The following is a 43,612-nucleotide window of genomic DNA, read 5'->3' as shown; positions in this document are numbered from 1 at the left end:
AAAATATGGGCGCAATTTTAGATGATACACAAGATGAGTTTGCAAATTTAAATGAAAATGATATTATGTTAGCTTTAGGTGAAGAGCTTGCTCCAGTTATTGTAGAAAAGAAAGAAGAGAGCAAGGTAAATACTGAAGAAAAAGTAGAAAATTTACAAGAAGATGAAATGGTAAATGAACTTAGTAAAAGCATAGCTCAAACTATTACTTCAAGTATTACTGATGATACTTTAAAAGCAACCTTAAAAGGCATGAAAATGAATATAAACATTAATATAAGCTTTGATGAGGATAAACATTGAGTGGTCAAATTTTAATCATCTCAGGGCCAAGTGGAGCAGGTAAGAGCACCTTGCTTCAAAGGCTTTTTAAAGAAAAAGATAATATTTATTTTTCTATTTCAAGCACAACAAGAGCTCCTAGGGAAAATGAAAAAAATGGAGTAGATTATTTTTTTATCAGTGAAGAAGAATTTAAACAAGGTATAGAAAAAGGCAATTTTTTAGAGTGGGCTTTGGTGCATAAAAATTATTATGGCACCTCATTAATCCCTGTAAAAAAAGCATTGCAAGAGGGTAAAAGTGTTGTTTTTGATATCGATGTGCAAGGTTTTTGTATAGCTAAAGAAAAAATGCCTGAATATATTACTTCTGTTTTTATTACAACCAAAAATAAAAAAGAACTTGAAAAAAGATTGCTTAAGCGAAATACTGATAAAATAGAAGATATTAGCAAAAGATTAGAAAATGCTAGTGATGAAATGGCTTATTTGGATCGGTATGATTTTTTAATCATAAATGATGATCTTGAAAAAAGCTATAGAGAGTTAGAAGCGGTTTTTGAAGCTTCAAAATTAAAAAGTACAAAACATGATTTAAAACAAATTCAAATTCAATGGAATAAAGGAGAATAAAATGCATATGCCAAGTGGAACCCAATGGTTGATTATATTACTTATAGTAGTGTTGCTTTTTGGTGCAAAAAAAATTCCAGAGCTTGCCAAAGGTCTAGGAAAAGGTATTAAAACTTTTAAAGATGAAATGAACACAGAAGATGATAAAAAAATCGTTCAAGAAGATGCACAAAAAATTGAAAAAATTAATGAAAAAGATGTGCTTGTAAAAGAAAACAATGAAGAAGTAAAAAAAGCTTAAGGTAAAACATTGAAAACTTTAGTTTATAAAAAAATTAAAGAAAAATTAGGAAGAGATTTTATCTTAGAAAATCCTAAGAATAAAAATCTAGCTCATTTTGCTACACCTTTAGCTTTTTCTTTGGCTAAAGAATTAAAGCAAAATCCCATGATAATTGCTAATGATATTGTTGCTAAGTTAAAAGATTGTGAATGTTTTGAAAGTGTAGAAGCTTTAAATGGTTATGTAAATTTTAAGCTTTCAAGAGCTTTTTTAAATTCTTTAGCTACACAAGCTTTAAGCGATAGTGAAAATTTTGCAAAAGATGAGAAAAAAGAGCAGAGTTTTTTACTTGAATATGTGAGTGCAAATCCAACAGGACCTTTACACATAGGGCATGCTAGAGGGGCTATTTTTGGTGATACTTTAACTAGGGTTGCTAGACATTTAGGATATAAATTTGATACAGAATATTATGTTAACGATGCGGGTAATCAAATTTATCTTTTAGGTCTTTCTATATTGCTTGCAGTAAAAGAACATTGCTTAAAAGAGCAAGTTCAATATCCTGATGAGTATTATAAAGGTGAATATATCATAGATGTAGCAAAAGAGGCTTTTGCTGAATTTGAAAAAGATTTTTTTATAGAAGGAAATATTCCGCAATTAGCACTTTGGGCTAAGGATAAAATGCTAAAAATTATTAAGCAAAATTTAGCCGATGCTAAGATATTTATTGATACTTATGTGAGTGAAACAAGCTATTATAGTGAATTAGAAAATACTTTAAAAGCCTTAAAAGAACATGGTGGTACTTATGAGCAAGATGGTAAAATATGGCTTGCATCAAGTGCTAAAGGTGATGAAAAAGATCGTGTGATTATTAAAGATGATGGAAAAGGAACCTATCTAGCTGCTGATATAGTTTATCATAAAGATAAAATGAGCCGCGGTTATGATAAGTGTATTAATATATGGGGGGCTGATCATCACGGCTATATTGCTAGAATGAAAGCTGCTATGGAATTTTTAGGTCATGATAGTCAAAATCTTGAAATTATCTTAGCACAAATGGTTTCATTGTTAAAAAATGGCGAGCCTTATAAAATGAGTAAAAGAGCAGGAAATTTCATTTTAATGGGTGATGTTTTAGAAGAACTTGGTAGTGATGTGCTAAGATATATTTTTATTAGTAAAAAATGCGATACACATTTGGAGTTTGATGTAGATGAGTTTAAAAAAGAAGATAGCTCTAATCCTGTGTATTATATTAATTATGCTCATGCGAGAATTCATCAAGTATTTGCCAAGGCAGGTAAGAGTGTAAATGATGTTATATATGCTAAATTTGAGAGTTTAAATGAAGATGGTATGAATCTTTTATTTGAAAGTTTAAATTTAAAAGCAGTACTTAATGATGCATTTGAGTCAAGAGCCTTGCAAAAAATTCCTGATTATTTAAAAAATTTAGCTTCTTTGTTTCATAAATTTTATAATGAAAATAAAGTTGTTGGCTCAAGCAATGAAGATGAGCTTTTAAAACTTTTTGCTATATGTGCTTTGAGCATTAAAACAGCTTTTGCACTTATGGGAATAGAAGCAAAAAATAAAATGAATCACGATTAATTTTGATCGTGATTTTTGCTTTTTTTGATACTTCTTGTCATCATAAAGCTTTGTTCAAAAAACAAAAGCAAGGTTACGCTTACTCCTACTGCTAAGGCTAGTGTTACTGAAAGTGTTGTGAAAAAATGATCAAAAAATTGAATTAAGAAATTAGTTTTTTCGTTGATATCTTCTGAGCGTATAAATGAAATAAGATATAAAATTGCTTTATAGGCATAAATTCCAGGTATCATAGGAATGAGAGCAGGAAAAACTATGATTTCAGCAGGCGTTTTAAAAATTTTGGCCAAAAATAATCCAAGACAACCTATGCTAAAAGAAGCTATAAAGGTTGCAATAGCTAAGGTTTGAAAACCAAAATATCCCATTAAAGTAAAGCGCATGCCATGAGCTATAGCGGCTAGTATGGCTGAGAGTATGAGTGTTTTAAAGGGTGGATTACACACATAAGCAAAGCCAAATCCTGTTAAAGCCGCAAAAAACATATCCCAAAGTATAGAAGAATAATCAATCATCTTAAAATCCCAAAATCATTAATACCAAGAGTAGTATAAATTCCAATGGCAATACAACACACTAATATCACTACGCTTATAATACGACTAAGCCCCATAAGTATATGATCTTTTAAAATGTCTATAACGGAGTTTATAAAATAAACCCCAGGAATTAAATACAATATACTAGAACCCAAAGCAACATTGGCTTCTTGCACGAGTTTTAAATCCACTCCAAAAAACACAATAAGTGAGGATAAAAAAGAACAAATAATGTATTGAATTCTTAAATCGATTTTTATTCTAGTGAGTAAAACTCTTAAGCTAAAACCTACTAAAGTAGCTAAAAATACAAATAAACAGCCGTAAAAATCTCCTCCAAATAGCTTGCAAAAGGCTGAATTTGCTACTGAAACTAAAAATAAATTAGCTAAAAAAGGATTTCTTTTGCTTTGTTTGAGTTTTAAAAGAGAAAATTCAGCTTCTTCTAGGTTGTATTTATGATCATGAATTTGCCAGCTTAATGCACTGAGTTCTAAAATAAGTTTAAAATTAATATGATTGTGCTTATTAGGTATGATATAGGTTCTTTGTATGGAATTATCATTTTTATCAAAAATATTTAGTGTGGTATGGTGAAAGAAAAAATTCATATTAATCTCATAACCATATGCATTAGCTATTCTTCCAACACACTTTGCCACTCTTGCTGTGTAAGTTCCAGCACTTAAAAAAACACTAATATATTCGATTAAAAAATCCGTTAAATTTTGAATTGATGGTTTTTCCATAGTATTTTCTTTGAAATAGTTTATAGGATTTTATCAAATTTTAAATATAAAATATTATAAAATTAATGATAATCTAAAAAAAACTGCGGAAAATCATTTTCGTTTTTCGAAAAAGTATAAAGTAAATTTTCACTTGGGTAGGTAATTTTTTTAACTATTGTTTTTTTCTTTTGCTTTGAGATTTTTTCTAATACTATTGGCAGTTCTTTATTGATTAGCATTTTTAAGGACATACCCATACCATGTTCAAGATTTTTTATAAATTTTCCATCAACTTGACTTTCTTTTTCAATTATTGTTAAGTCAGCGTCAAAACCAAGTTTTTTTAGTGTTTTGTAAAGTTGAATTTTATCTTCAGGTGGAGCAAATCTCAAATCTTGCATACTATGATAAGATCTATAAATGGTTTTTGGAAATTGTGCTTGAATTTGTAAATGCTCTTCGTCTAAAATGTTACGTATTCTTCTAAAGGCTTTTGAAAAATAATAGGGTGAGCTAGGATTACTTGTAAAATGCGTTTTTGTAAAAGCATTAAATTTTAAATTTTTATATTTGGGGTCAATAAAAGAAGCTTCAAAATATTTTATAAAGTCTATTTCTTTTGTAAAACCAACTAAGGGCAGAAAAACTTTAGCATAAGATGAATTATCTATAACCCCATCAATTTCCCATGGCATTAATTTTGCCATTAGATGTGAGACATATCCGCCGTGAGAGCTTCCAATAAGAACAATTGGAAGTGTTGAGATATCCCCCCCCCTCATATAATTAAAGAGATTGTGATTTGTTTTGATATAAGATAATACTTGTAGACAATCTAGTGCTTGCATAATACCAAAATTTTGATATTCTCCATTTGGTGGTTCACAAGTTACAGAAATATCAACAAGATTGTCTTTTGATAGTTTGTTATTTGTTTTTAATTTTTCAATTTCTAAATCTAAAAAGCTAAAAACATCTTTGTATGTTTGAAAATATTTATTAGTAATATTTATATTGTAAGTATTACAAATAGTAGTGATAATGTTTTGATCAAAGCTATCTAGTATTAATTTAGCACCATTTTGTGGCCTACATTGTATACAAAAATAATTTACACTTACGCATATTACATTATGATTTTCTAAAACTCTATAAATAAGCTTATTTTGGTATGTATCATTGATATCACTACCTAGACCAGGTAAAAGAAATACAATAGCTTCGATTTCTTTTTCATCATCATAATCAATTCTAAAATCTAATAAAGATTGTCTTTGTATGTTAAGCTCTATATCATCAAAAGATGGAATTTGAAAAAATTTAGTTTGAAGCATGGTTTTTCCTTTTTTGGATATAGATATAAATAGCTACAATCATAGCAGCAAAAACAATACAAGCTATAATAACAAAATGTAAATATTCTTTGATTAAATCTTCATTTTTGCCTAAAATATAACCTAATACAAGTAAGATTAAACACCAAATTCCTGCTCCTAAGCTGGTATAAAACATAAATTTTTTCAAATTCATTCTTGCGAGTCCAGCAGGTAAAGAAATGTATTGACGTAAACCAGGGATTAATCTACCACTAAAGGTGGATATTTCGCCATGTTTATTAAAAAAGGCTTCAAATTGAGCAAATTTTGTTTCATTAACTCCAAAATATTTGCATATTTTTAAAAGAACTTCCCGTCCTAAAAAATAACATAAATAATAATTTAATAAAGCTCCTAAAAGAGCTCCAAAAGTCCCACAAAGTAAACATAACCAAAAGTTAAGCTCGTTTTGATGAGCTAAATATCCAGCAGGTATCATCACTACTTCGCTAGGAAAAGGAAAAAAGGAACTCTCTATAAACATAAGAAAGATAATCCCCCAATAACCCCAATCTTTTGCAAGAGTGAGTAAAAAATCTACAATATCACCAAGCATAAATAACCTTTATTTTTTAAGCTAATGATATAAGTTTAGTTTTAATGTTTTAAAAATATAACATCGCTTTTGCGCAAATGACTATTAAAATACATAAAATCAATGCAATCAAGTGAGATTTTAAAGGGTCTTTTCTTTTTAAAACTTTTATAAAAAATAAAGAGTAAAAAGTCAAAACTAGCATTGTTATTAATAATAAAAGTTTGATAAATAAAAATCTGCCAAAATTACTTGCAAAAAAATCCCAAAAAGAGTTAATTTCATAAAAACTCAAAAGATAAAATCCACTCAGCAAAAGTAAGATAAAAATACTAGCAAAAATAAAAATACTTGATTTGGTATAGGCTTTTTTAATTTTATCACAATCTTCTTTACTTTCGTGTTTATAAGCAAAGTGATAAACACATACATCAAAAAATACATAAGCTATAAAAAATACAGCACAAATAAGATGAATACAAATAAAAATAAAATGCATAGTTAATCTCCTTAAAAAATCATAGCACAATTTTAAGGAGATGTAAAATTAAAGTTTTTCTAAAATTTGGATAGTTTTGATTTTATCTCCTGCTCTAATACTATCTAATACTTCTAAACTTTCTTTATCTTCAGGATTGATTTGTCCAAAGATAGTATGTACTCCATCTAAATGAGGCTGTGGGCTATGACAGATAAAAAATTGCGATCCACCTGTATCTCTACCAGCATGAGCCATAGATAAGCTACCTCTTAAGTGCTTGTGTTTTTGATCGTCACATTCACACTCTATCTCATAACCAGGACCACCTGAACCTATACCATAAGGACAACCACCTTGTATTACAAAATTTGGAATCACACGGTGAAAAACAAGCTCATCATAAAAACCATCATTAGCTAAGTTAGCAAAATTACATACAGTTTGCGGTGTTTCATCGGGAAATAATTCTAATTTCATATCACCTTTTTCGGTGCTAATGATAGCAAAATTGTATTTTTTTGCATCTTTTGTGTCGATTTTTTTAAGCATTTTTTTTGCTCCTATTCTATATTAGTATAAACTGCTTGCACATCATCATCATCTTCTAATTTATCAAGTAATTTTTCAATATCAAGAAGTTGTTCTTCATTAAAGCTTACAGGATTGTTAGCAAGATATTCAAGTCCTGCTTTTTTAAGCACTAAGCCTTTTTTTTCTATAGCATTACTAAGTTCACCAAAGGCAGTATAATCACCTATAATTAGTAATTCTTCTTCATTTTGCTCAAGTTCTTCAAGTCCTGCATCAATGAGTTCAAGTTCAAGTTCTTCTAAATCTCCATCATATTTTTCAAGATGAAAGACAGCTTTGTGTGAAAACATAAAAGTTAAAGAGCCATTTTGTAAAATTTCACCGCCATTTTTGCTAAAAATCGCTTTTACATTAGCCACCGTGCGTGTAGGATTATCACTCATGCACTCAACGATGATTAAAGCTCCATGTGCTGCTTTTCCTTCATAGTGGATATTTTTAATATCAGCACTATCTTTTCCGCTTGCTCTTTTAATGGCTGCATCGATATTGTCTTTTGGCATATTATTAGCTTTTGCAGTAGCTATGGCGCTACGAAGCTTTGGATTCATATCAGGATCAGCTCCGCCTTCTTTTGCTGCTACTTGTATAGCCTTTGCAAGTTTTGGAAAAAGTTTGCTCATTTTATCCCATCTTGCTTCTTTAGAGGCTCTGCGATATTCAAACGCTCTTCCCATAAATTCTCTCTTTCTTATATTGTTTTAAAGTTAAAAGTATAAACTAAGAAGTCTAAATTTGATTTTAAAGGAGTAAAAGAGTGATCAGAAAATCTAGAAAAGATGATGTTAGAAAATGTATACAATTACTTGCTTTAGCAATGGATCATTTTATTTATAAACTTAGTGGTTATAATGATCATCAAAAAGCTATAGAGGTTTTAGAAAATTTCTTCACTCAAGAAAATAATCGTTTAAGCTATGAAAATATATATGTTTATGAAGAAGATGATGAAATTTTAGGTGCGATTTGTTTTTATGATGGGGCTTTGGCAGATGAGTTAGATAAGCCTTTAAATGAGCATTTAGAGTTTTTGGGGATTAATGAAAAAGTTTTAAAAGAATGTGAAAATGAGTTTTACTTAGATAGTATTTGCGTGGATGAAAAAGCAAGAGGGAAAGGTATTGCTAAGAAATTGATTGAATATGCCTTCAACGAAGCTTTGAAAAATGATAAAAAGCTTTCATTGATCGTAGAGGATGAAAATATAAACGCGAAAATACTTTATGAAAAAATGGGTTTTAAATTTATAAAAAATAAAATTTTTCATTCTCATAAATATGAATACAGAGAAAAAGGAGAATAAATGATTATAAAAACTAAAAATATCAATTGCCAAAGTTGTGTAAATTTAATCAAGGCTTCATTAGAAGATGAATTTGGTACCATGCAAATAAATGTTGAAACAAAAAGCATAGAGATTGATTTAAAAACAGAGCAAGTTGAAGAGTTCAAAAAACAATTACAAGAATTAGGTTTTGAGATAGATGAAGTATGAGTTAAAATTAAAAATAGGCAATATGACTTGTGTTAATTGCTCTAATGCTATAGAAAAAGTTTGTGCAAAAATTGATGGGGTAGAAGATGTGAGTGTTTCTTATGTCAATTCTAGCGGGGCGTTTTTGCTTAAAGATTTATCTTTGGAAACAAAAATCAAAGAAAAAATCAAAGCTTTGGGTTTTGAGATATTGCAAGAAGAGCAAAATTTATATGAGTTTAAACTCCAAGAGCTTAAAAATATGAAAACAAAGCTTATTATGAGTATAATCTTAAGCTCTATTGTGATGTATTTTGAAATGTTTGTTCAAGGAAATGTTTCTGCTTTAATTCAAATGTTTTTATCTATGATAGTAATTTTTTATTGTGGAAAAGGTTTTTTCATCCACGCTCTTAAGGGATTAAAGTATAAAAATTTAGATATGAATACCTTGATATCCTTAGGTGCTTTTACTTCTTTTGTATATTCTTTTTTTGTATATTTTGAAGTGTTTAACAAAGATGGTTATTTGTATTTTAGTGGTGGAGCGATGATTATAAGCTTTGTTTTATTAGGTAAATACTTAGAAGAAAAGGCTAAATTTAAATCCTTAGAATACCAAAACAAATTAAAAAATATAGATATTAAAAAAGCCAATATAATTTTAGAAGATGGAAGTATAAAAAGCATACCTAGTGCTTTTGTAAAAGAAAATGATGTGATTTTAGTAAAAGAGGGTGAAAGCGTTGTTGCTGATGGGGTGATTATAGCAGGTGAAGCTGAGGTTGATGTGAGTTTTTTAACAGGAGAGTTTTTACCACTTTTGAAAAAGCAAGATGATGAGATTTTAGCAGGAACTGTGTTGATTAATGGAAGTTTAAAGATTAAAGCTAATAAAAAGGCGATTGAAAGCTCATTAGAGCAAATCAAAGATCTTGTTTTTAAAGCAGGTAATGTCAAAACACCTTTAGCAAATTTAGCGAATAAAATTTCAGCTTATTTTGTAGCTTGTATTATAATTTTATCGCTTTTTGTGTTTGCTTTTTGGTATGTTAAAGAAGGAATTAACGCAGCATTTTTGCATGCTTGTGCCACGCTTTTAATCTCTTGTCCTTGTGCTTTGGGCTTAGCAACTCCTATAGCCATAGTGAGTGCTTTAGCAAATGGTGCAAGAAATTTTATCTTAGTAAAAAATCCAGCGGTATTAGAGAATTTAGCTAGTATAAAACTTGCTATTTTTGATAAAACAGGCACTTTAAGCCAAGATGACTTAAGTGTTTATAAGCATAATCTTACTCAAGAAGATTTTCAAAAACTCACCCAAATTGAAAATTTAAGCTCACACCCAATCGCAAAGGCATTTACTAAAGAATTAAATGTAAATTTAAATTTGCAGGGAAAATTAAGTGTTTTGGTGGGGAGTGGTTTACTTTATGAGGAAAATGAAGATAAATATTTAATAGGCAATGAGAAATTAATGTTTGAAAATGGTGTTGATATGCAAAAAAGTAAGCAATTTTTGCAAGAATTTGAAGATCAAGCACCTATATGTTTATATTTTGCAAAAAATAAAATTTGTCTTGGCGGGGTTTGCTTGAAAAATGAACTTAAAAACGAAGCTAAAGACTTGATAGCAAATTTAAAACAAAAAGGTGTAAAAAGTATTATTTTAAGTGGTGATAATAAAAAAAGTGTTGCTAAAATAGCAAATGAGCTCAATATTGATGAATATTATTTTGACTTAAAACCTGAGCAAAAACTTGATTTCATAAAAGAAAAAATCAAAAAAGAAAAAGTGCTTTTTATAGGAGATGGTATTAACGACGCTCCTGCTTTAAATTTAGCTAGCGCAAGCATTAGTTTTTCTAAAGCAAGTGAGCTTGCTAAAAAAAACGGAGATTTGATTTTAATAAAAGATGATTTATCTTTAATAGCTTATTGTTTTGAGCTTTCTCAAAGAACTAAAAATATCATCAAACTTAATCTATTTTGGGCTTTTATTTACAATGCTTTATGTATTCCTATTGCAGCAGGTCTTGTGCCATTTATAAGTCTTAGTCCACATTTGGCAGCTTTGGCAATGTGTTTTAGTTCGGTAACAGTTGTATTAAATTCTTTAAGATTGCGTTAGATATTTCAGTTTTATTTAATATTTGTTGTATTATATTAATATAAATTTAACAAAAAAGGAGTATCATAATGAATTGCAATTGCGGTTTTTCTATGATGAATGTAATAAGATATTCTAAAATGATTATCTTGCTTACAGTTGCCTCTTTAGCAGCTATTGTTGTTTTTGGTAATATAACTGATTATAATTCAAATTTTCAGTTTGTAAAACATGTTATGAGTATGGACACCAAACCTGATTATTTAGGTAATGCTATTGTTTATAGGGCTATTACAAATTCTACTATTCATCATATTGCTTATATTTTTATTATCTGTTTTGAAGCTTTTATTATGTTAACTGCTTTAAAAGGTGCTTTAGATATGTTTAAAGCAAGAAATTTAGATGCAAAAACTTTTCATGAAGCTAAAAAATTTGGAATTATTGCTCTAACTTGTTGTTGTTTACTTTGGTTTTTTGGTTTTCAAGTGGTAGCTGCAGAGTGGTTTGGTATGTGGATGAGTAAAACATGGAATGGTTTGCCTGATGCTACTAGATTAGTAACTTATATGCTTTTAGCTTTAATTTATATTAGTATCAAAAACGATGATTAATTTTATCAAACTCCTTTTTTGTAGGAGTTTGGTATTATAATTCATTAACAGCACGGTAAGCTTGATCGATTGCTGAATGCATGTAAGCTGACCAATCAGAATCTGAATTTGCTATAACAATATTACCAAAAGGTTTTCTTGCAAGTTCTATAGTTTTTTGTGCTTCTTCACTATCATCAAAAAGACTGTTTTCTGTATATGAATAACAATGCCCCCAACGATTTACAACTATAGCCTTAATGTCTCTTTCATGGTCAAATCCAGCCGAGCCTAACATGCCTTGAAGTTGATCGCGAATAATTTTCTCATGCTCTTCAAAACTCATAGTAAATAATAAATTTCTGCCTACTCTAGCTCTATCCCTTGCATCCATTCCATCAAGATCAATCCCTTGGATGTTTGCAAAAGCCAAAGGAGAGCAAACCATGTGAACACAAATAGGCTTTTTAGGATCTCTTGGGTGGTGATATCCTCCCATATCCACAGGATAATCAAGTTTAGTTCTAGCATAAGGCATTTTTGGTGAATAAATTTCATGAACTCCAAGTTTTATAAATGGTTCCCAGTTGCTTATGATAACTTTAGTATGCAAAAGAGAGGTTTTTACATTTTTACTTAAAGCATCTTTTTGATCTTGTGGCATGCTTGGTATTATATATGGAATCATGCTGTTATAATTTGCCATTACAACTTTTTTAGCTTTTACTCTATAATTTTTGCCTTTATTAACATAAGTTACTAAAGCTCCATCTTTTGTATTTTCTACATTTATAACAGTGCTGTTTAATCTTAAACGTACTTTATTTTTAGCAAGATCAAGTTTAGAATAATCAAAATGAGCTAAGGTAATTTCATCCATATCTTTACCTTTTTTAGACACATCAGGAATTAATCTTCTAACCATTAATCTAGCAACAGTGGCGTTGCCATCAGCACAGTGGTGGATATATGGTTCTTCCATTTCAGCTAGTGCTTCCCCTTCAATTGGATCAAGTCCAAGTTTATCAAAACCAGGTAGGAAAGAAATTCTAGCGTCTTCGCAAGAAACAGCATCAATACCTAAAGCCAAAAAGTCATCTGTCATACCTTCAAAAAATTTTATAGCTTGTGGTGAAAGTTTAACCTTTTCCTCTAAGAATTTTTTATAGCTTGTTTTTGCTACATACTTATCCCTTTGCTCTTTTGTTAAACCTTTTAAATAGTCTTTTTCGCTTTTAAATAAAGCAATTAAATCTTTTTTATCTTTTTCATTAAGAGGAAAATCACCTATAAAAGCCTCAATGCTTCTTCCATTGCTTTTTTCTTCAGGAATATCATCACAAATTACTTTTCTAGGATTACCATTTACAACTTTGTCTACTCCAAATTCAGCCTTAGAAAAATACACACCTCTACTAAGTTTTAAATCAGGATAAAAATTTACATCAAAACGTTTAGCAAGCTCATCAATATCCACACCCAAAGATGATAGTAAATCTACTACTTCTTTAGAATATAATGCCTTTGGCGATTGAAATGTTTCACTACCACCATAACTTAAAATAGTGCCATCTTCTAGTTCTATTTCATTTCTTCTAGCATGTCCACCAAAGTCATCGTGATTATCAAGAATAAGAATTTTTTTATCTTTTCCAAATTTGTTTTGATAAAAACAAGCTGCGGCTAAACCACTAATACCTGCTCCAACAACAACTAAGTCGTATTCTTGTTTAGGTTTAATAACACTAAAATTAAATTTTTCACCATCTCTTAACATATGTGCAAATTCATAACTTGCATTATTACTACCCCTTAATCCAAGCCACTTTGGCGGGTAGTATTCTTTAGTGAAATCTTCGATTTTGGCTTCTTTACCGTATAATACCTGCAAAGGAGTCATTCCTGCAAGTATAGTTAAAGCCATTCCATTTAAAAAGTCTCTTCTTTGCATGATTGTCCTTAAAATAAGATATATTAGCTCTTATTTTAAGAGTATATTTATATTTTTATTCTTAAAGTATTTTATAAATACAAAAATTTTTATAAAAAAGTTACTCTTTTTCTCTTTTTATAATTTTTATATAGTTTAGAAAGCAAAAAGGTCGCTGCAAGACTTAAAACTAAAAAATGTGGAAATTGTGGTACTTTTGCAGATAAAAAATAATGCCAAGCTACTAGCAAAAAACAAAAATATCCAAGTTTTCTTATTTTGCTTAATTTTTTAAAAAGTTTAAAAGAGCTTATAAACATAAGCGAGAGTATGAAAAAGCTTATAAAACCACTAAGTTCTAAATTTTTACTAAAAGTATCTTTGAAAAAAAGTATTAGATCTAAATTTTTTCCAAAAGCAAAATAATTAAAAAAGTGAATCAAAGTCCAAAAAAATGCATAAAAACCTAAAAATTTAGGGTAATCTTTTGTGTGTTTATACTTTAAAAGTGAAAAAAATAGGCTTAATCCAAAAAAGATTAAGCCAAATATACCACTATAAAAATACACAGATTTTACAATATCAAATTCTTGCAAGATTTGATAAATACTAAAAATAATACTTAAAGCAAAGGCTAAAAATCCACTGATATTATAAACTTTTTTGCTCATTAAAAATTAACCTTTAAATCCATATCTTTATACAAATGCGCTACTTCTTTTTCATAACCATTGAACATTTGCGTAGGTTTAGTGAAAAAATCTCCCAAAGGACGCTCATTTGCTTGAGACCATCTTGGATGAGAAACATTTGGATTAACATTAGCATAAAAACCATATTCTCTAGGGTTTGCTAGCTCCCATGTGGTTTTAGGTTGTTCTTTAGTAAATTCTATTTTTACAATAGATTTGATACTTTTAAAACCATATTTCCATGGAACTACAAGGCGAATCGGCGCTCCATTTTGTCCTAATAAAGGCTTTTTATACATTCCTACAGCCATAAGCGTTAATGGGTGCATAGCCTCATCTAATCTTAAACCCTCTATATAAGGATAATCAAGAGTTGGGAAAAATGAAGCTTGATCAGCAAATTGATTTTTATCAAAAAGAGTGGTAAATTTTATAAATTTAGCCTCGCTTTTGACTTTGCATTTTTCTATTAAAGCACGCAATTCAAAACCAACCCAAGGCACCACCATAGACCAAGTTTCAACACAACGAAATCTATAAATTCTCTCTTCTAAAGGAAAGGCTAATAAATCTTGCATAGTTAAAGTCAAAGGCTCTTCAACTTCCCCACTAACTTCTATTTTCCAACCATTTGTGTTGAAATTTTTTGCAAGCTCAACAGCTCTTTTTTTGTCAGTAGAAAATTCATAAAAATTAACATAATTAGTTGCAATTTTTTCATCGCTAAGTTTTAATTTTTCATTGTTAGGATCAGGAAAGAAATTTAATGCCATTAATTCAGATTGGACTAAGGCTGAACTAACCAAAGCTCCAGCACCTAGTTTTAAAAAATGGCGTCTTTTATTATATAATTGTTCGTTTGTGATATTCATGAAAAGTCCTTTATATATTTTGTGATATTAAAACATATAAAGGAAAATAAAAGGATAATTTTTATTATTTTATAAAAAATATTTTTAAAAAATTACCTCATTATTTTCAGATAGAGCAGGGTTGTTTTTTGGAAATGGAGAGGCATTGGTGTAATACTCTCTTTGTTTTTCATAAATTCCTTGATAAACTCCTTTTGGAATGGTAAATTTTCTAGCACTATCAGGATAAAGTTCTAAGTATTTTGTTAAAAATTCTTTAAAAACTGGAGCAGCAGTTCTTGCACCACCTTCTACTTGTTTCATAGGTTTATTATCATCATTACCATACCAAATGATAGCTTCTATCTCAGGAGTTAATCCGCAAAACCATGCATCAACGCTTTTATTTGAAGTGCCAGTTTTTCCAGCTATTTCAATCCCTTCCACTCTAGCATTGCGCCCAGTTCCTTTTTTAACAACATTTTGCATCATATCATTAACTAAAAAGGCTTGTTCAGGTTCGCTGATTTTTCTTTCTCCAGAGTTAAATTCTACCACTATTTTGTCATTTTTATCGATTACTCTTTTAATGAGTATCAAATCTTTTTGCACCCCATAATTTCCAAATACTGTATAAAGTTTAGCATAATCATAAATAGAAATCCCAAAGCTACCTAAGACTATAGATAAATCAACTGGTATATTTTTAAAGCCCATAAATTGAAGTTTATCATGGATCACATCAAGCCCCAAAGCAAGAGCTAAATTTATAGTAGCTAGGTTTCTTGAGCCAGTTAGTGCTTCTTTTAAGCTTATAAGCCCTAAAAATTTTCCACCATAATTTTTAGGTTTCCAGTCTTGTTCATCTTTTTTGGTGCTTTCAAAGATTCTTGAAATATCAGCAACCTTGCTCATAGGAGAATAGCCCATATCAATGGCAATTTGGTATAAAAAAGGCTTAAAAGAACTTCCAGGCTGTCTTAAGCTTTGAGTAGCACGGTTAAAATTACTTTTTGCGTAATTTACTCCGCCAACTAAGGCTAAAATGTCTCCATTTTGATGATTTGCTACTATCATAGCTCCATTAAGTGTGCTTAAATTTGCATCTTTATCTCTTTTAACTATTTCATCATAGCCAAATTTTAAAGCCTCTCTTGCAATATTTTGCACATCAAGATCAATGGCAAGTTCTATTTTATAGCCACCACTTTTTAAGTCTTTAATTCCGCTTAGTTGTTTTAAAACTTCTTGAGTAACATAAGGAGCTGCATTTTGTGTTAAAGTATCATCATATACTTTTGGAATTTCTTTTAAAGCATTTTCATACTCTTCTTTAGAAATCCAACCAAGATTATACATTCTTTGCACTACGCTATTTGCTCTAGCTAAAGAAAGATCTAAATGTCTAGTAGGATCATAAGTACTTGGAGCCTTTGGCATACCTACTAAAATAGCAATTTCTTTTAAGCTAAGCTCGTCTAAATTTTTTCTAAAATATCCAAGTGCAGCAGTTTTTACTCCATAATATCCATGTCCAAAGAAGATGAAATTTAAATATCTTTCTAAAATTTGCTCTTTAGTTAAAGTACTTTCTATCTTATATGCAAGCAAAGCTTCTTTTAGCTTTCTGCTTAAAGTACGCTCCGGGGTTAATTCTGTGTTTTTTATAAATTGTTGTGTAAGGGTGGAAGCTCCTTCCATAGTTTTTCCACCACTTCTTATGATTTTAATAGCTGCTCTAAAAATCGCATCTATATTAACCCCACCATGTTCAAAAAAGCTAGTATCTTCAATGGCTACTAAAGCTTCTATAAGTCTTGGTGGAAGTTCTTCATAAGGAGCATAAAAGCGGTGTTGCTCAAAAACATTTGCAACTAATTTTCCATTTTTATCAAAAATTTGTGTTGTAAGAGGTGGTTTATAATCTTTAAAGGTATATTGATTTAAATCAGAATCAGAAAACAAATATGCAATAAATATAAAAACTCCAACCGCACACACTATACAAAAAGAAAGAAATATTTTTAAAATTTTTATCATAAAAATGCTTTCAAAAGTTCTATATTAAGCCCTAGTGCTGTACTTTGATGGCCTATGATTTTTTTAATGTATTTTTTATGAAAGCCCTCACACATCACAGCTCCGGCTTTACCTTGATAAAGTTTTGACTCAATGTATTCTTGCATATCTTTTAAATCAAATTTATCTAAGATCAAATCACACTTACTAAGATTAAAAATCTTTTTATCTTCTAAAACTAAAATCATTGCACTTAAAACGCTAATATTTTTACCACTTTGCAAATTGAGCATATTAAAAGCTTCATTATCGCTTTTAGCTTTAGTAAGAATGATATTTTGAGCACAAACTATACTATCAGCAAATAAAACATTTTTAAAATCAGGATATTTTGCAAAAAACTGCCTTTCTTTTTCTAAAACAATTTTTTGCACATAAGAGCTTGGATTGTCTTTTTTTACCAAGCTCTCATCATAATCCATAATAATTTGCTCAAAAGCAATATTTGCTTCTTTTAGTAAAGCAACGCGTGAAGGCGAACTTGAAGCTAAATAAAGCATTAAGCAAGACTTTCTTCTATGATTTTTCTAGCATGATCAAGTGCTTGTTCTATTTTGCTTGTATCTTTACCACCGGCTGTTGCAAAATCATCCCTACCGCCACCGTTTCCACCAAGCATTTGTGCAATTTCTTTTACCAAAACACCAGCTTTTAATGAGGTGTCTTTAACGCCTGCTGCGATGATGATTTTGCCTTCTTTTTCTTGTAAAAGTAAAATTACAGCTTTATTAAATTTGTTTTTAAACTCATCTATCATAGTTTTTATATCGCCACTATCTATTTTTTGCACACAATATTGAATGCCTTTTAGTTCTTTAGAGTTTAATTCTGCTTTGTTTGAATTTTTTAATTCATTTTTTAAACTAGCTATTTCATTTTTTAATTTTGCCACATAGCTTAAAATATCATGAGTCTTTAACTCTTCTTTGGCTTGGTTTAGCTCTTTTAAATGTTCACTAACATAATCAAGCGCAGCTTTGCTTACCACTGCTTCTATCCTTCTAACTCCAGCACTAACACCACTTTCTTTGATGATGTAAAAACTTCCTATTTCAGAGCTATTTTTCACATGGGTACCACCACAAAGCTCCTTACTAGCACCTAGGGTTAAAACTCTTACTTTTTCTTGATATTTTTCACTAAATAAAGCTATAGCACCACTTTTTTTAGCTTCATCTAAAGCTAAAATTTCAATTTTAGCTTCATTTGCTTGCATGATGTAGGTATTTACCAAAGCTTCTATTTGCTTTAGTTCTTCTTTATTTAGAGCTTTTGGATGAGTAAAATCAAATCTTAATTTATTATGTTCTACCAAAGAGCCTGCTTGGCTAATGTGTGAGCCAAGAATTTCTCTTAAAGCATGATGTAATAAATGTGTCGCACTATGATGTCTTGCGATTTGCTCTCTTTTTTTAGTATCTATGCAAGCTAATACTTCATCGTTTGTTTTAAGATCTTGTTTTAACTTCACTTGACTAAGATTAATATCAAAGAATTTTTGCGTATCTAAAACCTCATTTTCATTAATAAAACCTAAATCAGCGCTTTGCCCTCCGCTTGTTGCGTAAAATGGAGTTTTTTCAAGCATTAACCACGCTATATCTCCTGCCTTAGCTTCGGTTGTGATTTTAAAATTTTCATCTAAAATAGCTATGATTTTAGTTTTTTCTTCATAATTTTTATAACCACTAAAAGTATTTTTACCAAATTTTTCTAATAAAACCTTAAAATCCCCACTAATTGCTTTATCCCCGCTTCCTTTCCAAGAGGCTTTGGCTCTATCTTTTTGTTCTTGCATAAGCTCATTAAATTTAGCTTCATCTACGCTAAGATTTTTTTCTCTTAGCATATCTTGGGTTAAATCAAGCGGAAAACCATAAGTATCATAAAGTTTAAAAGCTACTTCACCACTAAAAATATCTTTAGTTTTTTTAAGTTCTTCATTAAAAATTTCTATACCATTTTCAATGGTACTTAAAAATCTTTCTTCTTCTAGTTTGATTTGTTCTTTGATAAATTCTTTTTTTTCATTTAAGTAAGTATAATGCCCACCCATTAACTCACACACTACATCTACAAGCTCATACATAAAAGCTCTTTTAAGACCTAGTAAGTATCCATGTCTTAAGGCACGGCGCATAATTCTTCTTAAAACATAACCCCTACCTTCTTTATCAAAGCCAACTCCTTGAGCAAGTAAAAATACACTTGATCTTATATGATCAGCAATTACTCTATAACTAGCCCCGCTTTCATAGGTATAAGTTTTACCGCAAAGTTTTGCAATACTCTCAATAATAGGCATAAACAAAGAGCTATCAAAATTACTAAATTTTCCTTCTTTTATAGCGCTAACTCTTTCAAGTCCCATACCTGTATCAATACTTGGTTTTGGCAATGGAGTAAGCGTGCCATCAGCACTTCTTTCATACTGCATGAAAACTAGATTCCAAATTTCTAAGAACCTATCTCCATCACCACCCATATAATCTTCACTAGAATTAAAATGCTCAGCACCTTGATCATAAAAAATTTCACTACAAGGCCCACATGGTCCAGTATCGCCCATTTGCCAGAAATTATCTTTATCGCCAAATTTATAAATTCTCTCTTTTTCTATATGTTTTTGCCAAAGCCCATATGCTTCATCATCACTTTCATGAACGGTTACATATAATCTTTCTTTAGGTAATTTTAAAACTTCAGTTACAAATTCCCAAGCATAAGCAATAGCTTGTTCTTTAAAATAATCTCCAAAACTAAAATTTCCAAGCATTTCAAAGAAAGTATGATGTCTTGCTGTGTAGCCTACATTGTCTAAGTCGTTATGTTTTCCACCAGCTCTTATACAAGTTTGACAGCTTGTTTTACGCGGAGGATTTGGGCGCGGTACTTCCCCGGTAAATATACTTTTAAAAGGCACCATACCTGCATTAGTAAAAAGTAAAGTCGCATCATCAGGCACCAAAGGGCTTGAAGGAGTGATTTCATGTCCTTTTGACTTAAAAAATTCTAAATATTCTTTTCTTATATCCATAGATTTTCCTAGCTAGTTTTTTTGCTTAAAATAATACCAAAAATACTTTAAATTAAGTAAAACTATCTTATAATCACGATTTTAATTTACAAGGTTAATACAATGAAAATTCCTTTTATAGACTTAAATGCTCAATACAATGCTTATAAAAATGAAATTGATGAGGCTATTAGTGAAGTTTTACAAAGCACCTCTTTTATAGGTGGTGTAAAATTAGAAGAATTTGAAAACAATTTAGCTAAATATGTAGGTATTAAACATGCGATAGGCTGTTCAAGTGGTACAAGTGCGTTATTTTTAGCTTTAATGGCTTTGGGTGTGGGTAGGGATGATGAGGTAATAGTGCCGAGTTTTACCTTTATAGCTACAGCTGAAATGGTTGCTCTAATCGGCGCTAAGCCTGTTTTTGTAGATATTGATTTTAAAGATTATAATCTTAGTTTAGAAAAAGTTCAAAGTGCTATCACACCTAAAACTAAAGCTGTAATTGCTGTGAGTATTTTTGGGCTTATGCCTGATATGTTTGCTCTAAAAGAACTTTGTAAAAGTCAAAACATTGCTTTGATAGAAGATAGTGCGCAAAGTTTTGGAGCCAGTCAAAAAGGCATAAAATCATGTGCTATAGCTGATATATCTTGTACAAGCTTTTTCCCGTCTAAACCTTTAGGTGCTTATGGAGATGGTGGAGCGATTTTTACTCAAGATGATGAATTAGCACAAAAAATAAAAATTTATTTAAATCATGGACAAGTACAAAGATATAAGCATAAATATATCGGTATCAATGGAAGGCTTGATACTATCCAAGCAGCTATTTTAAATGTGAAATTAAAATACTTAGATGAAGAGATTAAAAAAAGAGAAGCAATAGCAAAAGTTTATGATGAAAATTTAAAAAATTGTATTTTACCACCAAGAAAAGATGATTTTGTGAGTGCCCAGGCTCAATATAGCGTGCGTGTAAAGAATAGAGAAAATTTCATGCAAAAATTACAAGAGCAAGGTATACCTACTGCGGTGCATTATCCTTTAGGGCTTCATTTGCAAGAAGCTTTCGATTATCTTGCTTACGAAAAGGGTGATTTACCAAATACAGAACTTTTAAGTGATGAAATTTTATCCTTACCTATGAGTGCATTTTTAAAAGAAGAGCACCAAGCTAGAGTGATTGAGGCTTTTAAATGAAAATAGGGCTTATAGGCCTTGGTAAAATGGGTAAAAACCATTTAAGAGAACTTGAGCATAATTTAAAAGTAAAAGAAATTCATCTTTATGATCCTTTTTGTAAAGATAAATTTAAACATTTTTTGCATAAAAATTTTGATGATTTTTTAGCGCAAAATCTTGATGGTGTTATCATTGCTACACCTACTCATACGCATTTAGATATAGCTTTAAAGGTTTTTCCTAAAATAAAAAATGTTTTGATAGAAAAGCCTTTGGCGTTAAATATTGATGAAATTTTAATTTTAGAGCAAAAAGCTAGAGAAAATAAAGTCAGAGTAGGGGTGGGCTTTTGCGAGAGATTTAATCCTGCTGTTTTAACTTTAAAAGAAAAACTTTTAGAAGATGAGATTATAAGTATTAATATACAAAGAATTTCACCTTATCCACAAAGAATAAACGATGTGGGTGTTTTAAGTGATCTTAGTGTGCATGATATTGACTTAGTTAGATTTTTAAGTCAAGAGCAAATTTTAAAAGCAAATATTTATAAAAGTTTTCATCATGATAAATTTGAAGATGAGGTAATGATAAGTTTAAAATTAGAAAATATTTTAGCAAATATTCATGATAGTTGGAATGGACAATGCATTATAAGAAAGATCACACTTTTAGGTAAAAAACATACTTATGAACTTGATCTTAAAAATTTTGAACTTTTCATCAATATGCAAAAAATTCCAAATTTATATGAAAATTCTCCTTTGTATGCTGAGCATGAGGCCTTTTTTGAGCTTTTACAAAATGGAGTTTGTGAAAATTTAGCTAGCATTGAAGATGCTTTGAGAGTACAAGAAATTTTAGAAGGTGTTTGATAGTGAAATATGTATTTTTTTTAAATATGGGCGGGGTTAATAAACTTGAAGAATGTGAAGTTTTTTTAAAAAATATGTTTAATGATCCTTATATTTTAGGGATAAAAAATGTTTTCTTAAGAAAATTTGTAGCCTTTATGATAAGAAAATCAAGACTAAAAACTATGAAGCAAAATTATGAAAAAATGGGTGGGAAATCCCCGCTTACTCAAATCACACAAAGTTTATGTGATAAATTAAATTCTAAAACTAGGGAATATAACTTTGATTTTATTAGTCTTTATGTACCACCCTTTGCAAATGAAGTTTTTTCAAAATATGATTTTCAAAAAAATGATGAAATTATTTTATTTCCTTTGTATCCTCATCATTCTAAAACCACTGTAACTAGTTCTTTAGAAGTAGTGCAAAATGAGCTAAGAAATATCCAAAATCAAGCTAATGTAAAAATCATTGATGTTTTTTATAAAGATGAGCTTTATAATGAAATGATTATAAAACATATTTTAGAAAAAAAGAAAGAGTATGATTATAAAACTTTGATTTTTTCTGCGCATTCTTTACCACTTTCAGTAATTAAAAAAGGTGATTTGTATGAAAAACATGTGCAAGAGCATGTGGGTATCTTAAAAGAAAAACTTAAAAATGAATTTGATCAAATCATTTTATCCTATCAATCAAAATTAGGCCCAGTAAAATGGCTTGAGCCTAACACAAGCGATATTTTAGAAAGTTTAGAACAAAAAGCTTTGATTTATCCTATATCTTTTTGTATAGATTGCTCTGAAACTATTTTTGAGCTTGGAGTAGAGTATAGGCACTTAGCAAAAAGTGATTATGAGCTTATTGCTTGCCCTAATGATAGTGATGAATTTATAGAGTTTGTTTTAAATAAAATAGATATTTAATGTCTACATTCGTATAAAAAGAAATCATATTGGTTGTTGTTTATAAGAGTTTTTGAAAAAGAAAAATAAGAAATTATTTTTGTAAAACCAACTTCTTTTAAATAATCTTCCATTTCTCCTTGTTTATATAAATGTATTTGAAAATCCATATATTCACTTTTTATTAATTTATCTTCATCGTATAATTCATATATGCTGGGATAAAATTGAGTTTGTGTTTTTTCATCAAAGTAACTTTTGTTTTTCAACACAAGATTTAAGCCGTTGTGAGTTGATACCGATGATGTTATTTTATAGTTATTGTCATTATAGCTTTTTGCATTTATGTTGTCTACTGCAAATACAAATACTCCATCTTTCTTTAATGCATTTTTTATGTTTTTTAAAATAATCTTACATTCTGTGATATTAGTAAATAGAGAAATTGATCCTGATGGGATAAATATATAATCATATTTTTCTTTAAAATTATATTTTAAAAGGTCAACGCAAAATGTTCGTGCAAAAGGATATTTTTGTTTTAGTTTTTTTAACATTTCTTCGGAAGAATCTATTCCTATAATATCAAAACCTTGGGTTAAAAAAGGAATCATAAATCTTCCATTTCCACATAAAGGTTCTAAAATTTTATATTCTTTTTTAGCATATGATAAATAAAAATCTAATTCATCTTGGGGTGCTTTATTATGTAAAATATCATACATTTCACTACAAAGATTACTATAATAGTTAATTTCCATTAATTAATCTCCTATTGATTTGGTTTTAAATAGCTTTCTTTTATCATAAGATTTACCGTATCTTTAAACATAGGTAAAGCACTTTGTGCAGCATAATAACTATAAGCTTTGGTAGGATTTCTTACTAAAACTCCTATAGTGTAATTGTTTTTCTCATCATTTGCAAAACCAAAAAATGAAGCATTGTAGCGATTTGAAGTATAACCTTTTCTTTCAGCAATTCTAGCTGTACCCGTTTTACCACCTATAGTAATACCTTGAGTTTGTGCTTTTTTACCTGTTCCTTTTTCTATAACATTGATTAAAATTTGTTGCATTTCTTTGGCAGCTTTACTTGAAAGTATCTTTTCTTTTTTAACTTCATCATCAAGTTTTATTAAACGTCCATCTTGATAAATTTTATTTGCAATTTGCGGAGCGATATAAATTCCGTCATTATTAAATACATTATAAGCAGCTAAAAGTTGAATAAAGGTTGTTTTTAAACCATAACCATAGCTTAAAACAGATTTTTCAACATCTCTTAATTTTTTAGGATTTGGTATTTCCCCTTTTTGTTCATAAGGAAGATCAATACCGCTTTTTTCTCCAAAACGAAAAATTCTAAGCCCTGATATAATTTCAAGGTTGCTTAGTCTTTGAGCAATTTTAATCATACCAACATTTGAAGAATACGTTATAACTTCTTCCATGCTCATTTTGTTTTTTTTGTGGTCATCTCGTATAGTAAAACGACCCAATTTATATTGACCACCTTGGGTATCAACAACTTCATTAACCTTAATTTTGTCAAGCATTAAAGCAGTAGTAAATATAAAGGGTTTTATAACAGATCCCGCTTCATAGCCATATTCTATCGCACTTGCATTAAGCACAGAAAGATCTTTTCCACGATTTTGAGGATCATATCTTCTTGAGCTAGCAAGAGCTAAAATTTTCCCACTTTTACTTTCCATGATAGCGACGATAATTTCATTAGCTTTTAGATCTTCATTTCTTTTATCAATTGCTTTTTCTAGGCCCTTTTGAAGTTTTAATGAAATATTTAAGTAGAGGTTGCAACCATCTATTTTACGCTGCTCATAGGAGTGCGAATTTAAAATAATATTACCACCTATATCTCTTAGACCTTGAATTTTAGCATCTTGCAAAGGATTTAAGCATTCATCGTAGTATTTTTCTATGCCTTTTATGCCGATATTTTTAAAAATCTCGCTTTGTTTATCTATATAAGTTCTTGTATAGCCTATGACTGGAGTAAGTGAATCTTTTGACATATACACACGATCTTCTTTGTGTTCTATAATATCAAGTCCTCTTGTTTCAACTCTACCATTGCTATTTGTAAAAGATCTGAAAAAGCCTTGAGTGTAAAGTTTTTTAGATAATTCCTTAAGATAACTTGCGTCTTTTGAGTTGATATTTTGAAGTAAAATAAAACTATAACCTCTTTTTTTCTTTGCAAGCATTCTTTTTTTAATATCTTGCATTTGTTCATTATTAATGCCACTATAAATTTGAAAAAGGGTTAAAAACAATTCTTTTTTATCGGGATTTAAACTTCTTAAATCTATTTCAGCTCTATAGATTTGTCTACTTGAAGCAATGGTAAAATTATCACTTGTAATAATATTACCTCTAAGAGCAGAAAAATATTGCTCTTTTTGAGTATTTGGTATATGACGTTTTGAAGTAAGAAAAAAAGTAGAAAGTAAAAACAGAGCCATACAAAACAGAGCCATACAAAAAGCAAAAACTACCTTTGAAACTCTATTTCTAATGGTATTTGAAAGCATATATTAAATTTGAGTTCTTGAAATTTCTTTATATGCGTTTATAGCCTTATTTCTAACTTCAAGCATAAATTTCATACTTGATTCAGCTTTGCTAATCGCAATTGCTGCTTGGTGTAAGTCTTTTACTTCACCTGTTGCAATATCTACCATAGCAGCTTCAGCTGTTTCTTGGGTTTTATTAAGGTTGTTAATAGAATTTTTTAATAAGCTTGAAAATTCATCACCTATGTTATTTGTGTTGCTATTGTTGTTTTTATTGTTAACATTGTTAAATTGATTTATACTATTAATAGTGTTCATTTATTAACCTCTTAATAAATCTATCGCACTTTGTGCTATAGTTTTAGTGCTTGTAAAAGCACTTACGTTTGCTTGGTAAGCTCTTGTTGCTTCTATTAAATCGGCCATTTCAATTACTGGGTTTATATTTGGAAAAGCAACATAGCCTTGTTCGTTTGCATCTGGATGAGATGGATCAAATTTCATACGAAAATCTTTATCATCTCTTACAACTTTATCAACCACTACACTCATTATAGCAGGTTTTGCATCTTTTTGTGAAGCTGGGTCGTTTAAAGGATTTTCATATTCTAAAAAATTATTATCCTTGGCTATTTGTTTATTTAGTAATTCATTAAAATCAGTCGCTTTAAAAATCACTTCTCTTCTTCTATATGGACCGCCTTCTGCTGTTCTAGTAGTGTTTGCATTAGCTATGTTTGAGCTAATTACATTCATTCTAAAGCGCTGCGCACTAAGTCCGTATCCGCTAATATCAAAATCACTTAAATAAGCCATTATTTTTCTCCTAGCCTAATTTAGAGCTTGTATCTATGATGGTTGAAAAAATATTACTTTGTCTTCTTAAAACACCATCTAAAGCAGTAATCATCATAGTATTTTTACTCATTTCAGTAGTTTCTACATCAAGATCTACTGTATTTGCATCATTTCTTGCTAAATGTCCATCTCTTAAATAAATAGTTGATTTATTAGGATCTGGAAATTTCCAAGGTTTTTGATGATTTGCATTTGTACTTGCTAATTCAAGCTCTTTGGTATCTTTCTTTTTAAAAATTTCATTTGCTCTATTAACTAAAGCAGTTTCAAATTCTATATCTCTTGCTTTATAAAAAGGAGTATCAACATTCGCAAGGTTAGAATTAATCATTTGACTTCTTAGGTTTCTTCCTGCTAAAGCATCAACAATAAGTTCTTTTGATTTAAAAGGGCTTATCATAATTTTTCCTTTAAAATAAAGCTTTTATAGACTAAAAGCAAAAATCATTCCAAAATATTTATGCAATTTTGTTTATCTATAATTATATCTTTTTATAGTAAATTTTTGAAATTTTTAAAGCCGCTTTCAAGCGAAACTTTTTTTTCTAGTGTTTTTAAAAAATCTTTTTTTGTCATTTCTTTAGCGCCCATAAATTTTAAATGCTCATTAGGCACCTGACAATCTATTAAAAAATCATATGGTTTTAAAAGCTCACAAAGTCTTATTAGAGCTACTTTTGAGGTATCTTTTTTAAGACTTATCATGCTTTCACCAAAAAATATTTTGCCTATGATAAGTCCGTATAAACCGCCAATTAAAACATCATTTTCATAAACTTCAACGCTATGAGCTAAATTTTGCTCAAAAAGCTTTGTGTAAACTTGTATAAATTCTTGACTTATCCAAGTTTTTTTTCTTTTTGCACAATGACTTATAAGCGAGTTAAAATCAAAATCAAGTCTTATTTCATAAGTTTTTAAAGCTTTTTTTATACTTTTTTGTATATGCACTTCATCAGGTAAAAGCACCATTCTAGGAGAAGGACACCACCAGGTAACAGGATTGCTAGTCCATGGAAAAAGCCCTAGACTATAAGCATGAGGTATAAAGTCTACTTCTAGTTTTTCACTAATAAAAACAGGCGTATCATCAGGGCTTTTTAAAAGCTTAGAATACAAATTCGATTTTTTCATTTTTGGAAAGTTTTAGTTTTAATTTGCCACCATTTTTTAATTTTCCAAATAAAATTTCATCACTTAATCTCTCTCCTAATTCTTCAGCAATAATGCGTTTTAATAATCTTACTCCAAATTCCTTATTATTAGTTTTTTTAGCAAGAAATTCTTTTACTTTTTTATCAGCTTCTATGGTGATGTTATTTAAATTTTTAGCCATTAAGTCTAGTTCTTTTTGAACAATTTGTTCTAAAATTTCTTGATTTAAGTCATTAAAATGAATGATTTTATCTATACGGTTGATAAATTCAGGCGCAAAAAAATCTTTTATGGCTTTATTACTTTTTTCTTTATCACTGCTTAAGAAACCAAGCTCATTATTTTCTTTGAGACCTAAATTTGAAGTCATAATGATAATGGTGTTTTTAAAATCAGCTTTTAATCCACTATTATCTGTTAAACTTGCATTATCAAAAATTTGTAAAAAGGTATTAGTTAAATCAGGATGAGCTTTTTCTATCTCATCAAATAAGACCACGCTAAAAGGATTTTTTCTAATACTATTACTAAGCAAGCCACCATCTTCATAGCCCACATAACCTGCTGAAGTTCCTATGAGTTTGCTCACATCATGTTTTTGTGAGTATTCACTCATGTCAAATCTTTCAAGATTAAGATTTAAAATTTGTGCTAAATTTTTGGCAAGTTCGGTTTTACCAACCCCGCTTGATCCGGTAAATAAAAACACACCTTTTGGGGTATTTTTACCTTTTAATCCTGCATAGCTTTGTTTTAAAATAGAACATAAAGCTTTAATAGCTTCATCTTGTCCAAAGATGTTTTGTTTTAAATCATGCTCTAAGTTCTTAAGAATTTTACCTTGATCACTTTCATAAATTTTATGAGAATGTGTCATTCTTGCTAAAGTATTTTCTAAGTCTTTTACTTTTACTATTTTTTTACTTTTTTTATCTTCTAAAGCAAAGCTTGCGCCAAGCTCGTCGATTAAATCAATCGCACTATCGGGTAAAAATTTATCATGTAAAAATTGTTTTGCTAGTTTTATACTTGTTTGTAAAATTTCATCACTGATTTTGATTTTGTGAAAATTTTCGTATTTGCTTTTTAAGCCTTGTAAAATCAAAAAACATTCTTCTTCACTTGGTTCATCTATGTCAATTTTTGCAAATCTTCTACTTAGAGCTTTGTTTTTATCAAAGGTATTTTTGTATTCTATAAAAGTAGTTGCTCCTATACATTTTATATTGCCATTGCTTAATGCAGGTTTTAATAAATTTGACATATCTGCATGACTTTCATTGCTTGCGCCAGTTCCTACTATGGTATGAATTTCATCTATAAATAAAATAGCATTAGGGATATTTTCTAATTCTTTAATGATATCTTTTAGTCTTTTTTCAAAATCACCTCTGTATTTTGTCCCTGAAAGCAAGCTCGCCATATCAAGACTATAAATTTTTGAGTTTTTTAAGTGTTTTGGCACTTTTTCTTCAGCTATAGCTAGTGCTAGCCCATCTATAACAGCACTTTTACCAACACCTGGCTCACCCACTAAAATAGGATTATTTTTCTTACGACGGCTTAGAATTTGCATCATTCTTTCAAGTTCAAATTTCCTACCTATAACAGGATCTATCTTACCTTTTTTTGCAAGCTCAACTAGCTCTATGGTGTGGGTTTTTAAATTTTCAAATTCAGCATTTTGCAACAATTCTTTTATTTTTTCTTCTTCTATTAAATGTTTTTTTAAAATATTATAAGAATAAGCTTTTTCTTCTTTGCAAAGTGCGATGATAAAATCAATCACACTTGTTTGATTTTTTGCGTTTAGTTTGTGTAATATATTTTCCAAGATCACAGAAAAAATAGGTTCTATTTCTTTTTTTAAAATTTCATTATTTTTAGCTAGATAATTTTTTAATTCATTTTCAAAGCTTTGTAAATCACCATCTCCAATTTCTTCAAGTAAATTTTTAAAATCATTACTAAGCTTAACTAAAGCAAAAAGCAAATGCTCGCAAGTGATAAATTCATGATGATTGATAAAGCTTAAATGTCTTGCATTTGGTATAAACGAATCGATTAATTCTTTATATTTCATTGTTCTTCTATCCTTGTTTGGAGTGGAAAATCATTGTTTTTTGCTGCCGTGTCAACTTGCTGTTTTTTACTAAGTGCAATCTCTTCTGTGTATATACCACAAACTCCACTTCCTTGATGATGAATTTCAAGCATGATCACACTTGCTTTTTCAAAATCATGATGAAAAATATTCATTAAAATTTCAATTACAAAATCCATAGTGGTAACATCATCGTTTAAAAGCAAAACCTTAAACATTTTAGGTTCTGCCAGTTTTTGTTGTTCTAAAATTTCACTTTTTAGACCCATTTAATATCCTAGTAATATCTTCTTGCATAATTTCAGTAGAAACTTTCCCAAGATAATATTTCACATAATTTTTTGAGTTTTTATTCCAAAAGTCTGTTAAATCTTGATAAACACCATCTTTTAAAACTACTTTAAAAGGAAGTTGTTCCATACTTTGATAGTTAATATCTTTTAATGCTTGTGCAACAATTCTATCATTTTCTTTAGAATTGCTTAAGAAATAATAAGCCCCATATTTAATGGCAAAATCTTTTACAGCTTGATCGCTAACATTTTCAAAATGACTTAGCCCTATGATGATAAAATTGTCAGCATTTTTTTGCCACAAACTTGTTAGATGAGTGGCTTCTTCTTGACAAGGTGTGCAAAAGGTTCCAAAAAAATCAAACATTAAAATTTTATTCTCTTCGCCTTTTACCACAAAACCATTTTGTGTTCTTACTAAGGTTTTTTCACCACCATTAACACTTTTTAAAAGAATTTCATCACCCATTTTATACTCAGCAAATGCAAATTCGTTTTCGATTTTTTCTTCGCTTGAGCAAGCATTTATTAAAAATGCAAAAGCAAATGTAAAAAATAAATAAGCAAATTTTTTCATCAAAATCCTTTTTTTAATAATGATTTTTCATAGCAGCTCTTGCCTCAAGATCTGCTTGTTTTTTCTTTAAGCTTTCTCTTTTATCGTGTAAGTTTTTTCCTTTGGCTAAGGCTATTAAGACTTTTGCTTTATTTTTTTCATTAAAATAAAGTTCTAATGGCACTATAGTAAAACCTTGGGTGCTAATTTTACCAAAAAGCCTATCGATTTGCTTTTTATGCATTAAAAGTTTTCGCGCACCTTTTTCATCGTGTTTGTAAAATGAATGTGTGGTGTTAAGATGAGAAATATGAGCATTAAGTAAAAAAATTTCACCTTTGATAATACGCACAAAAGAATCTTTCAAATTTGCTCTACTAGCCCTTAATGCTACCACTTCAGAACCTTTTAAAACAATACCTGCTTCAAATTTTTCCAAAATTTCATAATCAAAAAAAGCTTTTTTGTTTTTTACTATAGTTTTTTTCATCATTTAGCCTTAAAAACTCCACTTCCACTTCCACTTAAAAAATAAGCTTCATTAAGAAAAGTTTGCATTTTAGGATAAATTTTTACACAAGGAGCAAATAAGTCGTTTAAATCAGTATTTTTATACTCTAAAATTTCATTTGTTTTGAGCGTTTTAAGTGTTTTGGCTAAATTTAAATTCGCTGTTAAATCATATGAGCTTTCATCAAATGCTTTATATACTTTTGCACTTGAGCATTCAATAGCTGGAAAAGTAAAATCAAGTTGGCTAAAATCATCTTCAAAATATTCTACAATCTCGCCACACCCACTAACATTTGCACTATCATATCCGCTTAAAAAAAAGATTAAATCAGAGCCGAGTTTTTGGCAGATTTGTTCAAGTTGTTGTTGGTTGAGTTTTAAATTTAAAGCTTCGTTGATCATAAGTAAAAATGTCACCGCATCAGTGCTACTTCCACCAAGGCCTCCACCTATGGGAATATTTTTGATAAGCTTTAAACTTTTGTCTTTAAAAAATTCATTTAATTCATTAGAAAATCCTAAATTTTCTAATTCTTTATAAGCTTTGTGTATGATGGTATCTTGGGTAAAATTTCCAGTGATTTCAAATCCTTCTTTTATTTTTTCATCACTAAAGCTTAATTCATCAAAAATATCTTTTAGTAAAATAAAGCGTGATTGTAATAAATGATAAGATCTTGAATCAATTCCGATGATTTTTAAAAAAATATTAGCTTTTGCGTAAGCTTTCATTTTTTAAGCTTTTTACTCAGATCATCAAGTTTTATCGTTTCATCGCTAATTGCATGTAAATTTTCACTTTTTACTTGCTCGATAAGCTCTTTACGTAGTATCATTAAAGACTTTGGTGCTTCGATGCCTATTTTGGCATAGCCTTTACCTGTTTGAACTACTTTAATTTCTATATCATCTCCGATTTTTATACTTTCATTTTCTTTTCTTGATAAAATTAACATTTTAATACCTTATTTAAATAATATTGCACTTGATTATCTTGGATAGAAATGATAGAAAAAAAATCTTTTTCTTCTAAAATATAGCTACCTTCTTCTTGAATTTCCAAATCGTCCAAAAATATTTTTTGTCCATTGTGTAATTTTTGGGGGTATTTTATCGTATTTTTTCTAAGATTTAAATAAGCTAAAGGATTTAACTCTTTTTCATTCTCATAAAAAAACTTTCCTTCACTTAAGCGTTCTAATGAGCTTAGCGTGGCTTTAATACCAAGTTTTCTAGCAAATAATTCACAATAAGAGCGTATATAAGAACCCTCACTAACTGCTATTTCTATAGTTAAAAAGGGGTGGTTATAGTGTAAAATTTTAGTATAAAAAATTTCCATAACACAAGGTTTTAAATTGACTTCAAAACCTCTTTTTGCAAGCTCATAAGAGCGTACTCCATCTATTTTTTTTGCACAAAATGCGGGTGGGGTGTAGGTGATTTTACCTAAAAGTTCATTTTTAATTTGTTCTAAAATTTGCTCATCAAAAGCATTTATAAGACTGATCTCTTTAATATTTTGATTATCAAGACTTAGTGAATGTACGCCTAGCCAAAGTGTTGCTTTATAAACCTTTGGATTTTTATCAAAAAAGCGAAAAAGTTTTGTGTATTGATCAAAGGCTATGAGTAAAACACCTTTTGCAAAAGGATCAAGTGTTCCTGAAAAACCTGCTTTTTTATTTTTATATTTTTTCTTGAGTTTACCTAAAAAAGCATTAGAACTCATTCCACTTGGTTTGTAAGCTACAAAAAGTTTATTCATATCACTTTTTCCACAAAACTTGACATTATCATTCTTTCTATGCCTCCAAAATTAATCGTGAGTTTTTCTTCAGCTCCTATTTTACTTACCCCAGTGACTCTGCCTATGCCAAAAATTTTATGTTTGATTAAATCGCCTTTTTTATAGCAATTTTTTTGATGATCTAGTGTTAATTCTTTTTTGATTACATTGCTCTCGCCAAAAAATCTACTTTTTTCTAATCTTGTGCGACTTCCTTTATAAAATCTAGAATTAGCATAGCTTAAATAAAGTTTTTTCTTGGCTCTAGTGATTGCTACATAAGCAAGTCTTCTTTCTTCTTCTATATTACTTGATTCACTAGTGAGTGGGAAAAATCCTTCTTCTAAACCTATGATAAAAACATAATCAAATTCAAGTCCTTTGCTTGCATGAATACTCATAATACAAATACTTTCTTTATCAAGTCCATCTTGCTCATTAAGTAAAGAAATTTCATTTAAAATATCATCTAAGCCATTATAATTTCCATGAGTGATTTTATCTTTTAAGTTAGCATAAAGTTCATCTATATTTAAAAGTTTATCTTCACTTTCTGGGTTATCTTTATAAAATTCTTTGATTTTAAATTCTTCTTCTAAGGCTAAAATCATTGCAAGTAAATCATCTTTTTCTTTAATTTTGTGTATGCTTAGTATGAATTTTTCTAATTCTTTGTCTGTTTTTTTGCTAAAAAATCCACTTCCTTGTAAAGCACATAGACTTTCAAATAAAGACAAATGATTTTCTTTAGCATAATTTTCTAGCTTTTCTAAACTTGCATTACCAAAGTTTCTTTTAGGGCGATTGATAATGCGTTTAAAAGAATAATCATCATTTAAATTTGAAAGCAATCTTAAATAAGAAATAATATCTTTAATTTCAGCTCTTTCATAAAAACGAATTCCACTTAGCAACTTAAAAGGAATTTTTTCTTTGCTAAAAGCTTCTTCAAGAGCACGAGATAGGGCATTTACTCTATAAAGTATGGCTATTTCACTAGGATTAATCCCCGAGTTTAAAAGTTTTGAAACTTCTCTTGCGACCTTAAAACTTTCAATTTTTTCATCATCATTTTGTAAAATTGTAATTTCTTCGCCCTCATCTTTGGTACAAATCAAAGTTTTTCCTAATCTTTTTCTATTATGCTCTATAAGCTCATTTGCAGCTTGCAAAATAGCGCTAGTTGAGCGGTAGTTTTGCTCTAATTTGACTAATTTTACATTGCTAAATTGTTCTTTGAAATTTAAGATATTTTCTATTTTAGCTCCACGCCAACCATAAATACTTTGATCATCATCACCCACCACGCAAATGTTTTCATGAGACGTGCAAAGTTTTTTTAGAATTTGATATTGTAAGGCATTTGTATCTTGATACTCATCTACTGTTATATAGGTATATTTTTGACTTTGCTCTTGTGCAAATTGTTCATCTTCTAAAATTTTATTAGTTAGCATGAGTAAATCATCAAAATCCATGAAATTATTTTGGATTAAAAAATGCTCATATTGTTCATATAAATGAATGATTTCTTCGTAATTTTTGTTTTTTTCATCTTTTAAAAATTCTAATTCTTTGCGTATTTCTTGAGCGCTTTTGCTTTGATTTTTAAAATTTGAAATATAAGCACCTATGCTTGCTAAAGAGCTTTGCAAATTTTCGCTAGCTAAATCTTTTAGTATTTTCTTTTTATCATCTGTATCGATAATGACAAAATTATTTGCTCTATTAATTCTTTCGCTATAAAGTCTTAAAAATAATAAGCCAAATTTATGAAAAGTACATAAAAGAGGATTGTGTAAATTTTGATCTTGTAAAAGTGCTAAGGCTCTTGTTTTCATTACATTAGCAGCTTTATTTGTAAAGGTTAGCGTGAGGGTATTTTGCGCAGGAATACCTACATAATCAATTAAATAAGCAAGTCTAGTGGTAATGGTTTTAGTCTTTCCACTACCTGCACCTGCTAGTATTAGCATAGCTCCATCAATATGCATGATAGCTTCTTTTTGGCTATCATTTAAACCTTCAAAAAAACTCATTTTTTAAATAAATCTTTATTGTTAGGATTATTTAAAAAAGCATTCATGGATTTTTCTTTCAATTTTTGATCATTTTGCTTTTTGAAATAGTTTGAAAAATTAACAAAAATGATATTATCTTCAACTTGAATTTGAGTAATTGCTCCCAAATCTACTTTCACAAAGGTTGCAAAATCATCAGGTCCAAAACCTGCATGAAATTCTATATGCTCATTTGTTAAAACTATAGATTTAAAAGTATAACCGCCAAGTGCAAAAAGACAATAAGGATTTTTACTCACTACATCTAATTCTGGTGGCAAAGGAGGTTCTAGTGTAACAAATTTAGTATTTACAATGATATTAAACTCAATATCTTCTTGAATTAAAATTTGCAAGCATTCATAAATGCTTTTTTGCATTAAACTTATAAAATTTCTATTATTTAAAATTTTATCAATCATTGCTTAGCCTTAAAAATTCATTTACTAGTATTCTAACTTGCTCTAAGCCTATATTCCAAAATTCATCACTTTCTATATCAAAGCCAAACATAGCTACAAGTTCTTTTGGACTTTTACTTCCCCCGCTACTTAAAAATTTGATATAAATTGAGGTAAAATCAGGACATTTGCCACTTTTATATAGACCATAAAGTGCTAAAACTAAAAGTTGTGCATAAGCATAAGCATAGCAGTAAAATGGAGAGTGTATAAAATGTGGTATATAAGAATACCAAAGGCCATAGTTTTTGGTTAAAACTACGCTATCTTGAAACATTTTTCTTGATTCTTCAAGCCAAATTTCACTTAGTTCTTGAGAGCTTAGTTCTTCTTTTTTAGCATGAAATCTGCGTTCAAAAGTAGTAAAATTAATCTGTCTATAAAGAGTAGCAAAAATATCTTCAATTTTTGCTGCATATAAAGATAAAAGCTCTTCTTTGTCTAAATTTTCTTTAATGTAATCAAAAATCAACATTTCTGCAAACACTGAAGCAGTTTCTGCTGTAGTTAGAGGTGTATCTTGATTTAAAAAATTTACTTTATAAGAAAGTTTTTGATGTATAGTGTGGCCTAGCTCATGAGCTAGGGTAAAAAGATCGCGTCTTTGGTTGGTATAGTTTAAAAGTATGAAAGGATGGCTTAACGGTGTGCTTGAGTGAGAAAAAGCACCGCTTTGTTTAAATTCTTTAGGGTAAACATCGATCCAATTATTCTCAAAAGCTTCTTTTGCTATCATATAAAAATCTTTAGAAAATTTTTCAAAGGCTTTTAAAACGATATCCTTTCCTTGATCAAAATCAACTTGCATTTCCTCTCCAATAGGTGCATAACGATCATAATCTTTTAGCTTTTTATATCCTAGAATTTTTTTCTTTGCATTGTAAAATTTAGAAACAATATCAAAGCTATTCTCGCTAGCATTAATAAGCGCATCAACACTTTTTTTAGAAATTTGATTTCTTATATGTCTTGGGGTTTCAGGGTTTTCATAAGATCTTAACTCGCAAATACTAGCAAGCTCGCTTTTAATCATATTGAAAATATACACTAAAAGCTTGTTTTGTTTTTTTAAGGTTTTACTAAAGCATTTTGAAGCTTTTTTTCTAATGCTTCTATCTTTATCATAAAGCTTGCTTAGAATTTCTTCCTCGCTTAATTTTTGCCCTTCAAAATTAAATTTTAAAGCACTAAAGGTTTCATCAAATAATCTTGCAAATGCATTTGAACCTGTACTTGATAGAGCTAGGATAACTTTTTCTTCTTTTTTAGAAAGATTGTGTTTTTTGTGTTTGATAAGATTGTTTAAATAAAACTCATAATCTTTGCAAAATGTGATGAAAGTTTTACTTTTTTCTTCTTTTAACTCGCAAAATTCAAGTTCAAAAAATAAAAGATTTTCTTCTATTTTTTTACTTAAATTTTCATATTTTGCATAAAAAGCACCCTTGGTAGTATCTTGAGCAAAATTTAAATACACATAGGTTAGTATATGAGAAAGTTTTAAGATTAATTCTTCATAGTTTTTTAAAGCTTGTAAAAATTGCTCATTGCTTAAACTATGAAGATTATTTTCATATTGTTTTTTAAATTCACAAGCTTCATCTTGGGTTTTTTGTAAAAAAAGATTTAATTCTTGCTCATCTTTAAATAACGTACTTAAGTTCCAATTTTGCATGATTTTAGCTTTCTAAAATGAGTTTTTTTAATACAGCCATTCTAATAGCAACACCATTTTTAACTTGAGTTAAAACCTTACATCTTTTATCAGCCATTACTTCATCGCTAATATCAATGTTTCTATGCACAGGACCAGGATGTAAGATAATGAGATTTTTATCTTTTATTAAATCTTTACTAATACAAAAATCATTTGCATAATCTTTAAGTGATGCATAGGTTGGAATATTGTGTCTTTCAGTTTGTGTTCTAAGACTCATGATGATATCAACATCATCAATAACTTCTTTTAGTTTATTTGTTTTTTTAATAGGGTAATTTGGCATAAAATGAGGTGGGGCTACTAAGGTAATGTCTATACCAAAACGAGGTAATAATTCTAAATTTGAAGCAGCAACGCGTGAGTTTTTAATATCCCCTACTATTGCTATTTTTTTACCTTTCACATTATAATCAAAATGCTCCATTATGGTAAAAAGATCGAGTAAAGCTTGGGTAGGATGAGCGTGTTTACCATCACCTCCATTAACTATAGGACAATGAGTATAATTTGCTAAAGTATGAGGCACACCTGAGTTTTTGTGTCTAACTACAATAGCACTTGGTGCCATTGCATCTAAATTTGCAGCGGTATCAAAAAGTGTTTCGCCTTTGCTTGAACTACTTCTTGAAACATCTAATTTTAAAACTTTAGCACCTAGTCTTCTTGCAGCTGTTTCAAAGCTTGATTGAGTGCGTGTTGAATTTTCAAAGAAAATTGTTGTAACACTTTTTCCTTCTAAAAATGTACGCGGTTTTTCATCTAAGAATTCTTTTGCTTCTTTAAATAAAGTCAAGATTTCATCATTGCTAAAATCTTTTGTAGTAATTAAATGCCTCATAAGTCCCCCTTAAATTTTTAAATTAAGCTCATTATCTGAACAAATAGCGCTAAATAAAACGTCCGTTGAGCTATTTAAAGCTGTTTCAACGCTATCTTGAATAACCCCTATGATAAAACCAACCGCAACTACTTGCATGGCTATGTCATAATCAATATTAAACAAAGAGCAAGCAAGTGGTATGAGTAAGAGTGAACCTCCAGCAACCCCACTAGCTCCACAAGCTGCAAATGCGGCTAAAACACTCAAAAGCATAGCTTGTAAAAAATTTATTTCAATGCCTACTGTGTGGGCTGCTGCAAGACTTAATATGGCTATAGTTACAGCTGCTCCTGCCATATTAATCGTAGCTCCTAGTGGAATGGAGATACTATATAGATTATTATTGATATTTAATTTAGAGCAAAGTGCCATATTTACAGGAATATTTGCCGCAGAACTTCTTGTAAAAAATGCAAAAACAGCGCTATGTTTTAAGCAAATAAAAATCAAAGGATAAGGATTTTTCTTTGTGTAAGCAAAGACAATTAAAGCATTAATTACAAAAGCTACAAAAAACATAGTCAAAACTAAAATTATTAATAATTTAACATAACTTAAAAGCCCTGCTGCTCCTGTTTGAGCAACTGAATTTGCTACAAGTCCAAAAATTCCAAAAGGAGCAAGCTTGACTATAAATTTAACGATTTTTAACACGCCTTCGTTGATATCGGTAAAAAGTTGCTTTGCATCATTAGAACAATGTCTTAGAGCAAAACCTCCACCTATAGCCCAAGCTAATATACTTAAATAATTTCCTGAAGATAAAGCATGGATAGGATTATCTACGATTTGAAAAAGTAAAGTTTTAAATACTTCGCCTATATGTGCAGGGCTTGTAGTGGAAGCTTTTTCAATATCGGTTAATACTAATTCTACGGGAAAGACAAAGCTTATACTAACCGCGCTTAAAGAAGCTAAAAAAGTTCCAAAAATATACAAGAAAATAATGTGTTTTATTTTTTTACTTCCATGGTTAAATTCTTTTGTGCAAATAGTTGTTAAGATTAAAATAAAAACTAAAATCGGAGCTATGGCTTTTAAAGCCCCTGTAAATAAAGCACCAAAAATATTTGCAAAAATAGCTAAATCTTTAGAAAATACACCTACTAAAATTCCTAAAACAATACCTATGCAAATTTGTAAAATAAGATTTCCATCTTTATAACGTTTGATTGCACAAGAGAATAAACTCATTTTTTACCTTTTTTTGTAGTGATAATTTTTAATTTATTCTAACAAAGTAAAGCTTAAATAAGCTTTTTGATTTTTAAGCTAGTATGTGATAAGATATTGTAAAATTATACAGCAAGGAATATATAGATTATGTATTTATTTACCTCTGAAGTTGTTAGTGCAGGACATCCTGATAAATGTGCTGATATTATAGCTGATTCTATAGTGGATGCTTTTTTAACTCACGATAAAGATTCAAGAGTTGCTAGTGAGGTTTTTGTAGCCGGAAATAAAGTGGTAATTGGTGGTGAGATTAAATCAAAACATAAACTAGAAAAACAAGATTATGAAAATATTGTAAAAAAAGCTTTAGCAGATATTGGTTATGATGGCCATCCACATTTTAGCAAAAAACAATGTTTGCATCCTGATGATTTAGATGTAATGGTATTTTTAAATGAGCAAAGCCCTGATATTAATCAAGGTGTTGATCAAGAAGATGGAGAAATTGGAGCAGGTGATCAAGGAATAATGTTTGGTTTTGCTAGTAATGAAGCAAAAGAATATATGCCAGCAGCTATTTCTTATGCTAGAATGCTTTGTGATAAAGTATATGAGTTTGCAAAAAACAATCCTGATAAACTTGGAGTGGATATTAAAACTCAAGTTACGATTGATTATGTAAATAAAGAAAATTTTGAAAATTGTAAACCTCAAAGCATCCATACTATTGTAGTTTCAGCTCCTTGTGTTGAAAGTATGAAAATAGAAGATTTAAGAGCTTTGGTAATGGAATTGATTTTAGATTCAAATTTACCAAAAGATCTTTTTTGCCCAGAAAAAACAAGAATTTTAATCAACCCAACGGGAAAATATGTAAATCACAGCTCATTACATGATAGTGGTTTAACAGGAAGAAAACTTATAGTAGATAGCTTTGGTGGCTATGCTCCAATAGGGGGTGGTGCGCAATCTTCTAAAGATTATACTAAGGTTGATAGAAGTGGGCTTTATGCTGCAAGATGGCTTGCTAAAAATATCGTAGCAGCAGGTCTTGCTAAAAAATGCATAGTGCAGCTTTCTTATGCTATAGGCGTAGCTAAACCAACTTCTGTAAGTGTAGATTGTATGGGAACAAATGCAAGATTAAACGATGATATTTTAAGTGATTTTGTAATGAAAACTTTCCCATTAACTCCAAATTGGATTAAAAATAAATTCAATCTTGATAAACCAAGTAAAGATACTTTCATGTATGCTGATGTAGCTGCTCGTGGTCAAGTGGGGCAGGCTGATTATCCTTGGGAGAAATTAGATGCACTTGATGAATTTAAGGCATTGTAAAATGAAGCTTTTAAGCTTCATTTTGCTTTAAAAATCTCTCTTTTATCTTTAAAATCAATATTTCTTTTGGCTTAATTACTGCGTTTTCTTTTCCATTAACTGCATGATATATGCTTACATTATAATTATTTGCATAAAAACGCATTAGAAAATTTTGTAATTTATACTCACTTGAAAAATTAAACCAAGCATTGTTTGAAATAGCTATGATGATCTTTGAGTGTTTGTAAAGTTTTTCTTTAGTTGCTTCAAAGCAGATGGCATTAGTGATGAGTTGATTATTTAGAGTGTATTGATTTAACTCCTTTCCTTTTGAAAATTCATCAATGTTTAAAAGGTATTTTTTAAAAAAGTTTTTAAATATAGGAATTTCTTCTCCAAAAGGTACAAGATAGTGTTTGTTAAAAACTTGTATGTCGCCATTGTCAAATACATAAGTACTATTATATAGATGATTAGGTGTAGCACTAATAGCACCTGTAATGATGATGATTTGTTTTGATAAGTCTTTTAAAGTTTGCAAATAGCTTGGTGCTTTATTTAAAGCAAAAGCAAAAGCAGTTTCAGGAAAAACAATCATTTCTTTACCTTCTTTTATAGCCTTGTTGATTTGATAAAATATATCTTTAGAATGAGTTTGCAAATTTTCTTGTATGAATTTTTGATCTTGAGAGATATTAGTTTGGATTAATTTATAGTCTAAATTTAGTGTTTGTGATTGTTTTTGATTATATTGAGCTCCTATTAGAATAAAGATTGAAATGATTGCTATTTTATAATATCTTGAGATATATTTTTCATAGTAAAAATAAGCAATCAAAAACATAGCTACAATGCCTTGGTAACTTGCATCAAAGATCCCATATACACTTAAAACACCCCAATTTAGCCAATCAAAGTCAAAAGGATGAATAAAACTAAGTAAAAAAATTCCACAAAGCCTTAAAAAATCATATTTAAGAAAAAAACATATTAAGAATAAAATTCCATAAATTATACCGATTAAGATAACTTCTAAAGGAATTAAATAAGCTAAATTAAAATAAATTGATGATAAACCTATCCACCAAAACCATAAAATTCCTACAAAAAATCCAGTATAAAAATATCCTACTTTACTTTTATTTCTTAGCAATAAAACCAAACCATATATACTTAAAAATGGAGAAATAAATTCAAAAAGTAAATTTTCAAAAAAAGAAAAATAAATAAAATTTGACAATAAAAGTGCAGAAAAAAAGGCTTTTATTATTTTAAAAGTGGTAGAATTAGAATTTATGAATTTTAAAAAAAGGGGAAGAAATGGCAGAAAACGGAAATATTTGGACTTCATTGTTGCCTCTCATTGTGCTTTTTGCGATTTTTTATTTTTTGGTTATTAGACCACAACAAAAACAAGCAAAAGACCACAAATTGATGGTTTCATCTTTAGAAAAAGGGGATAAAATCATCACAAATGGTGGGATAATTTGCGAGGTGGTAAAACCAGAAGAGGATTTTATCAAAGTTAAGCTTAATGATGAAAATGTAGTTGTAAAAATTTCTAGAGATTTTATAGCAAAGAAAATTGATGCGTAGTGGAAAAATTACTTATAGAAGTATTATTTTCTTTGTAGTTTTTCTTATAGGATTAATTTTTTCCATACCTTCTTTTATGCAGACCCAAAGTGGTGCTAAGATTAACCTAGGACTTGATTTGCAAGGTGGTTTGCATATGTTATTAGGTGTAGAAGTAGAAGAGGCGGTTAAGTCAAAGGTTAAATCCATAGCCTCTTCTCTTAGTTATTCTATCAATAAAGAAGACATTATTGTTGATAAAATCAAAGTAAATGATACTAGTATTGAATTTAGCTTATTAGATGAAAATGATGCAGCTAAGGTTGATTTGTTATTAAAAGACATTAAAGGCTTAGCTATCACACATGAAAATTTACACTACACGCTTTCTTTAACCCAAGAAGAAATCAAACTAACTCATGAACAAGCTATTTTACAAGCTGTAGAAACTATTAGAAATAGACTTGATCAATTTGGTCTTGCAGAGCCAAATGTAGCAAGATCGGGTGAGGATAAAATTTTAGTCGAACTTCCAGGCATTAAAACTGCTGCAGATGAAGCTAGAGCTAGAGAACTTATTGCAAAAGCTGCACATTTGCAATTAATGGAAGTAGATGATGTTAGAATGGATCAGGTAAATAATCTTACTCCAGCCCAAGCTGCTGAATATGGAGATTTGATTTTTGAAGATGCAAAAAACCCTCAAATTAAATATCTAGTAAAATCTATACCTATTCTTGATGGTTCTATGCTAACAGATGCAAAAGTAGGTTTTGCGCAAAGTAATAATCTTCCTGTGATTAATTTTACCTTAAATTCAGAAGGTGCAAAAAAATTTGGAGACTATACAGGAAATAATGTGGGAAAGCGCCTAGCTATAGTTTTGGATAATAAAGTTTATTCAGCTCCAAGAATTAATGAAAGAATAGGCGGGGGTAGCGGTCAAATTAGTGGTAGCTTTACTGTTGAAGAAGCTCATGATGTGGCTATTGCTTTAAGAAGTGGGGCGCTTTTAGCACCGGTTAAAATGCTTGAAAAAAGAAGTGTTGGACCATCTTTGGGTGCTGATAGTATTAAAATGAGTATGATAGCCCTAGCGGGTGCTTCTGTATTAGTTATTGCATTTATGGTGATGTATTATGGTATAGCAGGAATTTTTGCTAATATTGCTTTAGTGGCAAATATTTTAATGATTATTGCTGTAATGGCTATGTTTGGAGCAACCTTAACCTTGCCTGGTATGGCAGGACTTGTGCTTACTGTGGGTATGGCAGTAGATTCTAATGTTATTATTAATGAAAGAATTAGAGAATTATTACGAGAAGGTGCTAGTATAAGGCAAAGCGTTGAAAATGGCTATAAGCATGCAATGAGTGCGATTTTAGATTCTAATATTACTTCGCTTATTACTTCAGTAGTACTTTATGCTTATGGAACAGGTGCGGTAAAAGGTTTTGCGGTGACTTTAAGCATAGGAATTTTAGTTTCGATGATTACTTCTATTGTTGGAACTCATGGTATGTTTGAAATGTTTATGAACCGTATGGAAAAAAGCAATAACACAAGATTATGGTTTGGATATAGGAGACCTTAATGCAATTTTTTAGTCAAAAACATATTTATGATTTTATGAGAATGAGATTTGCAGCCATCTCTTTGTCTTTTATTTTATTTTTTGGTTCTATTTTTATTCTTTTTACTAAGGGTTTGAATTTTGGTATTGATTTTACCGGTGGAACTTTAGTGCAACTTCAATACGAGCAAAAAGCACCCTTGGCTGAAATTCGCAAAGCTTTAGCTATCAATGAAAATTTAAAAGGTGCTAGCGTTACTGAATTTGGCAGTGCAAATGAAGTGATTATTCGTTTTTCAGGAAGTAGTGATAGTTTGGGAAATGACATTGGAG

46 protein-coding genes and 1 pseudogene (1 of these 47 running past the window's edge) are annotated in these 43,612 nt (G+C 29.6%); 15 read left to right on the top strand and 32 right to left on the bottom strand.

Annotated features, from left to right (window positions below):
• The 4 genes and pseudogenes from CAMP5053_RS02990 to argS all read left to right on the top strand — a co-directional run.
• Nucleotides 1-302: pseudogene (locus tag CAMP5053_RS02990) on the top strand (hypothetical protein); the annotation flags it as partial.
• Nucleotides 299-913 carry a guanylate kinase gene (gene gmk / locus CAMP5053_RS02985; protein ID WP_087700150.1) on the top strand — a complete coding sequence of 205 codons (615 nt, stop codon included), beginning with the start codon at nt 299-301 and terminating at the stop codon, nt 911-913. The pseudogene CAMP5053_RS02990 and the gene gmk, both read left to right, overlap by 4 nt.
• A gap of 1 nt (nt 914) precedes the next feature.
• Complete coding sequence (locus CAMP5053_RS02980) at nt 915-1,154, top strand: twin-arginine translocase TatA/TatE family subunit (RefSeq protein WP_039618758.1); 240 nt, start codon at nt 915-917, stop codon at nt 1,152-1,154.
• A gap of 9 nt (nt 1,155-1,163) precedes the next feature.
• Entirely contained in the window at nt 1,164-2,759 is a 1,596-nt protein-coding gene (argS, locus tag CAMP5053_RS02975) for an arginine--tRNA ligase (protein ID WP_337217223.1), read from the top strand.
• Here the strand turns inward: argS and CAMP5053_RS02970 are convergent.
• The 7 genes from CAMP5053_RS02970 to CAMP5053_RS02940 all read right to left on the bottom strand — a co-directional run bounded on the left by CAMP5053_RS02970 (nt 2,756) and on the right by CAMP5053_RS02940 (nt 7,689).
• Entirely contained in the window at nt 2,756-3,274 is a 519-nt protein-coding gene (locus CAMP5053_RS02970; protein ID WP_337217222.1) for a threonine/serine exporter family protein, read from the bottom strand. The genes argS and CAMP5053_RS02970 overlap by 4 nt on opposite strands.
• Nucleotides 3,271-4,047, bottom strand: a complete 777-nt coding sequence (locus CAMP5053_RS02965) for a threonine/serine exporter family protein (RefSeq protein ID WP_214100686.1) — start codon at nt 4,045-4,047, stop codon at nt 3,271-3,273. Before CAMP5053_RS02965 ends, CAMP5053_RS02970 begins: the two co-directional genes overlap by 4 nt.
• A 62-nt stretch (nt 4,048-4,109) precedes the next feature.
• The gene (locus CAMP5053_RS02960; RefSeq protein ID WP_337217221.1) at nt 4,110-5,363 is read right to left on the bottom strand and encodes a DUF2920 family protein; all 1,254 of its coding nucleotides are present in this window, start codon (nt 5,361-5,363) and stop codon (nt 4,110-4,112) included.
• Nucleotides 5,350-5,961: a DedA family protein gene (locus CAMP5053_RS02955; RefSeq protein ID WP_087700732.1), complete on the bottom strand. Its 612-nt coding sequence runs from the start codon at nt 5,959-5,961 to the stop codon at nt 5,350-5,352. The genes CAMP5053_RS02960 and CAMP5053_RS02955 overlap by 14 nt, the downstream gene beginning before the upstream one ends.
• A gap of 49 nt (nt 5,962-6,010) precedes the next feature.
• Entirely contained in the window at nt 6,011-6,439 is a 429-nt protein-coding gene (locus CAMP5053_RS02950) for a trehalose-6-phosphate synthase (RefSeq protein ID WP_087700733.1), read from the bottom strand.
• Nucleotides 6,440-6,487: 48 nt separating this feature from the next.
• Nucleotides 6,488-6,970 carry a peptidylprolyl isomerase gene (locus CAMP5053_RS02945; protein ID WP_087700734.1) on the bottom strand — a complete coding sequence of 161 codons (483 nt, stop codon included), beginning with the start codon at nt 6,968-6,970 and terminating at the stop codon, nt 6,488-6,490.
• Nucleotides 6,971-6,981: 11 nt separating this feature from the next.
• Complete coding sequence (locus CAMP5053_RS02940) at nt 6,982-7,689, bottom strand: YebC/PmpR family DNA-binding transcriptional regulator (RefSeq protein ID WP_214100684.1); 708 nt, start codon at nt 7,687-7,689, stop codon at nt 6,982-6,984.
• 80 nt (nt 7,690-7,769) lie between these two features.
• Here CAMP5053_RS02940 and CAMP5053_RS02935 point away from each other — a divergent pair, with 80 nt between their 5' ends.
• The 4 genes from CAMP5053_RS02935 (at nt 7,770) to CAMP5053_RS02920 (ending at nt 11,210) form a co-directional block, all read left to right on the top strand.
• Nucleotides 7,770-8,315, top strand: a complete 546-nt coding sequence (locus CAMP5053_RS02935) for a GNAT family N-acetyltransferase (protein ID WP_214100683.1) — start codon at nt 7,770-7,772, stop codon at nt 8,313-8,315.
• A complete protein-coding gene (locus CAMP5053_RS02930) occupies nt 8,316-8,507 on the top strand; it encodes a heavy-metal-associated domain-containing protein (protein ID WP_087700737.1) in 192 nt (63 codons plus the stop codon).
• A complete protein-coding gene (locus tag CAMP5053_RS02925) occupies nt 8,497-10,617 on the top strand; it encodes a heavy metal translocating P-type ATPase (protein WP_214125410.1) in 2,121 nt (706 codons plus the stop codon). The genes CAMP5053_RS02930 and CAMP5053_RS02925 overlap by 11 nt, the downstream gene beginning before the upstream one ends.
• Nucleotides 10,618-10,685: 68 nt before the next feature.
• Nucleotides 10,686-11,210: a DUF2165 family protein gene (locus tag CAMP5053_RS02920; protein ID WP_204507002.1), complete on the top strand. Its 525-nt coding sequence runs from the start codon at nt 10,686-10,688 to the stop codon at nt 11,208-11,210.
• Nucleotides 11,211-11,244: 34 nt separating this feature from the next.
• Here CAMP5053_RS02920 and CAMP5053_RS02915 read toward each other — a convergent pair whose 3' ends face one another.
• The 6 genes from CAMP5053_RS02915 to alaS form a co-directional block, all read right to left on the bottom strand.
• Nucleotides 11,245-13,140, bottom strand: coding sequence for an NAD(P)/FAD-dependent oxidoreductase (locus CAMP5053_RS02915; RefSeq protein ID WP_214100681.1), 1,896 nt, complete (start codon nt 13,138-13,140; stop codon nt 11,245-11,247).
• A gap of 89 nt (nt 13,141-13,229) precedes the next feature.
• Nucleotides 13,230-13,790 (bottom strand): sulfite oxidase heme-binding subunit YedZ, encoded by a 561-nt coding sequence (locus tag CAMP5053_RS02910; protein WP_214100680.1) that lies wholly within the window; start codon nt 13,788-13,790, stop codon nt 13,230-13,232.
• Nucleotides 13,790-14,683 carry a protein-methionine-sulfoxide reductase catalytic subunit MsrP gene (gene msrP / locus CAMP5053_RS02905; RefSeq protein WP_337217220.1) on the bottom strand — a complete coding sequence of 298 codons (894 nt, stop codon included), beginning with the start codon at nt 14,681-14,683 and terminating at the stop codon, nt 13,790-13,792. The genes CAMP5053_RS02910 and msrP overlap by 1 nt, the downstream gene beginning before the upstream one ends.
• An 84-nt stretch (nt 14,684-14,767) precedes the next feature.
• Nucleotides 14,768-16,699: a PBP1A family penicillin-binding protein gene (locus CAMP5053_RS02900; RefSeq protein ID WP_087700785.1), complete on the bottom strand. Its 1,932-nt coding sequence runs from the start codon at nt 16,697-16,699 to the stop codon at nt 14,768-14,770.
• The gene (gene maf / locus CAMP5053_RS02895) at nt 16,699-17,241 is read right to left on the bottom strand and encodes a septum formation inhibitor Maf (RefSeq protein WP_214100678.1); all 543 of its coding nucleotides are present in this window, start codon (nt 17,239-17,241) and stop codon (nt 16,699-16,701) included. The genes CAMP5053_RS02900 and maf overlap by 1 nt, the downstream gene beginning before the upstream one ends.
• Nucleotides 17,241-19,778, bottom strand: coding sequence for an alanine--tRNA ligase (alaS, locus tag CAMP5053_RS02890; protein ID WP_337217219.1), 2,538 nt, complete (start codon nt 19,776-19,778; stop codon nt 17,241-17,243). The genes maf and alaS overlap by 1 nt, the downstream gene beginning before the upstream one ends.
• Before the next feature lie 108 nt (nt 19,779-19,886).
• On the opposite strand from alaS, the gene CAMP5053_RS02885 reads away from it, so the two are divergent.
• From CAMP5053_RS02885 to hemH, 3 genes are read left to right on the top strand one after another with little or no spacing between them, the layout of a single operon-like run.
• Nucleotides 19,887-20,963, top strand: a complete 1,077-nt coding sequence (locus CAMP5053_RS02885; RefSeq protein WP_251813762.1) for a DegT/DnrJ/EryC1/StrS family aminotransferase — start codon at nt 19,887-19,889, stop codon at nt 20,961-20,963.
• Nucleotides 20,960-21,817, top strand: coding sequence for a Gfo/Idh/MocA family protein (locus CAMP5053_RS02880; protein ID WP_337217218.1), 858 nt, complete (start codon nt 20,960-20,962; stop codon nt 21,815-21,817). Before CAMP5053_RS02885 ends, CAMP5053_RS02880 begins: the two co-directional genes overlap by 4 nt.
• A 2-nt stretch (nt 21,818-21,819) precedes the next feature.
• The gene (gene hemH / locus CAMP5053_RS02875) at nt 21,820-22,725 is read left to right on the top strand and encodes a ferrochelatase (RefSeq protein WP_261529644.1); all 906 of its coding nucleotides are present in this window, start codon (nt 21,820-21,822) and stop codon (nt 22,723-22,725) included.
• Here hemH and CAMP5053_RS02870 read toward each other — a convergent pair.
• The 18 genes from CAMP5053_RS02870 to sstT all read right to left on the bottom strand — a co-directional run bounded on the left by CAMP5053_RS02870 (nt 22,722) and on the right by sstT (nt 38,826).
• Nucleotides 22,722-23,465, bottom strand: a complete 744-nt coding sequence (locus CAMP5053_RS02870; protein WP_214125419.1) for a class I SAM-dependent methyltransferase — start codon at nt 23,463-23,465, stop codon at nt 22,722-22,724. The two genes, hemH and CAMP5053_RS02870, sit on opposite strands and share 4 nt — an antisense overlap.
• An 11-nt stretch (nt 23,466-23,476) precedes the next feature.
• Entirely contained in the window at nt 23,477-25,261 is a 1,785-nt protein-coding gene (locus CAMP5053_RS02865) for a peptidoglycan D,D-transpeptidase FtsI family protein (RefSeq protein WP_214125420.1), read from the bottom strand.
• A gap of 3 nt (nt 25,262-25,264) precedes the next feature.
• Nucleotides 25,265-25,561 carry a flagellar hook-basal body complex protein FliE gene (gene fliE, locus CAMP5053_RS02860; protein WP_087700749.1) on the bottom strand — a complete coding sequence of 99 codons (297 nt, stop codon included), beginning with the start codon at nt 25,559-25,561 and terminating at the stop codon, nt 25,265-25,267.
• A 3-nt stretch (nt 25,562-25,564) separates the two neighbouring features.
• A complete protein-coding gene (flgC, locus tag CAMP5053_RS02855; RefSeq protein ID WP_039618718.1) occupies nt 25,565-26,059 on the bottom strand; it encodes a flagellar basal body rod protein FlgC in 495 nt (164 codons plus the stop codon).
• Between the two features lie 10 nt (nt 26,060-26,069).
• Nucleotides 26,070-26,501, bottom strand: coding sequence for a flagellar basal body rod protein FlgB (flgB, locus tag CAMP5053_RS02850; protein ID WP_039618716.1), 432 nt, complete (start codon nt 26,499-26,501; stop codon nt 26,070-26,072).
• Nucleotides 26,502-26,593: 92 nt separating this feature from the next.
• Nucleotides 26,594-27,235 (bottom strand): leucyl/phenylalanyl-tRNA--protein transferase, encoded by a 642-nt coding sequence (gene aat / locus CAMP5053_RS02845; protein ID WP_214100568.1) that lies wholly within the window; start codon nt 27,233-27,235, stop codon nt 26,594-26,596.
• Nucleotides 27,210-29,339 (bottom strand): AAA family ATPase, encoded by a 2,130-nt coding sequence (locus CAMP5053_RS02840; protein ID WP_337217217.1) that lies wholly within the window; start codon nt 29,337-29,339, stop codon nt 27,210-27,212. The genes aat and CAMP5053_RS02840 overlap by 26 nt, the downstream gene beginning before the upstream one ends.
• Nucleotides 29,336-29,629, bottom strand: a complete 294-nt coding sequence (locus CAMP5053_RS02835) for an ATP-dependent Clp protease adaptor ClpS (protein ID WP_337217216.1) — start codon at nt 29,627-29,629, stop codon at nt 29,336-29,338. The genes CAMP5053_RS02840 and CAMP5053_RS02835 overlap by 4 nt, the downstream gene beginning before the upstream one ends.
• On the bottom strand, nt 29,613-30,230 hold the full coding sequence (locus CAMP5053_RS02830; protein WP_087700752.1) for a thioredoxin domain-containing protein: 618 nt from the start codon (nt 30,228-30,230) through the stop codon (nt 29,613-29,615). The genes CAMP5053_RS02835 and CAMP5053_RS02830 overlap by 17 nt, the downstream gene beginning before the upstream one ends.
• Nucleotides 30,231-30,243: 13 nt before the next feature.
• Nucleotides 30,244-30,699 (bottom strand): SsrA-binding protein SmpB, encoded by a 456-nt coding sequence (gene smpB / locus CAMP5053_RS02825; RefSeq protein WP_087700753.1) that lies wholly within the window; start codon nt 30,697-30,699, stop codon nt 30,244-30,246.
• Entirely contained in the window at nt 30,699-31,454 is a 756-nt protein-coding gene (locus CAMP5053_RS02820; RefSeq protein WP_337217215.1) for a 4-(cytidine 5'-diphospho)-2-C-methyl-D-erythritol kinase, read from the bottom strand. Before CAMP5053_RS02820 ends, smpB begins: the two co-directional genes overlap by 1 nt.
• Nucleotides 31,451-31,678, bottom strand: a complete 228-nt coding sequence (gene csrA / locus CAMP5053_RS02815) for a carbon storage regulator CsrA (RefSeq protein ID WP_012661763.1) — start codon at nt 31,676-31,678, stop codon at nt 31,451-31,453. Before csrA ends, CAMP5053_RS02820 begins: the two co-directional genes overlap by 4 nt.
• On the bottom strand, nt 31,672-32,490 hold the full coding sequence (gene truB / locus CAMP5053_RS02810) for a tRNA pseudouridine(55) synthase TruB (protein WP_214135887.1): 819 nt from the start codon (nt 32,488-32,490) through the stop codon (nt 31,672-31,674). Before truB ends, csrA begins: the two co-directional genes overlap by 7 nt.
• The gene (locus CAMP5053_RS02805; protein ID WP_214135888.1) at nt 32,487-34,550 is read right to left on the bottom strand and encodes an ATP-dependent helicase; all 2,064 of its coding nucleotides are present in this window, start codon (nt 34,548-34,550) and stop codon (nt 32,487-32,489) included. The genes truB and CAMP5053_RS02805 overlap by 4 nt, the downstream gene beginning before the upstream one ends.
• The gene (locus CAMP5053_RS02800; RefSeq protein ID WP_087700757.1) at nt 34,547-34,993 is read right to left on the bottom strand and encodes a hypothetical protein; all 447 of its coding nucleotides are present in this window, start codon (nt 34,991-34,993) and stop codon (nt 34,547-34,549) included. The genes CAMP5053_RS02805 and CAMP5053_RS02800 overlap by 4 nt, the downstream gene beginning before the upstream one ends.
• Nucleotides 34,986-36,707, bottom strand: coding sequence for a M3 family oligoendopeptidase (locus CAMP5053_RS02795; RefSeq protein WP_214135889.1), 1,722 nt, complete (start codon nt 36,705-36,707; stop codon nt 34,986-34,988). The genes CAMP5053_RS02800 and CAMP5053_RS02795 overlap by 8 nt, the downstream gene beginning before the upstream one ends.
• Before the next feature lie 4 nt (nt 36,708-36,711).
• Nucleotides 36,712-37,590, bottom strand: coding sequence for an aspartate carbamoyltransferase catalytic subunit (locus CAMP5053_RS02790; RefSeq protein WP_087700759.1), 879 nt, complete (start codon nt 37,588-37,590; stop codon nt 36,712-36,714).
• A gap of 9 nt (nt 37,591-37,599) precedes the next feature.
• On the bottom strand, nt 37,600-38,826 hold the full coding sequence (sstT, locus tag CAMP5053_RS02785; protein ID WP_214135890.1) for a serine/threonine transporter SstT: 1,227 nt from the start codon (nt 38,824-38,826) through the stop codon (nt 37,600-37,602).
• Between the two features lie 129 nt (nt 38,827-38,955).
• On the opposite strand from sstT, the gene metK reads away from it, so the two are divergent.
• On the top strand, nt 38,956-40,149 hold the full coding sequence (metK, locus tag CAMP5053_RS02780) for a methionine adenosyltransferase (protein ID WP_214125429.1): 1,194 nt from the start codon (nt 38,956-38,958) through the stop codon (nt 40,147-40,149).
• Nucleotides 40,150-40,159: 10 nt separating this feature from the next.
• On the opposite strand, the gene CAMP5053_RS02775 is transcribed toward metK, so the two are convergent.
• The gene (locus CAMP5053_RS02775) at nt 40,160-41,482 is read right to left on the bottom strand and encodes an apolipoprotein N-acyltransferase (RefSeq protein WP_337217214.1); all 1,323 of its coding nucleotides are present in this window, start codon (nt 41,480-41,482) and stop codon (nt 40,160-40,162) included.
• On the opposite strand from CAMP5053_RS02775, the gene yajC reads away from it, so the two are divergent.
• The 3 genes in view from yajC to secF are tightly spaced (each overlapping or abutting the next) and all read left to right on the top strand, a layout consistent with a single transcriptional unit that may run on beyond the window.
• Nucleotides 41,452-41,727 (top strand): preprotein translocase subunit YajC, encoded by a 276-nt coding sequence (gene yajC, locus CAMP5053_RS02770; RefSeq protein WP_039618686.1) that lies wholly within the window; start codon nt 41,452-41,454, stop codon nt 41,725-41,727. The two genes, CAMP5053_RS02775 and yajC, sit on opposite strands and share 31 nt — an antisense overlap.
• Nucleotides 41,720-43,300 carry a protein translocase subunit SecD gene (gene secD, locus CAMP5053_RS02765; protein ID WP_087700763.1) on the top strand — a complete coding sequence of 527 codons (1,581 nt, stop codon included), beginning with the start codon at nt 41,720-41,722 and terminating at the stop codon, nt 43,298-43,300. Before yajC ends, secD begins: the two co-directional genes overlap by 8 nt.
• On the top strand, nt 43,300-43,612 hold the 5' portion of the coding sequence (secF, locus tag CAMP5053_RS02760; protein WP_214135893.1) for a protein translocase subunit SecF. 659 nt of this gene lie beyond the right edge of the window; the window shows 313 of its 972 coding nt (coding positions 1-313); its start codon is at nt 43,300-43,302; its stop codon lies off the right edge, out of view. The genes secD and secF overlap by 1 nt, the downstream gene beginning before the upstream one ends.

The organism is Campylobacter sp. S4:11 (assembly GCF_024723695.1).
In the GTDB taxonomy this organism is placed as follows: Bacteria; Campylobacterota; Campylobacteria; order Campylobacterales; family Campylobacteraceae; genus Campylobacter_D; species Campylobacter_D jejuni_C.
Note: the sequence above shows the minus strand (reverse complement) of the source record. Positions and strands in the feature narration are given on the sequence as shown.

Bases quoted from the DNA above. Each gene is read 5' to 3' on its own strand.
- CAMP5053_RS02980 (WP_039618758.1), top strand. From the start codon at position 915: ATGCATATGCCAAGTGGAACCCAATGGTTGATTATATTACTTATAGTA.
- CAMP5053_RS02970 (WP_337217222.1), bottom strand. From the start codon at position 3,274: ATGATTGATTATTCTTCTATACTTTGGGATATGTTTTTTGCGGCTTTA.
- CAMP5053_RS02965 (WP_214100686.1), bottom strand. From the start codon at position 4,047: ATGGAAAAACCATCAATTCAAAATTTAACGGATTTTTTAATCGAATAT.
- CAMP5053_RS02960 (WP_337217221.1), bottom strand. From the start codon at position 5,363: ATGCTTCAAACTAAATTTTTTCAAATTCCATCTTTTGATGATATAGAG.
- CAMP5053_RS02955 (WP_087700732.1), bottom strand. From the start codon at position 5,961: ATGCTTGGTGATATTGTAGATTTTTTACTCACTCTTGCAAAAGATTGG.
- CAMP5053_RS02950 (WP_087700733.1), bottom strand. From the start codon at position 6,439: ATGCATTTTATTTTTATTTGTATTCATCTTATTTGTGCTGTATTTTTT.
- CAMP5053_RS02945 (WP_087700734.1), bottom strand. From the start codon at position 6,970: ATGCTTAAAAAAATCGACACAAAAGATGCAAAAAAATACAATTTTGCT.
- CAMP5053_RS02940 (WP_214100684.1), bottom strand. From the start codon at position 7,689: ATGGGAAGAGCGTTTGAATATCGCAGAGCCTCTAAAGAAGCAAGATGG.
- CAMP5053_RS02930 (WP_087700737.1), top strand. From the start codon at position 8,316: ATGATTATAAAAACTAAAAATATCAATTGCCAAAGTTGTGTAAATTTA.
- CAMP5053_RS02925 (WP_214125410.1), top strand. From the start codon at position 8,497: ATGAAGTATGAGTTAAAATTAAAAATAGGCAATATGACTTGTGTTAAT.
- CAMP5053_RS02920 (WP_204507002.1), top strand. From the start codon at position 10,686: ATGAATTGCAATTGCGGTTTTTCTATGATGAATGTAATAAGATATTCT.
- CAMP5053_RS02915 (WP_214100681.1), bottom strand. From the start codon at position 13,140: ATGCAAAGAAGAGACTTTTTAAATGGAATGGCTTTAACTATACTTGCA.
- CAMP5053_RS02910 (WP_214100680.1), bottom strand. From the start codon at position 13,790: ATGAGCAAAAAAGTTTATAATATCAGTGGATTTTTAGCCTTTGCTTTA.
- msrP (WP_337217220.1), bottom strand. From the start codon at position 14,683: ATGAATATCACAAACGAACAATTATATAATAAAAGACGCCATTTTTTA.
- maf (WP_214100678.1), bottom strand. From the start codon at position 17,241: ATGCTTTATTTAGCTTCAAGTTCGCCTTCACGCGTTGCTTTACTAAAA.
- alaS (WP_337217219.1), bottom strand. From the start codon at position 19,778: ATGGATATAAGAAAAGAATATTTAGAATTTTTTAAGTCAAAAGGACAT.
- CAMP5053_RS02880 (WP_337217218.1), top strand. From the start codon at position 20,960: ATGAAAATAGGGCTTATAGGCCTTGGTAAAATGGGTAAAAACCATTTA.
- CAMP5053_RS02870 (WP_214125419.1), bottom strand. From the start codon at position 23,465: ATGGAAATTAACTATTATAGTAATCTTTGTAGTGAAATGTATGATATT.
- CAMP5053_RS02865 (WP_214125420.1), bottom strand. From the start codon at position 25,261: ATGCTTTCAAATACCATTAGAAATAGAGTTTCAAAGGTAGTTTTTGCT.
- fliE (WP_087700749.1), bottom strand. From the start codon at position 25,561: ATGAACACTATTAATAGTATAAATCAATTTAACAATGTTAACAATAAA.
- flgC (WP_039618718.1), bottom strand. From the start codon at position 26,059: ATGGCTTATTTAAGTGATTTTGATATTAGCGGATACGGACTTAGTGCG.
- flgB (WP_039618716.1), bottom strand. From the start codon at position 26,501: ATGATAAGCCCTTTTAAATCAAAAGAACTTATTGTTGATGCTTTAGCA.
- aat (WP_214100568.1), bottom strand. From the start codon at position 27,235: ATGAAAAAATCGAATTTGTATTCTAAGCTTTTAAAAAGCCCTGATGAT.
- CAMP5053_RS02840 (WP_337217217.1), bottom strand. From the start codon at position 29,339: ATGAAATATAAAGAATTAATCGATTCGTTTATACCAAATGCAAGACAT.
- CAMP5053_RS02835 (WP_337217216.1), bottom strand. From the start codon at position 29,629: ATGGGTCTAAAAAGTGAAATTTTAGAACAACAAAAACTGGCAGAACCT.
- CAMP5053_RS02830 (WP_087700752.1), bottom strand. From the start codon at position 30,230: ATGAAAAAATTTGCTTATTTATTTTTTACATTTGCTTTTGCATTTTTA.
- smpB (WP_087700753.1), bottom strand. From the start codon at position 30,699: ATGAAAAAAACTATAGTAAAAAACAAAAAAGCTTTTTTTGATTATGAA.
- CAMP5053_RS02820 (WP_337217215.1), bottom strand. From the start codon at position 31,454: ATGAAAGCTTACGCAAAAGCTAATATTTTTTTAAAAATCATCGGAATT.
- csrA (WP_012661763.1), bottom strand. From the start codon at position 31,678: ATGTTAATTTTATCAAGAAAAGAAAATGAAAGTATAAAAATCGGAGAT.
- truB (WP_214135887.1), bottom strand. From the start codon at position 32,490: ATGAATAAACTTTTTGTAGCTTACAAACCAAGTGGAATGAGTTCTAAT.
- CAMP5053_RS02805 (WP_214135888.1), bottom strand. From the start codon at position 34,550: ATGAGTTTTTTTGAAGGTTTAAATGATAGCCAAAAAGAAGCTATCATG.
- CAMP5053_RS02800 (WP_087700757.1), bottom strand. From the start codon at position 34,993: ATGATTGATAAAATTTTAAATAATAGAAATTTTATAAGTTTAATGCAA.
- CAMP5053_RS02795 (WP_214135889.1), bottom strand. From the start codon at position 36,707: ATGCAAAATTGGAACTTAAGTACGTTATTTAAAGATGAGCAAGAATTA.
- CAMP5053_RS02790 (WP_087700759.1), bottom strand. From the start codon at position 37,590: ATGAGGCATTTAATTACTACAAAAGATTTTAGCAATGATGAAATCTTG.
- sstT (WP_214135890.1), bottom strand. From the start codon at position 38,826: ATGAGTTTATTCTCTTGTGCAATCAAACGTTATAAAGATGGAAATCTT.
- metK (WP_214125429.1), top strand. From the start codon at position 38,956: ATGTATTTATTTACCTCTGAAGTTGTTAGTGCAGGACATCCTGATAAA.
- yajC (WP_039618686.1), top strand. From the start codon at position 41,452: ATGGCAGAAAACGGAAATATTTGGACTTCATTGTTGCCTCTCATTGTG.
- CAMP5053_RS02775 (WP_337217214.1), bottom strand. From the start codon at position 41,482: ATGAAGTCCAAATATTTCCGTTTTCTGCCATTTCTTCCCCTTTTTTTA.
- secD (WP_087700763.1), top strand. From the start codon at position 41,720: ATGCGTAGTGGAAAAATTACTTATAGAAGTATTATTTTCTTTGTAGTT.